We start from the raw sequence: 57,671 nt of genomic DNA, 5'->3' as shown, positions 1-57,671 counted from the left end.
GGTTGGGTAAGCGCAGCGTAACCCAACGATGTCGCTACGAAGACAGATCGTTGGGTTACGCTGCGCTTACCCAACCTACGGCGGCGCTATTGAGTCGTTACAAAATTTTGAATCATTTCTTGCAAAGACATAGTCGCCACCGGCCATATGAGTAAAAATGGCCGGATGCCGCGCCGCCAAGCCATCCAACCCGTCATCACCGAACCGCCCCAGCCCGAGCTGTTTCTCAACCGCGAACTGGGCGCCCTGGAATTCAATGTCCGTGTGCTCGCGCAGGCGCGCGATCCGGGCATTCCGCTGCTGGAGCGCCTGCGCTACCTGAGCATCGTGGCCAGCAACCTCGACGAGTTCTTCGAAGTGCGCGTGGCCATGCTCAAACAGCGCCATCAGTTCGGCTCTGCCGCCCCGGGGCCCGACGGCATCGCCTCCGGCGAACTGCTGTCGCGGATCCGCGAGGGCGTGCTGGACCTGACCCGCGCGCAATATGCCGCCTGGCAGGAAGAACTGGGCCCGGCGCTCACCGCCGAAAATATCCATTTCCTCACGCACAAGCAGTGGAGCAGCCGCCAGCGCCGCTGGCTGCAAGGCTATTTCGAAAACGAAGTGCTGCCGGTGCTGTCGCCGCTGGGCCTGGATCCGGCGCATCCGTTCCCGCGCATTCTCAACAAGACGCTCAATATCGCCGTGGTGCTGCAAGGCCGCGATGCGTTCGGCCATGAGGGCCATATGGCGCTGGTGCGCGCGCCACGCTCGCTGCCGCGCATCATCCGCATCCCCAACGAAGTCAGCGGCGAGGGCGATCACTTCGTATTCCTGGCCGAGTTGCTGCAGGCCTTCGCGGACCTGATGTTCCCCGGCTTCAAGGTAGCCGGCGCGTATCAGTTCCGGGTCACGCGCAACAGCGAGCTGATCGTTGAAGAAGAAGTCGACAACCTGGCGCGCGCGCTCACCGAAGAATTGGTCGGCCGCGGCTATGCGCGTCCGGTGCGGCTGGAAATCGGCAACGACTGCCCGCAGTCGATCGTGTCGATGCTGATCAGCAACTTCGAGCTGGAAGAAACCGACGTCTACCGCTGCGACGGCCCGGTCAACATCATCCGCCTGGGCCTGGTGTACGACGAAATCGAGCGCCCGGAGCTGAAATTCCCGCGCTTTACGCCATCGATCCCGGCCGCCTTCGGCCCGGTCAAGAAGCGCCTGTTCGATACGCTCAGCCAGCGCGACATCCTGCTGCACCACCCCTACGAATCCTTCAACGCGGTGATCGACCTGCTGCGCGAAGCCGTGCAGGATCCGGACGTGCTGGCGATCAAGCAGACGCTGTACCGCGCCGGCAAGGACACCCCGCTGGTCGACCTGCTGGTGGAAGCGGCGCGCAACGGCAAAGATGTCACGGTGGTGATCGAGCTGCGCGCGCGCTTCGACGAAGAAGCCAATATCCGCCTGGCCGAGCGCCTGCAGGAAGCCGGCGTGCAGGTGGTATACGGCGTGGTGGGCTTCAAGACGCACGCCAAGATGATGCTGATCGTGCGGCGCGAGAACAGCCATCTGCGCCGCTATGTGCATCTGTCCACCGGCAACTACCACCAGAGCAACAGCCGCCTGTACACCGATATCGGCCTGATGACCGCCGATCCGGAAATCGGCGAGGACCTGCACAAGGTATTCCAGCAGCTGTCCGGCCTGGGCCCCACCATCAGCCTCAAGCGCCTGCTGCATTCGCCGTTCACGCTGTACAAGAGCGTGGTGGCGAAGATCGAGCGCGAAGCCGAGCATGCACGCCATGGGCGTCCGGCGCGCATTGTGGCCAAGCTCAATGCGCTGAACGAGGCGCATGTGATCGAAGCCCTGTACGCCGCGGCGCAAGCCGGCGTGGAAATCGACCTGATCGTGCGCGGCGCGTGCACCTTGCGGCCGGGCATTGTGGGCGGATCCGAGCGGATCCGCGTGCGCTCCATCGTCGGGCGTTTCCTGGAACACAGTCGCGTGTACTGGTTCGGCAACGACGGCCAGCCGGAAATCTACTGCGCCAGCGCCGACTGGATGGAACGCAACCTGATGCGCCGCATCGAGGTGGCCTTTCCGATCCTCGATCCGGCGCTGGCCAAGCGCGTCTACGACGAAACGCTGGCCAATTATCTGGCCGACAATACGCAAGCCTGGCTGCTGGATAGCCAGGGCCGCTACACCCGCGCCACGCCCGGCGAACAGCCGCCGCATTCGGCGCAGGAAACCTTGCTGGCGAATCTCAGCGCCAGCATTGCGCCCTCCTCCCCGCGGGGAGAGGGAACTGCAGCAAGCCATTAACAGGAGCCCCGCGTGAGCCTCGGCGACCCGATGCAGATCAAGGACGGCGAGCTGATGGCCGCCGTCGATATCGGCTCCAACAGTTTTCATATGGTGGTGGCGCGCATGGAACACGGCGAGCCGCGCGTGATCGACCGCCTGCGCGAAACCGTGCGCATGGCGGCCGGCCTGCGCGCCGACGGCACCTTGGACGCCGAACACCGTGCCCGCGCGCTCAACTGCCTGGCCAAGTTCGGCCAGCGCATCGCCGGCATCCCTACCGTGCGCGTGCGCGCGGTAGCCACCAATACGGTGCGCCGCCTGGCATCGCCGCAGGCCTTTCTGACCGCAGCCGAAGCGGCGCTGGGGCATCCGGTGGAAGTGGTGTCGGGCCGCGAGGAAGGGCGCCTGATCTTTCTGGGCGTGGCGCACGATCTGTCCGCCTCACGCGACCCGCGGCTGGTGATCGACATCGGCGGCGGCAGCACCGAATTCATCATCGGCCGCGGCCTGGCGCCGATGCATACGGAAAGCGTGCAGGTCGGCTGCATCGCTTCCACCCAGCGCTTCTTCCCCGGCGGCAAGCTCACGCGCAAGCGCTGGCAGCGTGCGCGCGACGAAATCGGCGTGCTGCTGCAGCAGTTCTCCGAGGAATACCTGGAAGCCGGCTGGACCGACGCCTATGGCTCATCCGGCAGCGCCAAGGCGATCGGCGCCGTGGTGCAGGCCATGAAGCTGTCCGATGACGGCGTCACGCCCGCCTCGCTCGCCACGCTGCGCGACGCCATGCTCGACCAGGGCCAGATCGGCTCGCTCAAGCTGCCCGGCCTGGGCGAGGAGCGCGCACCGGTATTCGCCGGCGCGATGGTGATCTTCGAGGCTGCGTTCGCCGCGCTCGGCATCCAGCGCCTGCAGGTATGCGAAAGCTCGATGCGCGAAGGCCTGCTGTGGGATCTGATCGGCCGTGCCGGCGGCAGCGATCCGCGCACCGCCAGCATCGATGCGCTGGCCAACCGCTACGGCGTCGACCGCGCGCAGGCGCGGCGCGTGGAATCCACCGCGCTGATGCTGTTCGACCAGATCGCCGCCACCTGGAAGCTCGATGCGGAAGCGCGCGAATGGTTGTCCTGGGCTGCGCGCGTGCACGAGATCGGCCTGGCCATCGCGCACAGCCAATACCACCACCACGGCGCCTATATCCTGCGCAACGCCGATCTGGCTGGCTTCTCCAAGCAGGAACAGCACCTGCTGGCGGCGATCGTGGAAGCGCATCGCCGCAAGCCGGACAAAGCCACCTTCGCCACCCTGCCCCAGCGTTACCGCCAGCTGGCCAAGCACATCACCGCGCTGCTGCGCCTGTCCGTGCTGTTCCGCCGCGCCCGCCGCGCCGAATCGCTGCCGGCCATGCGCCTGAGCGCCGCCAGCCAGCGCCTTACGCTGCAGCTGCCGGCCGGATGGCTGGAGCAGCATCCGCTCAGCCAGGCCGACCTGGAGCAGGAAGTGACGCCGCTGTCGGAACTGGGCCTGGCGCTGGCGCTGTCGGCGCAATAAAGCGCAATCCTTGCCTTGCCCCCTCCCCTGCCTGGCAGGGGAGGGCCGGGGTGGGGTTGCCAGCGCTTGCCGCTCACCACACTGCCCCTCACCGTCACTCCGGCCTTCGCCGGAATGACGGTGAGAGGAGTGACGATGGCTTCATGCGGAGCCATCCAGCCCTGCTGCATACCGGGGAAACAGCTGGCGCAGTTCCGCAATTTCCTGCCCGCTCCCGCCCCCTGTTCCCGCCGCTTTAAGCCACAAGCTCCCGCAGCCGCGTATCATGCGCGGATATTTCCGCCGCGCCCCCTCATTTCGCCATGCCCAAGCACCTGCTGACTGCCTCGCTTCTCCTGACCAGCCTGCTCGTCACCCCGCTTGCCATCGCGCAAACCGCCAAGCCGTCCGCCACTGCCACGGCGACTTCGGCGAGCGATCCGGTCGTGCTGCTGCATACCTCGCAAGGCGATATCGAGCTGGAGCTGTTCGCGGACAAATCGCCCAAGAGCGTGGCCAACTTCCTGCGCTACGCGCATGAAGGCTTCTACGCCGGCACCACCTTTCATCGCGCGATTCCCGGCTATCTGGTCCAGGGCGGCCTGTACACCAAGGATCTGCAGCCGCGCCGCACGCATACGCCGGTGCAGAGCGAAGCCGACAACGGCCTGTCCAACCTGCGCGGCACGGTTGCGGTGGCGCGCGGCGCGGATCCCAATTCCGGCACCTCGCAGTTCTTCATCAACCTGGTGGACGACCGCCGCCTCGACTACGTCGGCAACCAGAGCGGTCTCACCTGGGGCTACACCGTATTCGGCAAGGTGGTGAAAGGCATGGACGTGGTGGACAAGATCGCCGCGCTGCCCACTCACGGCCAAGGCCCGTTTGCCGCCGACGTGCCCAATCCGCCGGTGCTGATCGAAAGCGTATCCATCAACGGCGAGCCCACGCCGGCGCCGGCCAGCTCGTCCACGGCAGCCGTCGGCAAGGCTGCACAGTGAGCACGCTGTTTATCGCCGACCTGCATCTCGACGATAGCCGCCCCCAGATCACCAGCTTGTTCGAACACTACCTCGCCAGCGAGGAGGTGCGCCGTGCCGACGCGCTGTACATCCTCGGCGACCTGGTCGAAGCATGGATCGGCGACGACGACGATGCGCAACTGCCCAAGCGCATCGCCACCGCCACGCGCGCCGTGCGCGATGCCGGCGTGCCGGTGTATTTCATGGCCGGCAATCGCGACTTCCTGCTTGGCGAGGCATTTGCCGAGCGCGCCGGTTTCACCCTGCTCGACGACGGCACCGTGCATGACCTGTACGGCACGCCCACGCTGCTGATGCATGGCGACGTGCTGTGCACCGACGACGTCGCCTACCAGGCGGTGCGCCGCAACGTACGCACGCCCGCATGGAAGGCGCAGGTGCTGTCGATGCCGCTGGAGGCACGCCGCGCCTTCGCCGCCAAGGCGCGCGAGGACAGCCGCGCCCATACCGGCAGCACCCACGAGACCATCATGGACGTCAATGCCGACGCCGTGGCCCAGGCCATGCGCACGGCCGGCGTGACCCGGCTGGTCCACGGCCACACCCACCGCCCCGCCATCCACCCCCTGAATTTGGACGGCCATACGGCCAAGCGCATCGTCCTTGGCGACTGGTATGAACAGGGATCGGTTCTTAAAATCGATCTAAAAAGCCTGGATTTACAGGCTCTGCGGGAATAGATCGTGCCAAACGGCACGTCTCACGCCAGGCAACACTTCGTTTAGAACGCTGCGTCACATTTTGTGCGGAAGTTGTAGACGCCGCTTGCACGGCGGCTTCACGTGAGTGCTCGCAGCATCGCTTTCGCCCGATCCTTACTCATGTTTAGGCATCCAGGCGTAAAGGAGGCCGCCCATCCATTCCAGGCTCCGAATCAACCGGTACGCATGAGCCGGTCGGGAGGGATAGATGTCTACTTTCACGCATCCACTACAGGTGGAACGCACTGCGTTCGTGGAGTGATGATCATGCGCAATCTTTCTTCGGGCAATGTCCTCAAGCGGACCCTTCTTTCCAGTCTGATCCTGGCCGCGGTGGTCTCCATGGCCGCCTGCAGCGGTTCGGGATCGGTACGTTCTCCTTCCGGCGGCGGCACCTCGGTCGGCCCGTCCGGCAGCGGCTCCAGCGGCTCAGGTTCCAGCGGTAGTGGCAGTGGCAGCAGCAGTGGCGGCGGCAGCGGGATTTCCGGCAGCGGCGGCAATAGCGGCACACCGACGCCCACGCCCACGCCGACACCGACGCCCACCCCAACGCCCACGCCGAGCGCGGCGCCGTCCAACGTGCTTGGCGCGGTCGCGACCGGTGCCGGCAATGTCGTCTCCAGCCTGGGCGGTGCGGTCAGCACGGTCGGCTCGCAGCTCACCAATACGCCGCTGGGCAACAACGGCACCACGCAAGGTTTGGCCGGCGTGGTCGAGAACACCGGCAATGCGGTCAGCACGCTGGGTAATGGCGTCAGCAGCGGGCTCGGCCAGCTGGGCAATACCAGCGATCCGGTCGGCACCACGGTGCAGAGCGTCGGCGGCGTCGTGGACGATACCGGCAAAGCAGTCAACAGCCTGGGCGAGACCGTCATCAGCGTCGGCGACTTCCAGGGCTCGCCGATCGAACCGATCACCTCCACCCTCGGCGGCGCGGTATCCACCCTCGGCAATGCAGTGTCCGCCGGCAGCGTGCCGCTGGATGGCGCGCTCAGCACCGGCCTGGTGAAGACGGTGACGCAGGATGCCAGCAACCTGCTCAATCCGCTCGCCTCCAGCCTCAGCAATACCAACAGCGGCAACCTCGTCGCTGCCGTATCGACCGTCGGCGGCAATGCCACCGCGGGCGTCGGCGGCCTGGTGTCGTCGGTCGGCACGCAAGTCAGCGGCGCTGGCGCCGGCACGCCGGCAGCACCGGTTACATCCTTGCTCGGCGGTACCGTGGCGGGCCTGGGCGGCTCGGTAACCACGCTCGGCGATGGTGTCACCGCCGGCCTCGGCCATGCGGGCAGCATCAGCAATCCGGTCGGCGTGACCTTGGCCGGTGCCACCGGTGCCGTGACTGGCGTCGGCGCGACCGTCGCCGGTACGGGCGCCGCCATCAGCGCGCTCGGTTCGGGCCCTGCCGCGGCACTCAATCCGGTGACCAGCCTGGTCGGCAACGTAGTCACCACCGCAGGCGGTGCCGTCGCCGTGGTTGGCGCCAATGCTACGGGCGCCGTGAACGGACCGCTGTCACCCGTAACGCAGGCGGTCAGCAACGTGGTCAATGGTGTGGCGGGTATTACCGGCACCAGTGGCAGCGGTGGCTTGCTCGGCTCGGTGACCAGCGGCCTTTCCGGCGGCAGCAGCGGCAGCAGCAAGGGCAACGGACTGGCTGGCGTACTCGGCAAGACCGGCCTGTAACAGGCTGCGCTCGAACAAAAAGCAACACGCGTTGAAGTGGAGGCGGCCATGGAGCCGCCTCCACCTTATCAACGGCGCGCACGCCGCGCGCTTTTGCAAGACGCGACAAAACAGGGGGCAGTGATGAAGGCATGGATCGGCCCGGCGCTCGGCATTTCCATCGCGATGTCACTGCAGGTGGATGCACAGGTGCGTCCGCCCTCCACCGCCAATCCGCTGCAAAACCTGCCGCGCGTAGAAACGCCGGTGACGCCGCGCGTCAACGAGCAGGTGCAAAAACAGGCACCCAATCCACGCCTGGCCGCCTTGCTAGCCACCCCCATTACGCCACGCCGCTTCGATGTGGTCGGCGTGCATGCCGTGCCGTTCAAGGAAATCGCCGCGCTGTTCAGCCCGATGACCGGCAAGAACGTGCACGTGGCCGATGTGCTCGCTGCCGCCAACAAGGTCAGCGACGTGTACAAGGCACACGGTTATGCGCTGTCGTTCGGCTTTGTGCCCACCCAGGACTTTGCCAACGGCGACGTACACATCACCATCGTGGAAGGCTATGTGGCTACGGTGGACATTACCGGCGACGCCGGCAATATGGCCCCGAAGATTCGCGCCATCGCGCAGCACATCGCCAAGGACCGCCCGCTGCGCCAGAAAACCTTCGAACGCTATTTGCAGGTGCTGGGCATGCTGCCCGGCCTGCACATCGATGCGAACGTGCCCGCACCCACCACCACCGACGGCGCCACGCGCCTGGAGTTGAGCGTGAAGCGCACGCGCTTCAATGCCACCACCGGCATCGATTTCGATCATCCGGGCGTGCAAGGCCTCACCGGCGTTACCGAGAATGGCTTGCTGGGACAGGCCGAACAAGTCGGCTTCTCCACCCTGCTACCGTCCGGCCCCGGCGATCAGCGCCTGTACGCGCTGGCTTATCTGCAGCCGCTGTGGTCGGACGGCCTGATGCTGCACGTGAACGCCTCGCACTACCAGGGCAATCCCGATACCGACGACCAACTGCCCTCTTACCTGCAGCAGAACATGCATCAGGACCAATACACATTTTCCTTCAGCTATCCGCTGCTGCTGGACAACCACCACAGCCTCACCGCCACCGGCGGCGCCTATGCGACTACGCTCAACGAGACCTACACCAACACCGTCACCGGTGCGCGCTTGATCCAGCAGTACGGGCTGCGCGTGCTCGATGCGAAGATGGACTGGATCAAGGCCGGCGACACCAGCGTGCAGAAAGTGAATCTGGAAATCGCCCATGGACTGGATGCCCTGGGCGCCAATGCCAGCACCGTCGTGCGCGTCGGCAACCTGGCCGAAGCGGTGCCGGCCGATCCGCAGTTCACCCGCTACGACGCCACTTTTATCCAGAGCAATGTCTGGCCGCATCACTTCGGCACGGTGTTCAACATCACCGGGCAATACAGCAACAACACCTTGCCTACCACCGAACAGGTCAGCTTCGGCGGGCCGCGCTATGGCCTGGCCTACGATCCGGGCGAAACCGCCGGCGACAGCGGCTGGGGCGCATCGATGGAAGTGAACCGCTCGTTCGACGTGTCCACCCGCTGGGTGAAACAGGTAACGCCGTATCTGATCGGACAATATGCACGCGTGTATCTCAATGTGGGTGCGCCCACTACGGCCCAGCTCGGCACTGCCGGCTTAGGCGTGCGCTGGTCGGATAAGCGCTATTACACGTTTGACCTCACCTTCGCCGAACCGGTTGGCGACGTACCGTTCGAGGCGCCGCACCGCGAACCGCGCGTGGATTTCTCTTTCAGCTATCAGCTGCACTGAAGCTATCCCTGCAGAGCAAAAGCGGCCATCTCATCAGAGATGGCCGCAAGCCTGCATTACATCCCCGCATCCTCAGGCAGCTGGCTGCGCGGCCATGCCGGTCGGCGACTGCCCCACTTCGACGGTGTCGACAACCGTATCGGTAGCCGTGCTGATGACGGATACCGTATCGGAATAGTTGTTGGACACGTATACCCGACTGCCATCCGGACTGATCGTCACGCCAATCGGAAAGCGCCCCACGTCGAGCGTGGCCGTCACTGCGTTGCTGCGCGTGTCGATAACCGACACCGTGTCATCGTAGTAATTGGCCACATACGCACGGGCACCATCCGGCGTAACCGCGATGCCATACGGCTGAGTGCCCACCTCGATCGTAGCTACGACGGCATTGATCGCGGTATTGATCACATAGACGTTACGCGACCAGAAATCGGTCACGTACAGCTGCGCACCATTGGGAGAGAACGCCAGCTCACCGGGGATGCCTGCCACCTTGATGACCGCGGCAACGGTGTTGCGGGCGGTATCGATCACGGTGATGTTGCGGCTGTCTTCGTGGATCACATAGGCCCGGCGATTATCGGGCGTCACCGCAATGCCGACCGGGTAGCCACCCACTGTCACCTTGGCCGCGACTTTCATGGTGGCAGTATCGATCACGGAGACGTTCCGGCTGCTCTCGTTGGCCACATAGGCACGCGCACCGTTGGGGCTGATCGCCACGTCGGCAGGGCTCTTCCCGACCTTCACCGTGGCAGTCACGGTATGGCTGGCCGTATCGATCACCGACACGGTATTGGCATCGCCATTGGCCACATACGCCTTGTCACCGCCCGGCGTAAACGCCACGCTCAGGGGAGTCTTCCCCACCGCCAGCGTTGCGCTGACTTTGTTGGTTGCGGCATCGATGATCGAGACTGTGTTGTCGTCCGAATTGGCGACATAGATGTTGTGCGCGGCGACCGGCCACGTCAGGCAGCCCAGCAGCAGGGCAAGAATGCAGCGGCTTAAACCCGTTTGCCGCGTGGCAGCGGCAGGGCGCATCGTGAAGCTCGGTTGGTTGTTCGTCAGCATGGAAACTTCCTGTTGAAAAGGGGCATCGCTCTGCGATGAGTTTTCTGCACAAGCGCGGACTCGCGTCAGCGTGATCGCGCCCGGCCGTAAAACCTTCTCATGTGCCCATCCGCATGGCTGTCGGCGAAGCCTGATGCATCGATAGGATTGCGATTAGTGTTGCGCAAGCCCACCACCAAACCACCTGTAGGTTGGGTTAGCGCAGCGTAACCCAACGGATCTTGCCTACACCGATGAGTGACCCCGGATCGAATCCGGCACAGCCCAACTCAGGCACAAAAAAGGCCACCTCTTGCGAGGTGGCCTTTTTCTGCAGCAGTAAAACGAAACTTACTTCTTGGCGAACAGATGCTCGACGCCAGCGCGCTCTTCGCGCAGTTCCTTCTCGGTGGCGTCCATGCGGGCGCGCGAGAATTCGTTGATTTCCAGGCCCTGCACGATCTCGTACTTGCCGTTCTTCACCGTCACCGGATAGCCGTAGATCACGCCCGGCGCGATGCCGTAGGAGCCATCCGACGGAATGCCCATCGACACCCAGTCACCGTCCGTGCTGCCCAGCGCCCAGTTGCGCATATGGTCGATCGCCGCCGAAGCGGCCGAGGCGGCCGACGACGCACCGCGCGCCTTGATAATGGCGGCGCCGCGCTGCTGCACGGTCGGAATGAAATCCTTCTCGTACCAGCCCTGGTCGATCAGGCTGAGCGCAGCCTTGCCGCCGACGCTGGCGTGGTGCAGGTCCGGGTACTGGGTGGAGCTGTGGTTGCCCCAGATGGTGACCTTCTTGATGTCGGTGGTGTGCTTGCCGGTCTTTTCGGCCAGCTGCGACAGCGCACGGTTGTGGTCCAGGCGCACCATCGCGGTGAAGCACTTCGGATCCAGGTCCGGGGCGTTCTGCTGCGCGATCAGCGCATTGGTGTTGGCCGGGTTGCCCACCACCAGCACCTTCACGTCGCGCTTGGCGTGATCGTTCAGCGCCTTGCCCTGCGGCGAGAAGATTGCGCCGTTGGCTTCCAGCAGGTCCTTGCGCTCCATGCCCGGGCCGCGCGGACGCGCGCCCACCAGCAGGGCGTAGTCGACATCCTTGAAGGCCACGTTCACGTCATCGGTGGCGACAATGCCGGCCAGGGTCGGGAAGGCGCAGTCGTTGAGTTCCATCACCACGCCCTGCAGTGCGGGCAGCGCCGGGGTGATTTCGAGCAGGTGCAGAATCACCGGCTGGTCCGGACCGAGCATGTCGCCGGCGGCGATACGGAACAGCAAGGCATAACCGATCTGGCCGGCAGCGCCGGTCACGGCAACACGAACGGGGGCTTTCATCGTGGCAACTCCTTCAGGTGCATAAAACAAGACCTGCATCGCGTGATGCAGGCCGGAGAAGAATCAGGTCAATTCAGCAAAGAACTCGACGATGCGCGCAAGGCCGGGTTCGAGCTGGGCGGTAGGACAGGTATAGGAAATACGCAGCGCGCGCGGTTCGCCGAAAGCCGAGCCCGGCACACAGGCCACGCCCTTGGCTTCCAGCAGCGCCGCGCACAGTTCCACGTCGTTCTCGATGCGCTTGCCGTTATGGCTCTTGCCGAACGCGACCGAGATATCGGGAAAAGCGTAGAACGCGCCCTGCGGACGCGGACACACCACGCCGGGAATCCTGGCCAGCGCGGCCAGCACGATATCGCGCTTGCCGGCAAATTCCTCGCACTTGGCCGCAGGAATGTCCTGCGGACCGCTGAAGGCGGCAACCGCCGCGGCGGTGATCACTTCCGGCACGCTGGTGATGTGATTGGAATTGAGCGTGGTGATCGCCTTGGCCACCGATTCGGGGCCGGCGATCAGGCCCACGCGCCAGCCGGGCATGCCGTAGGTCTTGGAGACCGAATCGACGAACACCAGCCGCTCGCGCAATTCGGGCCGCGCAAATACGAAGTTGTGATAGCCGATACCGTCGAACACCATCGAGTTGTAGATGTCGTCGGTGATGATCCAGGTATCCGGATACTTGGCCAGCACGTCGGCCAGCGCGGCGATTTCCTCGCGCGTGTAGACCATGCCGGTGGGGTTGGACGGATTGTTGAACAGGAACACCTTGGGCTTGCGCGCCAGGGCGGTATCCAGTTGCTGCGGCGTGAGCTTGTAGTTCTGCGCCGGACCGCAGTGCAGCACGTTGGCCTTGGCGCCGACGATATCGGCGATATCGTGATAGGTGGTCCAGTACGGCGCGGCGAAGCAGATTTCATCGCCTTCGTTGAGGAAGGCCTCGGCCAGGTTGTACAGCACCTGCTTGGCGCCGATGCCGATCGAAAGATTGGCGCGGGTATAGCCGCTGAAACCCAGCGCTTCGATATGCTTGAGAAAGGCATCCAGCAGCGCATCGGCGCCGCGGTTGCTGCCGTACTGGCCGCTATCGTGCGAGAGCGCTTCGCGCGCCGCCGCATAGACATGTTCGCCGGGCAGGAAATTCGGTACGCCGATGGAGAAGCTGATGATGTCGCGGCCGGCAGCCTTGAGCTGCTTGGCCTTTTCGGCAATGACCATGATCGCGCTGGGTTTGGCGCGGCCGACACGCTGGGCGAGCTGGGGCATGGTTTCCTCGGAGGGGGACAGGAGGCAGCAAACCGGGCGATTTTAGCATGTGGCGGTGCGTCATCGACCTGGCCGAAAAACTCCTATTGCGCCGGGAAGTTGCGCTGGCATGATGCGGATGCCGCCGCAGGGCCCGGGCGGAGGGGAAGTCATCTGATCAGCAGCCTCGCCACAGACGCAAGGAGAAGATGTCTATGTTCAGCCTTATCTGGTCCATCATCGTCGGCTTCATCGTCGGCCTTATCGCCCGCTGGATCGTGCCGGGCGCCGAGCACATGGGTTTCATCATGACCACCATCGTCGGCATCGTCGGCTCGGTGATCGGCGGCTTTATCGGCATGCTGTTCAAGAAGCCGGAGCCGGGGCAGAAATTCCACGCGGCCGGCTTTCTGATGTCGATCGTGGGCGCCATCGTGCTGTTGTACTTGCTGCGCTTCGTCCAGCACTGAGCGGGCCGGATTCCGGCATAAAAAAAGCACGGCCGGTTCTCCGCGCCGTGCTTTTTTACGGACATGACCGGACTCAGGCGGTATGCGCCGCCAGCAGTTTCTCGGCCAGGCCGCCCAGCATCGACAGATCGAAGCCGCCACCGCCACTGGCCGGCACCTGGCCGTCCGGCGTGGCATGGTCCACCGCATGCGGCAGCACCTGCGCCACCTGGCTCATCAGCTGGCCCGGATCCACGCCCAGCTTGCCGGCGGCGTTGTTGATCACCGAGTCCAGCCCCGCCTTCTGCAGCACCTGGTTCAACTGGTCGCCGGAAATGGGCTGGTTGGCGCCATTGCCGACCCAGGACTGCACCGCATCGCCCAGGCCATGCTGCTGCAGCGTGCTGGCCAGACCCTGCAGGCCGCCCGCCTGCTGGATCAGCTGGCCCGCAACATTCACCAGCGAGGAGGCACCGCCTTCTTCGCCACCGCCCAACAGACTGCTCAAACCGCCGAGTAAGGACATTGCAGTGCTCCTTGTAGTGAGGGTGTCCAACCCGTGAATTCTATGTCCGCGAGTAAGACACAGAGGTAACGAAGGCGTGAAAAAGGCCGCCGGGGCAAACCGCGGCGGCCTTGGTATCCACACCCGGAGGCGCAGACTCAGCCGCGCTGGTCGAGCACCGCGTTCCACTCCTTGAGGCGCACGGACTGCGCATCCAGCAGGGCGTCCACGTCGCCTTCCACGGTAACCTTCTCGATGGTGTCGCCCTGGCGGATCGCATCGACCACCTTCTGGTCGTCCGCGCCCAGCACTTCGCCGAACACGCTGTGCTTGCCGTCCAGCCACGGCGTGGGGCCATGGGTGATGAAGAACTGGCTGCCATTGGTGCGCGGACCGGCATTGGCCATCGACAGGATGCCGGGCTTGTCATGGCGCAGGGAGGCGTCGAACTCGTCTTCGAAACGATAGCCCGGACCACCGCGGCCACTGCCCTCGGGGCAGCCGCCCTGGACCATGAAATCGGCGATCACGCGGTGGAACGACAAACCATCGTAGTAACCGCGGCGCGCCAGATTGACGAAGTTGGCCACCGTCACCGGGGTCTTGTCGTCGTGCAGGCGCAGGTGGATGGGGCCGCGATTGGTGGTGAACGTGACGTTGATGGCCATGGGTATTCCTTCAATCAGAAGCAGACGGGCGCCCGAGGCCGGGCGACGAATCGGCAAGGATACCCCTGCATGGATGGATGGGGAATGCTTACGTACCTGTCATACCCAACATGCCGCGTTGCAGAGCCCCTGCCCCACGCGCCTGCCCCTCCGGCACCGGCAGCTGCGCCGGCCACGGCTGGCCCTGGAACAAATGCGCCCACAGCCGATCCAGCGCCGCGTAGCCATACGGCAGCAGCGGCAGATGGCGATCGCCGAAGCCCGGCAGCGCCAGGAACGCATCGAAGTGCTGCGCGTGCGGCACCTTCCAGTACAGCGGCTGGCGCTGCTCGGCGCGCAACCATGCGATGTAAGGCTCCGAGGTGAATGCCGTAGGCAGCAGGCCGTCGTCGGCGCCGTGCAGCACCCACAGGGGCAGATCACGGCGCGGCAGTCGCACGGCGAGTGCCTGCACCGCGGCGTGCAGGGCACGTGCGTCGGCATCGTCGCTACTCCACAGGTGGCGCAGGCAAGTGATGCCGGCCAGCTGCGGATCGGCGCTGCCATCGGTGCCGCCGAACAGGCCCACGCCATTGCCCGGTGGAATGCCCGAGGCATCCGCCCACCAGCTCGCACGCGTGGCCGCGTCGGCGACGCCTGGCTTGCCATCGACCAGCGCGGCGTAGCGATAGCCACAAGGCATGCCGCCTGCGCCGCGGCGCAGATACGCCGAGGCGTATGCCGCGCCGATCACGCGCCACAGATCGAGCGCGGTGGACGATGCGGCGGTGGCCATGGCCTGATCGGTCCAGCCGCTGCGGTGCAGATGCGCGAGCGCTTCCTGCGCCTGCGCGTCGGGCGTGGTCGCAGTGAGCAAGCCTTGCGCATGCAGGCTGGCACAGCGGGTCAGCCACGCCGCATGCGGCGCGCCATGCGCGTCGCGTGCGAACGGCGTGGTGTTGAAGCGTGCATCGAGCAGCGCGCACGGCAGCCACAGCGCTGCTTCGCTCATATAGTCGTACAGCGCACGGCCGTGGCCGGGCGTGTGCACATTCGGCTCCAGCGCGACCACCCCGGCGAGCATGTGCGCATCGTCCATGCCGGCCGCCTGCAGCACGGCGCCACCGCCGTTGGAAAGACCGGTGGCGATGATGCGGGTGTTCTGCGGCGTGAAGGGCGCCTGCTCGGGAAAGGCGCGATCGAGCATGGCCAGGCCGAACTGCGCGGCCTGCAGCACGTGCCGGCCCCAGTCGGCCTCGGGGTTGTCGCCCGAATGCGCATGCTTGACGGCGATGCCTTCGCCGTTCGCCGCAGGTTCGAATTCCAGCAGCGCCGTGCCGCGTTTTGCGCGTGTGCCGTCCAGTGCGACGCCGCTGTAGTCGCCGTAATCGAAATAGCCCGAGCCGGTGCCCTTGTCGGTATAGGCCACCGCGCAACCGCGCGGCAGGCCCCAGGCGCCGGCCAGGGCGATCGCACCGTAGACACCGCGCGAACCGGAGGACGCCGTTACCACCAGGCAGCGATGTGCCTGGTCGAACTTGTCGGGCACCTGCACCAGCACGCGATGTGGCGCATGCGCGCCGGGAATCCTGGCGAAGGCCTGGTATTCGCGACCGGGCACATCCGGCACCGCGCCATAGACACTGCCGAAGCCGCCCAGCGGACCAAGATCGGCAATGCCTTTCCAACTGGCCTGGATCGCGCGCCGGCGCAATTCCTGCGCGGTGGGATGCTGCGCATCCGCGAACGGCGACGGCGCCGCTTTCAAGCCAGCCAAGCCGAGGCCGGCGCTGAGCAGGTCGTCCTGTCCGCGATGCGTGGTGACGCGCACCTCACCCTGCACAAACTCGATCCCTTGCATCGAAGGCTCCGTCGAAGACGCCTGCGCCACGCCGGCAGCCAGCATGGCGATCCCAACCAGACATGTGCGGATATTCATCCGCCCACCATAGGCAAGCCTGCACCGCGCGGCCATCGTACGAAAGTACAACAGCGATAACTTGCGATGGGCCGCTTTTCACCTCGACGTTGCGCGCAGGCACCGCTATGGTGCGCGTCATGCCGCGCCTGCTGATTGCCGATGACCACCCGCTGTTCCGCGCTGCCCTGCGCCAGGCGGCCAGCGAGCACCTGGATGCGTGCAGCGTGCTGGAAGCCAGCGATCTGCCCGGCGTGATGGACGCACTGTCCGCCGATCCGGAGCTGGACCTGGTGCTGCTGGATCTGCATATGCCCGGCAGCCAGGGTTTGTCCGGGCTGGCCGCCCTGCGCGGGCAATATCCGGCGGTGGCGGTGCTGGTGGTGTCGGCGCACGACGAGCCGCAGGTAGTGCGGCGCGTGCTCGATCACGGCGCGGCGGGCTTTATTCCCAAGCGCGCCGATCCCGCACAAATCAGCGCAGCGGTCGCCGCGGTGCTCGAATGCGGCAGCTGGCTGCCGCCGGAACTGGCGCGCAGCGTAGCCGCGTTGCCCAGCCACCCCGCCGACACCGATCTCGCCGCACGCCTGGCGCGGCTCACCGAACAGCAATACCGCGTACTGAACCTGCTGGCCGAAGGCCTGCTCAACAAGCAGATCGCCGATCGCCTGAATATCCAGGAGCGCACGGTGAAAGCGCATGCCACGGCGATCTTCGAAAAGCTTGGCGTGCGCAATCGCACGCAGGCGGGGGTGCTGCTGCGTTCGCTGGATCTGAGCGAACCGGCAACGCTTCCCTCGGCCTGATCACCGAGCCCTCCTACTGCGCCGACGTCACATCGCGCGCCGCCATCACCCGCTGCATCACCTGCCGCAATGCCAGCGGCTTGAGCGGCTTGTACAGCACCACGGCGCCCGCTTCGAGCAGGCGCTGGCGCAGCTCGCCATCGCGATCGGCGGTAAGCACCACCGCGGCCATGGCGGGATAGCGATCGCGCAGCGCGTCGAGCACATGCAAGCCGGTCTGGCCGCGATCGAGGTGGTAATCGAGCACACACAGATCCGGCTGCCACGGCACCGCCAGCGCATGCTCGGCCTGCGATGCTGCATGCACCTGCCAATCCCAGCTATGCAGCAGTGCCTTCAACGCCGCCAAGGCTGCCGGTTCGTTATCGAGAATCAGCGCGCGTCCTGACGGTACCGGGCTCAGCTCGGCCGCGGTCGGCGCCGCAGCGTGATACACAGTGTGCGCACGCGGCACATCGATATAGAACACGCTGCCGCGCGCAGGCCATGAGCGCAAACCGAGCGGATGTTCCAACAAGGCGGCCACGCGCTGCGCAATCGACAAACCCAGGCCGAGCCCCTGCCCGCCCGCTGTGCTGCCACGCCGGAATTCCTCGAAGATCAGGCTGCGCTCTTCTTCGGCCACTCCCGGGCCGGTATCCCACACTTCCAGGCGCAGGCCTTGCGCGTGCCGCCGCAAGCCGAGCAGCACCCGCCCGCGCTCGCTGTAGCGCAACGCATTGGAAAGAAAATTCTGTAGCACACGGCGCAGCAACAGAGGATCGGAGCGCACCCAGACGCGGCTCTCCGCCACTCGCAACTTCACCCCACGGTCGCTGGCCAGTGCGCGAAATTCCGCCGCCAGCGGCTCGAACACTTCCGCCAGCGGAAAATCGCGCGGCTGCGGATGCAGGCGGCCGCCTTCCAGGCGTGCAATATCCAGCAAGCCGGCCAACAGGCCTTCGGTCGCAGCCAGCGAATCGTTGAGATGGCGCACATGCGCCGCGTCGTAGCCCCGCTCGCCCAGCGCATGCGCAAACAACTGGGCTGCATGCAGCGGCTGCATCAGGTCGTGACTGACGGCAGCCAGAAAATGACTCTTCGCCGCATTCGCGCGATGCGCCTGCGCACTCGCCTGCGCCAGTTCGCGCGTGCGTTCGGCCACACGCAATTCCAGCGTCTCGTTGGCCAGGGTCAAGGCGTGTTCGGCTTCGCGGAATGCAGTGACATCGGTGAACGTTGCCACGTAGCCGCCGCCGGGCATCGGATGGCCGCGGATCTCCACCGCCGTGCCATCGGGAAAACGCCGCTCGGACAGCAACTCGGTGCCGGCGCGCATATGTGCCAGGCGCCGCCGCACGCGCGCCTCCACATCGCCGGGGCCGATGATGCCGGCGGCGATATTGCGGCGGATCAAGTCAGCCACCGGACGCCCCACCTGCAGCAGTTCCAGCGGATAACCGAACAGCGTGGCATAGCGGCTATTCCACGCCACCAGGCGCAATTCGCTATCCACCACGCAGATACCCTGGCTCATGTTTTCCAGCGCCGCTTCCAGCACGCGCTGACTGAAATGCAGATCCTGCGCGGCCTCGCCGACGATCGCGGCAACCGCATCCAGTTCCGCGCGCCCTTGCCGATGCACTACTTCCAGCAGCAGGCGGGCGGAAGCGGCGCCGATCACCGCCGCCAGTTCGTGTTCCACTTCGGCGATGCGCGCATTGCCGGCGGCGCGCTGCGCATCGGTGCCGATAAAAAGACGCTCCACCCGTTCGTGCGGCAGGAACCGTTCGGCCAGCGCGCGCAGCTCGGCCACGCTGACATGGCCCACGCCTGCGGTCCAGCGCCGGCGTCCATAACGCGTATTGGCCACCGCCAGCATGGCCAGCACATTGACCACCAGGCTCATCGCCACCGCGCGGCCGAGGCGGCTCCAATCGTCCAGCCCCATAAAGCCATCCGGCGTCAGCCAGCGTGGCGCCTGCTGCAGCCATGCCGGCAATTGCGCCACGCCGGCGGGCAACAACACGTACAACCACACCAGCGTGCCGATCGCCAAACCCCATACCACCGCGCGCGGCCCAAGTTGCGGGCGATATACCGCAGCCAGTAATGCGGGCGCCAATCCCGCCAGCGCGGAAAAGGACAGCGCACCGATATCCGCCAAGGCATCGTTGCGCGCAAGCAGGCGGCTGTATGCCCAAGCCAGCAGGATCACCGCGAGGATCGCCACACGGCGCTGGTTGAGCACTTCGCCACGCAAATCGCCACGCTCGTCGCGGCCCCAGCCGGCGCGCACGCGCAAGGGTGCGATGAAGTGATTGACCACCATCAGGCTCAAGGCCAGCGTGGCGACCACCACCATGCTGGTCGCCGCACTCAGGCCGCCGAGAAACGCGACCAGCGCCAGCCCGTGCTGGTTGCGCGCCAGCGGCAACGCCAGCACGTACAGGTCGGACGGCACGCCGCTGGGCGCCAGCCACGCATCGCCCATCTTCGCCAGCGGCAGGATCGGCAAGGCGATCAGCAGCATGTACAGCGGAAACAGCCAGCGTGCGGTACGCACATGCGAACTGTCACGGCACTCCACCACGCCGGCATGGAATTGGTGCGGCAAGGTAAACATCGCCAGTGCGCCGAGCAGGATCAGCGCGGGAAAGCCGCTGCTGTCATGCGGCGGCGGCGCACCGATCGCCGCACCCGCCGGCAGCGGCGTGAACAGCAAGCTGCCCAGCGCCAGCATCGCGCCCAGCTTGAACAGCGACTCGAACGCCATCGCCAACACCAGGCCGCGGTTGTGCGCCATCGCCGAGGCGCGGCGCGTGCCGAACAGCATGGCGAACAGCGCCATCAGCAACGCCACGTACAGCGCGCTGTCGTGCCATGGTGCGGATTCGGCCAGTTGTCCCGTGCGCAGCAGGGTGTAGCTCATCGCCACTGCTTTCAGCTGCAAGGCGATATACGGCACGATGCCGACCAACACCACGGCCGTGACCAGCGCGGCCAGGCCAGCATGCCGCCCCAGCCGCACCACGATCAGGTCGGCAATCGAGCCGGCGTTGTATTCGCGCGCCAGCTGTACCAGGCGACGCAGCACCGATACTGCAAACACATACATCAGGATCGCGCCGACAAACGTAGGCGGCAGCCACCAGCCGGAACGGCTGGCCTGAGTGACCGTGCCGTAAAAGGTCCAGGAGGTGCAGTGGATCGCCAACGACAGCGCGTAGATGATCGCCCAGCGTTTTTCGAACAGCTGCGGGCGACGTTCGCCGGTGAGCGCCACGCCGAACAGCAGGCCGAGCCAGATCAGTGCGGCAGTGGCGATGGTGCCAGTGCTCAGCATGTCCTGGCCCAACAACCTGCAGGCACTTGAAGTCGCGCCCACATGCCAGCGGCCACGGGATATCTGCAAAACGCACGCTCACCCGTCATCCCAGCGAAGGCCGGGACCCAGTGACTTCGGCGCGCGAAAGACACTGGGTCCCGGCCTTCGCCGGGATGACGGGTTGTGGAGGATTGCCGTTTTCCCGAAAAGAAAGCGGCGCGGGTGTGTATCAATGCCGTAGCGGCAACCCCAGCGCCCTCACCGCAGCCACCACCCACGCCGGCTGCACACCGTGCCGCGTGTCGTAGTCGCTGCCCGAATATCCCCACCAATCCCAGCATGCCTGCGGATTCAAAGGCGCAAAGCTTGCGCGCGTCTGAGGATACAGGATGGCGACGTTGTAGACGTCCGCCCAGCGGTTGAAGCCGGCATCCTTGACGAAGGCCTGACCGACGGCTTCGGCATTCTGCTTGCAGCCATGGAAAGCCACCAGCAGGCCGCACGGCTTGCCGGCAGCGCAAGCGGGTGGCACGTACAGATAACCGGTCGTCGCCAGCAAGGCATCCTTGCCGCCCTGGCGCAATGCATCCTGATCGAAGCGGCGCAATTCGCCTTGTGCCTGCGCAGCGGCAGCGTGTGGTGCTGCACCGAACATTTGCGTAAAGATCGCGCCCGCCGCATCGAAACCGCAGTGCCCCAGATACGGTGAAACGGACTTGCCGCAATCGTCGCCACTCGCCGCCAGCGGCAGGTTATGGCTGAAGGCACGTTGCCCATCGTCCACCACCTGCAAGCCCGACATGCCCGGCTCGTCATGCAGTGCCTGGTAGAAATGCGCCGCCGCTTCCGCGACCGCCGGCGCCACCACGGTGTCGGCGGTGCCGTGCAGAAGATACACGCGGCCATGCGCGAGATCCTGCAGCGGACCGATTTGCCCTGCCGCTGCACGTTGCTTGGCCGTGGCCAACAAGGCCACGGGATCCGGTGCGGGCGTGCCTTTCATGCAGGTGCTCAGCGCCAGCTGCAGCTTGCCTTGGGCGCAGGCGTAGGGGCCGCCGGCCACCAAGGCCGCATTGGGGAAAATATCCGGATAGGCGAGCTGCATCTGGGTCGCCATATACGCGCCGGAAGACAAGCCAGCCACGGCGACACGCGCGGGATCGAGCTTCAGATGTGGCAGCGGCTGCACGGCATCATCGGCGTGTGCGGCGGCGGCAGCGAATATCACGGCCATACATAGTTTTGTGATGGTACGCATGATTACGCTCCTTGCCGAAAAGTGGGACACCGCTGAGGCCGTCATGCCCGCTTGACTGGATGTTTGCGAATACATCAGCTGCGGGCTCGCGGCAATCTATTCCAAACCCTCACCGTCATCCCGGCGAAGGCCGGGACCCAGTGGCTTCGCCGCGTGAAAGACGCTGGGTCCCGGCCTTCGCCGGGATGACGGGCTAGTGAGGGATGGCACGGTGTCCAATCTCAGAACGTGTATTTGGCCGACAAAGTCACCATCCGCGGCGGCCCGTAGAAACCGGTGACAATACCCAGCGCCGCAATGTTGTAGCCGGTGGTGCGATACGACTTGTCGCCCAGGTTGGTGCCCTGCAGGCTGAGCGACCACGGCTGGTCGATCTGCCAGATCAGGCCGGCGTTGATCAGCCCATACGAGCCCTGCTTGATCAGCGGCGACAGCGTAGTCTCCGGCCATACCGAGGTCTGGTACTGGTAACTCAGACGCGCGCTGAGATCGCCATACGCACCCAGCGGGAACGAGCGCTGCAGGTTCAGTGCGCCCGACCACTTCGGCGCATTGGTGAAGTACTGCGTATTGGCGATATTCACGCCTTCGCTGTAGAACTCGGTGTACTTGGTATGCAGGTAGGAGAAGTTGCCGCTGATGGTCCACTGCTGCGAGGGATACCAGGCAAACTCTTCTTCCATACCGTCGATATGGCCCTTGCCGGCGTTGGTAAAATCGCCGAAGAACCCCTGGCTTCCGTTCGGCTCGGTGTAGGAACTGAACACCGACAGCTGGATGTTCGAGTAGATGTTGTGGAACAGCGCGGTGTTCAACATCAGGCTGTCGTCGAAGAAGCTCATCTTGCTGCCCAGCTCGTAGGACTTCACGTTCTCGTCCGCGATCGGCCGGCAGGAGCTGGGAATTTCGGCGCAGTTGGCGCGGATGTTGTAGCCGCCCGAGTGGAAGCCCTCGCTGTAGCTGGCATACAACTTCACTTGCTCGCTGGCGCTGTAATCGAGCGAGACTTTCGGCGAAATATTATGCGATGCGTGCGAGCCGGCGAAATTGGCCAGCACCGCGATCGGCACATTGAAGTTGGCATTGGAATAAGCGTAGTTCTGGATCACCGCCGTCTTGGTTTCGTCGGTGTAGCGCGCACCCACGTCCAGGCTCCACAGCGGGCTAATGTCCCAGGTGAAATCGCCGTAGCCGGCATAGCTGCGCGTACCCATGCTGCCGCCGGTATTGCCGTACTCGGCCAGCCCCAACGTGCTGTACGGCGGCGAGCCGAGGAAGATATTGTCGATATCGCCGGAAGCCGAGCCGTTGAAGTAGTACACGCCCATCACGCCATGCACGGCGCCGCCGGCATCGTAGTTGGCCTGGATTTCCTGCGAGAACTGGTGATCCTTGTAGATCGCCCCCACGTCCGCCACGGCCACCGGCAAGGTGTCGAAGTCGATATTGCTTTCGGTGCTGGAAGAGCGGTACGCACTTACCGATTTCAGCGTCCAGTTCTGGCTGACAATCCAGTTCATGGTCAGCGCCGCGCCCTTCATGCGCGTCCAGTTGAGCTGCGACATGCCGCTGCGCGTGTCGTAATCGCTGGATAGCGGCTGGTACTGCGGATAGAAGCTGTTGGCCACCAGCATCTTCGCGCCGCGCGGATTGGAATTGTCGTGCATGCCGTCAATTTCCAGCTGCGCATTGAAATTGCTGGTGGGGAAGAAGCCCAGCGTGGCGCGCGCCGCATTGGTGTTCTTGTTGCCGTTGCGGCTGCCGGTAAGCACATCGGTGCCGAAGCCATTGTTGTGCTCGCTGGCCACCGCCACCCGCCCGCGCCACACGCCATCGGCCGAGGCGCCGCCCAGCGCGGCCTTCACATCCTTCTCGCCGTGCGTACCGGTGGTGACTTCCACCGAGCCTTCGGTCTTGGTCGGCAGCGGCTTGGACACGTACTTGATCGCGCCGCCGATGGTGTTCTTGCCGTATAGCGTGCCCTGCGGACCACGCAGCACTTCGATGCGGTCCACGTCGAACACATCCAGCAAGGTGCCCTGCGGGCGTGCCATGTATACATCGTCCAGATAGATGCCCACCGCCGGATCGAAGCCCCAGGTGGGATCGGCCTGGCCCATGCCGCGGATATAAGCGGTAAGCGTGGTGTTGGAACCGCGCGCCGCATAGATCTGCATATCCGGCACCTTGCCCTGCAGATCGCTCAGATCCTGCACGTTCTGGTTGTAGAGCGATTGCGCGGTAAGCGCGGTCACCGCAATCGGCACATCCTGCAGCGTTTCCTCGCGCTTGCGCGCGGTGACGGTGACCTGGTCGAGCTTCTTCGCGCTGCTCGGGCTCGCATTGCCCTGCGTCTGGCTCGCGCTGTTGTCGGTGCTGCTGGTCTGCTGCGCATACAGCGGCGCGGCACCGGCCAGGCCCACGGCCAGACCTATCGCCAGACTCAAATGGCTACGCTTCATGTTTCCCCTCGCGGTGCGTGCATCCGCCCACGGATGCCCATGCTGCGCAGCTTAGGCAGCAGCGCGCCAACCGACACTTGTACCTTCGTACAGTGCCGTGCCGTGCAAGGCTGTGGGGATACTGCATGGCGCCTGTGCTTCAGGCCCATGCAAAGGATGGATGGAATGGCCTTTCTTATCGTGCTGGCGGCATTGTGCTTTCTGATGCTGGCGGCGTACCGCGGTTACAGCGTGATCCTGTTCGCCCCGATCGCCGCGCTGGGCGCCGTGCTGCTCACCGATCCGCGGCTGGTGGCGCCGATCTTCACCGGCTTGTTCATGGACAAGATGGTCGGCTTTCTGAAGCTGTATTTCCCGGTCTTCATGCTGGGCGCGGTATTCGGCAAGCTGATCGAGCTGTCCGGCTTTTCCAAGGCCATCGTCGCATCCACCATCGGCCTGGTCGGACGCAGCCGCGCGATGCTGTCGATCGTGCTGGTGTGCGCGCTGCTGACCTATGGCGGCGTATCGCTGTTCGTGGTTGTGTTCGCGGTCTATCCGTTCGCGGTGGAACTGTTCCGCGAATCGGATATTCCCAAGCGCCTGATCCCCGGCACCATCGCGCTGGGCGCATTCACTTTCACTATGGATGCACTGCCCGGCACGCCGCAGATCCAGAACATCATTCCCACCGCGTTCTTCGGCACCACCGCCTGGGCCGCGCCCTGGCTGGGCACGCTGGGCGCGCTGTTCATTCTTGCCGTCGGCATGCTTTACCTCGAATCGCGCCGGCGCAAAGCGCTTGCCGCAGGCGAAGGCTATGGCGACAGCCTGCTCAACGAACCGGCACCGTTCGACGGCAGCAAACTCGCGCATCCCTTGCTCGCGCTATTGCCGCTGGTGCTGGTCGGCGTAGGCAATCTGCTGTTCACACGCTGGATTCCGCAGTGGTACGGCAGCACCCAATCGTTCGTACCGGCGGTAGTCGGCCATGCGGCGCCGGTGGTACAGGAGGTATCCAAGATCGCCGCGATCTGGGCGGTGGAAGGCGCGTTGTTGCTGGGCATCCTGTGCGTGCTGGTGTCGGCATGGCGGCCGGTGTCACGGCATTTTGCCGAAGGCAGCAAGAGCGCTGTTGCCGGCGCACTGCTGGCCTCGATGAACACCGCCTCCGAATACGGCTTCGGCGCCGTGATCGCCGCCTTGCCCGGCTTCCGCACCGTAGCCGACGCGCTGCATGCCGTACCCAATCCGCTGCTCAATGAAGCGGTATCGGTGACCGCACTGGCCGGCATTACCGGTTCCGCCTCGGGCGGGATGAGCATTGCGCTGGCGGCGATGGCCGATACGTTCATCCACAACGCGAAGGCGGCGGGGATTCCGATGGAGGTGTTGCATCGGGTGGCCGCGATGGCTTCGGGGGGGATGGATACCCTGCCGCACAACGGGGCGGTGATCACCTTGCTGGCGGTGACGGGACTGACGCATCGACAGTCTTATCGGGATATTTTTGCGGTGACCTTGATCAAGACCGGGGCGGTGCTGGTGGTGATCGGGGTGTTTTATCTGGCCGGGGTGGTTTGAGGTGTGCTGATGTGCGGCCAGCCGCACTGCGTGGTGTTGAATCGCGCGCGATCCGCTCCCTCTTCGAGCGGCCAACCGCAGGTTGGGTTAGCGCAGCGTAACCCAACAGATGTTTGCGCCCTCGGCCTGATCGCGCATACCACGTTGACCTGCTCCCTCCCCTGCTCGGCAGGGGAGGGTTGGGGTGGGGTTGCTCGCGCTTGCCTCGAGTTATGCGCTCGCCTCGTTGTGCATTTCGCTGGTTTGAGAGATTGCCTGCGGCGCTTTCGGCCCCTTCGGGCCCGAGTCACTTTTCTTTGCGTGCCCAAAGAAAAGTAACCCAAAGAAAGGGCACCCCGAGGGAGCGCTTGATGGGCGTCCTGCCCATCAAGTCCGTGAAGGGCATCGTTACGGAGAGCCCCATGCTCTACCGGCGCAAGCCGGCAAACAGTGCGCGCCAGGATGGCGCGCTGCTCTACCCGGGGCCCCTGGGGAGCGGTGAAGGGTGGGAGGACAAGGCCCCGCAGGGGGCATGGGCACGGATGCCCATGCCTTTTCGTCAGCACAGGATGTGCTGTCGAAAAGCCCCTCCCATCCTTCACGCACTTGATGGGCAGGACGCCCATCAAGCGCTCCCCTGGGGTGCCCTTTCTTTGGGTTACTTTTCTTTGGGCACCGCTTAGCGGTGGCTGTTGCACAAGACTGGACCAGATGATCGACCTAATCTTTCGGGATGCACGCAAAGACACCATCATCACTGAAATGGCTGCTACACAAGCAAACCCGGCTTGCGGGCCAAATCCTGCGTAAACAGGATCATTTAGCCCAGATGAGGGAGCAAATAGTTGTTTTCGACAAGGAAATTAGGGAACTACAAGAACAGAAGCGGCAGATCGAGGCCGTCATGCAAATGCATGAAATAAGAATCAACGCTGAGGAATTGCGTCCGATCCGGCCCCAGCACAATCCATACATGCTGGGACGCGGTGGCCTCACACGTTTGATTTATAGAGTCTTGCGCCAATCTGAAAATGGTACGGCCACCACGAGGGTTATCGTGGCGACCGTACTTGATGCCATGCCTTCAAATGTGAGATCAGACCTGGATCAGATAGAGCGCGTTAAAGCTCACGTCCGGGTGAGACTATGCAACATGGCTACGCGCGGAATGCTTACGAAGTCCCGCGATCGCGGCCCCCGCGAGCCTTGCTCCTGGCATCTTGCCACGGTGCATCCACAGGTCCCATGACGATTTCCGGGCGCGGATGTCGCAAGTGACTGCGTCGATTTCCGCAGTGATATCCCCTCCAGTACCTGGAATAGGTTGGGGTAAGCAACCAAGTGGCGAGCTGTTTAATCTTCTCGTGCTGAGTTTTACGTCTATGCGTTTCACGCCAAGCGTATTCGTGCATATAGAAGGTCATGTACGTGGGGCGAAAACCATGATGCACCCCATATTCGCTGCGCCTTACCCTGGAGAAGAAGCTTTCCGCCAAGTTTTCGTTAATGCCTTCAGGAGTCGAATACTCGACACTGTGGTTGACAACATAGTGTTCAAACAATTCTCCGAGTCCGTTATAGGCTGGATTTTCGTCAGTGAAAATTTGTGCTCCTGGCTCAATGTATTGCCTTGCAAGTTGCAACACATCTCTGGCGTTTTCCGATCGACACATAGCGACAATGGTGCGTTTCGCTCCACCATGCTGAGCATCCACTTCAACCATTGCAATCGCTACACGCTTGTTCTTGGCACGCCGTTGGTTGTCTTTGGAATGAGGATTGATTGCCGGCAATCGCCTTTTGATCTCAGCGTTACCATGTACTGTCAAAACCGAATTGGCCGTTGCTTTCATACGTCGATTCGTACGCCGAAATTTCCCGCATACATGCATGCCATCCATATGGATAGTCCCTGACAGTTTCGGTTGATTAGAGGCATTAGCATTCTCCATGATTGCCTCGCGAATTTTCATGATGTTTTGCTGAGAGCATTTTTCAGCCATGCAGACCGCATTCGATGTCGCAACCAAGGTCGTCCCCTTGGGAGACGCCTCGGCATGTATGAGTAGACGAATGATTTGCCGGAACGATAGCTTGTGGCCATCTAGGCGTGTTCCACTGGTTACGCTGAAGGTGCGCAAGAGGCCATCGACGGCATGAACATGGCGGCAGCAGTTTGGTGCGCCCGCTTACGTACGCACTTTGCTTATCAAAGCGAGCCCATCGCCCGCGGACACGTCCACCGTTGTTGGGAGCTATGAGGTTTGTGCAACAGCCACCGCTAAGCGTTGGGCACGCAAAGAAAAGTGACTCGGGCCCGCAGGGGCCGAAAGCGCCGCAGGCAATCTCCCAAACTGGCGACATGCCCCCCCCTAAGGCCAAAGGAACAGACATCCGTTGGGTTACGCTGCGCTAACCCAACCTACGCGGCTGCATCGCGGTGCGATGGGTGTTGGGGCAAGCGCGAGCAACCCCACCCCAACCCTCCCCTACTGACGTAGGGGAGGGAGCCGATGGCGCGAGATTGAATGTGGCGCACTACACAACGTGCGGAGAACCCCACGCTTTTACCGGTGCAACGCACCGGCACAAAGTGCGCGCCAGGAAGGCGCGCCGCTCTACCCGGGGCCCCTGGGGAGCGGTGAAGGGTGGGAGGACAAGGCCCCGCAGGGGGCATGGGCACGGATGCCCATGCCTTTTCGTCAGCACAGGATGTGCTTTCGAAAAGCCCCTCCCACCCTTCACGCACTTGATGGGCAGGACGCCCATCAAGCGCTCCCTCGGGGTGCCCTTCTCTTTGGTTACTTTCTCTTGGGCACGCAAGAGAAAGTGACTCGGGCCCGAAGGGGCCGAAAGCGCCGCAGGCAATCTCCCCAACTGGCGACATGCCCCCTGAGGCCGAAGGAACAGACATCCGTTGGGTTACGCTGCGCTAACCCAACCTACGCAGCTGCATCGCGGTGTGATGGGTGTTGGGGCAAGCGCGGGCAACCCCACCCCAGCCCTCCCCTGCCACGCAGGGGAGGGAGCAGATCGACGCGACGTGCACGATCAGGCCAAAGGAACAGGCATCTATTGGGTTACCCCCGGAGCAAGTCCGGGGTAAACCCAACCTACGCGGCCTGGCGGTCTGGCCTGCCTTGGGGCAAGGGCCAAATCGGGCCCGGCGCCAACTTCAAGCAAGCTGTCACATAACTCCGTATAATCCGCAGGTTAACCCTACCGAAACCTGCGCGGCGGCCCTACGGCCGGCCCAAGCCATTTACTCATGTCCATCGAAAACCTGCGCAATATCGCCATCGTCGCCCACGTCGACCATGGCAAAACCACCCTCGTCGACCAGCTCCTGAAGCAGTCGGGCACCCTGTCCGAGCGCACCGTGCTGGCCGAACGCGTGATGGACAGCAACGACCAGGAAAAGGAACGCGGCATCACCATCCTGGCCAAGAACACCGCCATCACCTGGCAGGGCAACCGCATCAACATCGTCGACACCCCAGGCCATGCCGACTTCGGCGGCGAGGTGGAGCGCGTGCTGTCGATGGTGGATACCGTGCTGATCCTGGTCGACGCGATGGACGGCCCCATGCCGCAGACCCGCTTCGTGACGCAGAAGGCGTTCGCGATGGGCTTCAAGCCGATCGTGGTGATCAACAAGATCGACCGTCCCGGCTCCCGCCCGGAGTGGGTGGTCGAGCAGGTGTGGGATCTGTTCGATCGTCTCGGCGCCACGCCGGAACAGATGGATTTCCCGATCGTCTACGCCTCGGCGCTGAACGGCTATGCCTCGCTGGACGAGCATGCCCGCGAAGGCGACATGACCCCGCTCTACCAGGCGATCATGGACCACGCACCGAAACCGGACGTGGACCCCACCGGACCGTTCCAGATGCGCATCAGCCAGCTGGACTACAACAACTTCGTGGGCGTGATCGGCATCGGCCGCATCCAGCGCGGCACGCTGAAGAAGAACATGCCGGTGGCGGTGATCGACCGCCACGGCAAGAAGCGCCAGGGCAAGGTGCTGCAGGTGCTGGGCTTCCTCGGCCTTGAGCGCATCGAGCAGGACAGCGCCGAAGCGGGCGACATCGTCGCCATCTCCGGCATCCAGGAGCTGACCATTTCCGACACCGTCTGCGCGCTGGACGCGCCCGAGGCGCTGCCCGCGCTGACCGTGGACGAGCCCACCATCAGCATGACCTTCCAGGTGAACAACTCGCCGTTCGCCGGCAACAAGGATCTCTCCGGCGGCAAGTTCCTCACCAGCCGCCAGCTGAAGGACCGCCTCGACCGCGAGCAGGTGCACAACGTGGCGCTGCGCGTGGAACAGGGTTCGGATGCGGACAAGTTCCTGGTTTCCGGCCGCGGCGAGCTGCACTTGTCGGTGCTGATCGAGAACATGCGCCGCGAAGGCTATGAACTGGCCGTGTCGCGTCCGGAAGTGATCATCAAGGATATCGACGGCCAGAAGATGGAGCCGATCGAGCAGCTGGTGGTCGACGTGGAAGAAAACCACCAGGGTCCGGTGATGGAGCGCCTGGGCATGCGCAAGGGCCAGCTGAAGAACATGGAACCCGACGGCAAGGGTCGTGTGCGCCTGGAATACATGATTCCGGCGCGCGGCCTGATCGGCTTCCAGAACCAGTTCAAGACCCTCACCCAGGGCTCGGGCCTGCTGTTCCACGTGTTCGACCATTACGGTCCGAAGGAAGAAGGCCAGATCGCCAAGCGCCTCAACGGCGTGATGATCGCCAACGCCCCCGGCACCACCCCTGCCTATTCGCTGGGGCCGCTGCAGGAACGCGGCAAGCTGTTTGCCGCCGAAGGCGACTCGGTATACGAAGGCCAGCTGGTGGGCATCCACGCCAAGGACAACGACCTCACCGTCAATGCGATCAAGCCCAAGCCGCTGACCAATATGCGCGCCTCGGGCAAGGACGATGCGATCCAGCTCACGCCCGCCACCAAGTTCTCGCTGGAACAGGCGCTGGACTTTATCGACGATGACGAGCTGGTCGAAGTCACGCCGAAGGAAATCCGTCTGCGCAAGAAGCATCTGACCGAGAACGATCGCAAGAAGGCCTCGCGCAGCGCGTAATGTCTTGTTGTGTGCTGTAGATGAAAGGCCGCCGCAAGGCGGCCTTTTTATTTCTGTTTGTTGGCACGCGCTTGCTGGATCGTACAAGCTTCATGATGGTCATTCAGGCCGTTGCCGGAATGACGACAACGGGCATCAAACATCTACTTCGCTGCACCCACATCGCCTACGCACTCCCCTGGACGCTCGCCTCTTTTCCTCATGATCAAATCGCTCAAGCGCCCAATTCCAGGCAAAATCCTGCCATACCTTCTGCTCGGCGCCCTGCCCCTCGCCGCCCACGCCGACGACGCCCCGCTGTTCGTCCCCCAATGGCTCGGCGCCCAGTACACCTTCGTCGATCAGCACCAATTTCGCGTGCACTCGCCCTATAGCGGCCCGCTCAGCCTCGACCCGAACACTTCCACCGCACGCTCGCATACCTTCGGCGCCTACTTCGGCGTGCAGCTCCCCGCACACCTGCAGTTTTATCTCGACGTGGAAATGTTCAAGGGCGAAGGCGTCAGCAACGCCACCGGCCTGGGCGGCCTGACCAACGGCGACATCATCCGCTCCGGCGTGGCCAGCCTGGGCAAGACGCCGTATATCGCGCGCAGCTATCTGCGCTGGACCCTGCCGCTGGGCGGCGACAGCAAGCCGGTCGAGCGCGCGCAGGATCAACTGCCGGGCAGCGAAGCCAGCGAGCACCTGGAAGCAAAAATCGGCCTGATGGCGGTGAACGACGATTTCGACAAGAACCGCTACGCCGATGCCACGCGCACGCAGTTCATGAATTGGTCGCTATGGAACAACACTACCTGGGACTTCGCCGCCGATACGCGCGGCTACACCTATGGCGTGATGCTTGGCTGGATCATGCCGGGCTGGAGCCTGCGCTACGGCATTTATCGCATGCCGTATGAAGCGAACGGCCAGCGCCTGATTTCCTCGCTGAGCGAATCGAACGGCCAGCAGCTGGAACTTACCCTGCAGCCCGATCCCGACGGCTGGGCGCTGCGTTTCCTTGGTTTCTACAACAAGGGCAACATGGGTCTTTACCAGCAGGCGATCGATATCGCCGAACTCACCGGCCAGTTGCCGAATGTGCACGATGACGATGCACCGGGCCGCCACAAGTTCGGTGTCGGCATCAACGGTGAATTGCCGGTGGCGGACAATGGCGACACCGGTTTCTTCATGCGCGCCGGCTGGAACGACGGCCACAGCGAATCCTTCATCTTCACCGAAGTGGATCGTCTGCTCAGCGGCGGTTTCCAGCTATCGGGCGTGCATTGGAATCGTCCCGACGATCGCCTGGGCCTGGGTGTAGCGATCGACGGCCTGTCGCGCATCCACGCCAACTACCTGCAATTGGGCGGCGACGGTTTCCTGCTGGGCGATGGCACGCTGCATTATGGGCCCGAACAGATTACCGAGCTGTACTACAACGTCGCCGTGATCGATCACCTCAGCCTCAGCCCGGACTTCCAGTTCATCCGCAACCCCGGCTACAACCGCGACCGCGGCCCGGCCCGCTTCGCCGGCCTACGCGCCCACATCGAGTTCTAGGCAAGCGGCCAGCGCTTAACGCGCAGGCTGGGTTACCCCGGATTTGATTCGGGGGTAACCCGACAAATATCTGCCCTAGCGACCAACGTGGTTGGCTCACCCTCGGATCCAGTCCGGAACCACCAGCCCACAAAAAAAGGAGCTCAATAGCTCCTTCCCGCTTCAGAGTATATCCCCCCATGGGGCTTGCCGTAAGGCCGGGTGCATGGCGCAGCATCGCCCGCCGATGCCGGAGTCGGCGAAGCGGGAGTCGTGAAATGCGTGTGATGTTATCGGCGTACGTGTCGCACCACATCTTTCAACCCATGGCAGCGCTCGCACTGCAGTTGTGCATATTCGGCGCCCAGGAATTGCTGTACGCACGGCCGTTCGGAGCATGGCGATGAGCGCGCACGCCGTGGCGATCGCCGGTGCCGGCCCCACCGGACTGATGCTGGCGGGCGAGCTGGCGCTGGCGGGTATCGACGTGGCCCTGATCGAGCGGCGCAGCAGCCAGGAACTGATCGGCTCGCGCGCGCTCGGCCTGCATACGCGCAGCATCGAAGTGCTCGACCAGCGCGGTATTGCCGAGCGCTTTCTCTCGCAGGGCCGCACCTATCCCATGGTGCACTTCCAGATTCCGCTCGACATCAGCGACTTTCCCACCCGGCACAACTACGTACTGGGGCTGGTGCAGCGTCATGTCGAGCGGATCCTGGCCGAATGGGTGGTCGAACTGGGTGTGCCGATCTATCGCGAGCGCGAGGTAACCGGCTTCACGCAATACGATGAAGCGGTGGAGATCACACTCGCCGATGGCCAGTCGCTGCGTGCGCAGTATCTGGTCGGCTGCGATGGCGGGCGCAGCCTGATCCGCAAGATGACCGGCATCGATTTCGCCGGCGCCGATGCAACGGTCAGCTGGCTGATCGTCGAGGCGGAACTGCGCGAAGAGCCGGTGTGGGGTTTTCGCCACGATGCCATCGGCACGCATGCGATCGGCAAGCTGGAAGATGGCGATCGCGCGGTGATCGTGTTGACCGAGCGGCAACTCGAATCGGGCCAGCCTACCTTGCAGGATATTCGCGCCGCGCTGATCGCCACCTACGGCACCGATTACGGCATCCACAGCCCCAGCCGGATGTCGCGCTTCAACGATATGGCGCGCCAGGCCACTCATTACCGCCAGCAGCGCGTGCTGCTGGCCGGTGACGCTGCGCACGTGCACGCGCCGCTCGGCGGCCAGGGCCTCAATCTCGGCATGCAGGACGCGGTGAATCTGGGCTGGAAACTGGCGCAGGTGCTCAAGCGGATATCGCCGGAAAGCCTGCTCGATACCTATCAGGCCGAACGCCATCCGGTCGCTGCGCGCGTGCTGCAGAACTCGCTGGCGCAGGTGGCGCTGCGCCGTCCGGATCCGTGCAGCAAGGCGCTGGCCGATCTGCTGGGCGGCATCTTCGCCATGGACGAACCGCGCAAGCGGCTGGTCGGCATGATGTCCGGCCTGGATGTGCATTACGACTTCGGCGAGGGACATCCGCTGCTGGGTCGCCGCATGCCCGATCTGGATCTGCTTACCGCCGCGGGAACCGTGCGGGTGTTCTCGCTGCTGCACGATGCGCAGCCATTGCTGCTCCACTTCGGCGCACCGGGCGGGATCGACATCACGCCGTGGCGCCATCGCGTGCGCATGGTCGATGCGAGCTACACCGGTGCGTGGGAATTGCCGGTACTTGGCAGCGTGCCAGCGCCCGGCGCGGTGCTGGTGCGCCCCGATGGGCATGTGGCGTGGGTGGGCGATGCGATGGAGCGGGCGCTTGAGCAGGCGCTACATACCTGGTTTGGGGCACCGGAGATGTAAGTCGCGTCATCCCGGCTTGCCGGGATGACGGTGAGGCGAGATGACAGCTCGCCTAGCGTTTCAGCCGCTCAATCGATCGCTGCAACGAATCGGCGTGGCGCTGACGCGATGCATATCGAACACCAGGATTTCATTGCGTCCGCGCCACAGCCACGGTGCGGGACAAAACAGCCGCTGCTGCGGGCCGATGCGCCAATAGCGCCCCAGCAGCTGGCCGTTCACCCACACATAGCCTTTGTCCCACGCGCTCATATCGAGATAGCAATCGCCGGTGTGCTCCAGCATCACCTCCGCCTTGAAGAACATGCCGGGACGGATCGACGATGCATCCGCCATCGGCGGCAGGCCCGCGATATAGCTCTCGTCCAGTGGCAGGCTGTGCGCCTGCCAGCCTTTCAGTTCCTCGCCGCTGAGCGTGACCGCGCCGACGATGCCCTTGAAGTCGTACATCGCCTGGCCGTAGCCGACATGACCGAAGCTGTCGACCAGGATATCCAGGGTGGCGCCGGCGCCATTCGCTGGCGGCGGCACGTCCACATGCTGGGTGACATGCAAGCCCGGCTTGTTCACGCGCGACAGATAATCCAGGTACTTGCCCTGGCTGAATACCGTGCCGTAGTCGCGCAGGCCTTCGATATGCAGCATGCCGCCGGTGGTGAGCGTCTTGCGGTACACCACCATGCCATGGTTCTGCCCGAACAGCATTTCGTTGGGATCGGGCTTGTCTACGTGCTGTCCGGGCGGCAGGTTGTCCCAGATGCAGGCGTGAGGCTGCGCGATAACCTGCTCGAAATGCGCCGAGGCCGGCGGCGGCGGCAAGGCCGGCAAGGCATGCGCAACATGTGCGCCGATGATTTTGCGGAAAGCGTGGAAATCGCTGGTGGGCGCGCCGCGTTCGTTGATCGGTGCGCCGTAGTCGTAGCTGGTGATCACCGGCTCGAAGCCGGAGTAGTCGTTATGCGCATTGGCGCCGGCGCTGAAACCGAAATTGGTGCCGCCGTGCACCACGTACAGATTGAACGAGCGCCCTTCGCTCATCAGCTGGCGCAAGGTAGCAGTGAGGTTGCCGCGCTGAAAATCCGGATCGCCCCAATGCGTAAGCCAGCCCGGATACGCCTCGCCCGCCCACACCGGCGCCTCGCCGGCAATCAGCTGGGCGGCGGCGAAGTCGGTGTCGCCATCCAGGCCCAAGGCCGCACCCGGCACGTAGGTCTTGGTTTTCTGGATCTGGCCCAGTCCGTCGGAAATGGAGAACGGTCCATCGATGCCGCGCTGCTGCCACATGCTGCGCAGACGCAACAGATATTCCAGGTCGTTGCCGAAGGAGGCGTATTCGTTTTCGATCTGCACCATCAGGATCGGGCCGCCGCGGCTGGCCATCAGCGGCGCGATGCGCGGCGCCACCGCGTCCATGTAGCGGGTTACCGCTTCCATGTAGCGCGCGTCGTCCTTGCTGCGCACGCGGATGCTGGGATCGCGCAACAGATACGCCGGCAGGCCGCCCAGATCCCATTCCGCACAAACATACGGACCGGGGCGCAAATACACCCACATGTTTTGCTGCTGGCACATCTGGATAAAGCGCGCGAAATCGCGGCGGCCGGTGCTCAGGTCGAACACGCCCGGCTCCTGCTCCAGCGCATTCCACATGATGTAGACCGCAATGGTATTCAGGCCCATCGCCTTGGCCATGCCGATGCGGTGCAGCCAGTATTCCTCGGGAATGCGCGCCGGATGCATTTCGCCGCTGCGGATCTGGAACGGTGCGCCGTCCAGCAGAAAATGCTGCTGGCTCAGCGCGAAGCTGTGGTGTTTGCCGTCGGGAATCGGCTCGCTCGCTGCAGGCGCAACGGCGGCACGTACCGCGGGCATCGCAGCCGCCAGCGGCGTAAGAGCTGCAAATCGAAGAAAGTCGCGTCGCTGCATCGATCCTTTACCTTTGCACAGAGCTACTCCCTCTCCCCTCCGGGGAGAGGGTTGGGCGAGCGGCCGCGCTTGCCATGATCGATATCGCAAGAACCAATGCTCATGCCCGTTGGTCTCTTGCGAAGCATGCATGGTCTTCGCAAGAGTGGCCCCTCACCCCCGCCCTCTCCCCGATGGAGAGAGGGCGCAGTACCGGGCACGATGCAGCGATCGGGCAAACGCGGGGAGCGCCCGAGCCTACCTCAAGGCGTCAGTTCAAGGGTCAATACTTCGAACGGCGCCAGCGTGATGGTGGTCACGCGGCCGGCATCGAGCTGGCCGGGCACATCGCCACCGCTATGCCATACGTCGCGCACCGTGAAATGACCGGCCGCATCGGCCGGCAGCTCCAGCTGCCGCTGCAGATCGAGCACCGCCGTCTGCGCATGCGCATCCGGATTGCGCAAGGTGATGATGGCCTTGCTCGGCGACCACGCCGCCCAGCCATATACCTCGAGACGCCCGGGATCGCCGCCGATCCAATGCGTATCGCGCAGCACCTCGGCATTGGCGCGCGACCACTTGGCCGCGCCGGCCAGCGTGTCCCAATCCTGCTGGCTCAGCAGCGAGGGCGTGATGTACATCTCCTGCAACTGGGTGCCGGTGGCAAAGTAGGAATGCACTTCGTTGGCGAAGTCATGCCCGGGATCGGTATTCAGCCGCTTGTTCTTCTGCGCGTAGATGATGCCGTGGAGCATCAGCGAATTGATCGGGAACAGCGGCCCCTGGATCACGATGTTCTCGTAGGTCTGCTGGTCGCGATACGTAATCCACTGCTCGCGCTCCGTGCCCACGCCGGCATGCCAGTCGTCCTCGCCGCCGCGCCAGATCGAATCGGCGTAGCGCAGCCAGAACGGCGAGGCCCAGGTGCCGGTGGTGAGGTTGATGTAGGTGTCGGGCTTGTCGGCGCGGATGTCCTTGATCAGCTCGATCGCTGCGGCAAAATCGCTGTCGAACCGGCTGCCCGGGAACACGCTGTCGGCATTGCCGGTGCCGTCGAACTTGAACTGGTTGATGCCGTTCTTGTCGACCAGGTTCATCACCACATCGTGGAAGCGCTGGTAATACTTCGGCCCCGACAAAGCCAGGCCATCGTCGATGATCTCGTAGCCCGCCGCCTTGCCGTTCTTTACGCGCTCGTCCTTGGGCGGACCGTAGCCGCCCCAGGGCGACAGCCACATGCCCGGCGCGGCGCCGTATTTCGCCGCCGCATCGCGCAGCGGCACAAAGCCGTGCGGGAAACCTGCGCTGAAATTCCAGCTGCCGGAGCGATCGTCCCAGCCGTCGTCGAACAGGAAGGAGTCCAGCTTCACCCCGCGCTTTACGCTCAGCTCCTGGCCGAAGGTATTGATCCGGTCCAGCGCCTCGCTCTCGTTATAGGGCGTGAAATAGCCGATGTCGTACCAGGAGTTGTAATGCAGGAACGGCCGGTAGGGATGCGCGCGCTCGCGTTCGACGTAGTCAGCGAAATCGCGCCGCAACTGTCCGGCGCGAGCGACGCCCACCACCGCCGAATAGGTGATCGGCTGGCCCTTGCGCAGCGGCAGCGTGCGCGCCATCGACAGCAGCACGTGCTGGCCGCGCACCTCGCTGTCGGAGAGCGGGTTTTCCAGGCCCAGGTAGATATTTCCCGCCACCACCGGCGAGCCCTTCACCACCCCGTCCACTTCGGCGTGATCGATGCTGGAGGGCAGCAGGTCCACGCGGGTCAGCGGTTCGTCCTGCTTCAGCGCGGTGATGGTCACCACTTCGCGCAGATAGGCCGAGCCTTCGCGCTGCAGCAGCTGCCAGTCGATGCGAAAACGCCCGTCGGCATCGCCGAAGCTGGCAGTCACTGCCTGGCCCGGTACGCGGTCGGCGAGATTCGAAGCCTTTGCGTCGACCGGCAACGCCTGCACCTTGGGCGCGGACAGCAAGCGCATATCGCTTCCCTTTAGCGCCTGCTTGTTGGGCAGCATCAGCGTAAAGGGCGCGTCGACCTGCAGCACCTGGCCGTTGTCGCGATCGGTGATGGTGAAGCCGGCCAGCTTGCCGTCCGCAACTTGCCAGGCGGCATCGATGGCGGCGTTGCCGAAGCGGGTCTGCCCGGCGGCATGGGCCAGCTGCGGCGCGCCTGGATGCAGGATCGCCGCATCGTCGGCCAACGCGCCGCTGCCAAGGCAGGCGCAAAAAATACCGGCGCTGATCGCCTTGAGGCGGACGCTACGCACGGATTTGGGAAATAGGGATCGATGGAACACGCAGAACCTCTCTCACAGAAAGCTTGGTGGCGCGGCGAGGCCCATCCGCTGAGCCTCGCCGCCGTCGGCATCAGAACCGCTGCTGGTAGCGCATGTACACGAAGCGCCCCAGATCGTACGAGGAATTGAAATCGAACGGCGTGTCGCCGCTCTGGTAGCCGCCATACACGTTGGGGCTGACGCGGTTGAAGATATCGTTCACGCCCAGCGAAAGGGTCGCGTGCCAGGGGGCATTCCAATACACCTGCGCGTCGTTGAAGGTGATCGAGGCGATCTGTGTCTGCGGCATCACGCCCACGCCCGGCGCGTAGTAGTTCGGCAAGGTGCAGGGGAAGGCGGTGATGCCGGTGGACGGATCGAACGCACAGTTCACCTTGTAGGGCGAGAAGTAGCGCAGCGTCCAGCTGGCGCCGAAATTGCCCTTGCTCCAGCTCAAGGTCAGGTTGTCGCGCAAACGCCAGGAGGTGTAGTAGTTCTGCGTATTGCCGGCCATGTAGATGATGTTGGAGCCGATCGTCGGCAGCTCATTGAAGGCGGCGATGTAGGTGCCGTTCATGCCGAGCTTGAAGCTGCCGTAGGGCGTCTGCGGGAAGCGGTAGTTGAAGGAGAAATCGTAGCCGCGCTCCTTCAGCCAACCCGCATTGGTCTCCAGGTTGAGCATGTCGAAGATCTGCCCGGTGCTGGGGTCGCGCTTGAACTGGTTGCACGCGGTCTGGATGCTGTACTGGTAGCAATCGGCCAGCAGCTGGTCGTTGCTGATGCCGGTGATCAGGTTGCGGATGTTGTAGGTCCACCAGTCGATGGTGGCATCGAAGCCCGGCAGCCAGGACGGGCTGTAGACGATGCCGACGTCGCCGTTATACGAAGTCTCCGGCTTCAGGTTGGGATTGCCGCCGGTCCAGTTGGTGCTGGGCTGCGCGCCCTCGCCGCTCGGCACGGTAATCGGCAGGCCGGTGTTGTCGGTCTGGCGGAAATTCGCCGGCACGCCCTGGATGCCGCCGTAGCCGCTCAGGCAGCGCTGCGCCACCAGCGGACTGTTGCCGTAGGCCGAAGCCCCGTACAGCGCATCGCAGGGATCGGTGAATGTACCGGCCGGATAGCGACCCTGGTACAGATCGTTCACCGTAGGCGCGCGGAAGCCGGTGCCGTAACTGGCGCGTACCAGCACATCGTTGACCGGCTTCCAGGTCAGCTTGAACGAGCTGTTGGTGGTGCTGCCGAAGTTGCTGTAGTGCGAATAACGGGTGGCCACGTCCAGGCTTAATGCCTGCGCGCCGGGCAGGTCTTTCAGCAGCGGCGCATTGATTTCCGCATACGCTTCGTTGAGATCGTAGCCGCCATGGTTGGGGCCTACCCCGCCGTCGGTGGAATAGCCGGCGTAGGCGAACGGATCGGGCGCGTCATAGCCGGATTCGTCGCGATGGGTGACACCAGTGGAGAAGGTGAAATCGCCGCCCGGCAGTTCGAACAGGTCACCGCCGAAGTCGGCGTTCCAGGCACGCTCCTCGCTGCCGTAATGTTCCACGCTGTCGATCGAGATGTAGCGAAGCATCTGCGTGGTCAGCGGCGCCAGCGGATTGATCGGCACGCAGCCGGCGATCACATGGCCCGGCGTGCCGCACACCACCGTGCCCTGCTGCATGAACGACGGCCCCAGCGCATTGGCCACATTGATCAGGTTGAAATAGCCGGTGCGTACGTTTACGCCGCTGATCTTGCTGTCGTACATGTAGACGTCCCAGTTGAACTGGTGATCGCCCAAGTTGAACAGCCCGTCCAGGCCGGCGCTGTAGCGGTAGTTCTTCGGATCGTTGAAGCTGCTGTAGCTCTCCTGTGCGATCCGCTGCGCCACTTGCAGATCCTGCACGCCGTAGAGCGGACTGTAATAGCTGTATTTGGACAGCAGCGAGGGGAACGCGGTGTCGTTGGCGCCCATGCCCGAATAGAAAAGCGGCGAGCCGGATTTGGCGTATTCGTAGTCGGCGTTGTAGCCGTAGTTGAACTTGAAGGTGATGTTGTCGGTGATCTTGTAGTGCGCGTCCAGGTACAGGTTCTTGGTCTTGTCCGCAGTGAGCACCATGGTCTGGCGCCCCGCATTGTTGTTGTAGTTCTGGTCGTTCGGATTGATTACGTCGCCGTTCGCCGCCAGCGTCGGATAAGTAAAGGGATGGTAGTCGGCCGGGTTCATCGGATCGCCGCCTGGATTGAGCACCACCCGGCCGCCGCCCGCAAACGAACTGGGCGCATTGAGCAGCTGCGGTTGCGTGCCGTAGGAACTGAGGCCGTAATACGGATGATCGGCCGTATACGGGTACGCGGAGAACGGCCGGTTGGACGCCCATACCGGGCTCTGGTTCTGATACGACACGCTGAAGATGATGCCGCCGCGATCGTTGCTCTTGCCGGCGGTGAAGCTGTTCTGCGTCTGTCGCCCATCGCCATGCGGCATGTATTCGCCGTCATAGGTATCCAGCTGCACGCCGTTGAAATTCTTCTTGGTGATGATGTTCACCACCCCGGCGATCGCGTCCGAGCCGTATACCGCCGAGGCGCCGGTGGCGAGGATATCGATGTGGTCGACCACCGAGGTCGGAATCACATTGATATTGGTGTAGCCACCATGCGCCGCACCGATGCGCTGGCCATCGACCAGCACCAGCGTGCGCATGGCGCCGAGACCGCGCAGATCGATAAAGCTGCCGCCCTGGTTCGGGCCCAGGTCGCCCGGTGCGGAACGGCTCAAATCCGGCGGCGACATCGACGATACGTTCTGCAGCAACTGGCCGACCGTGGCAAAGCCCTGCTTCTCGATGTCCTGCGAACTGATGGTGACCACCGGCTGCGCATCTTCCACATCCACGCTGCGGATGTTGGAACCGGTAACGGTCACCGCCTGCAGATTCACCGCTTTCTTGGCCTGCGGCTGACTGCCGTCGCCGGATTGCCCGCTCCCCGTATCGGTTTGCGTGCTTTGCGCCAGCGCGCTGCCGGCGCAGGCCAAACCCAGCAGGGCCAGCGCCAGTTGCAGTGCGAGTTCTTTTTTACGGCAAGCCGATCCCGTAGTGCCGCGCTTCGCGTCGCGGCATCCCGTCTTGTTCGCATACATTGAAAACTCTCCTCCCGTTGCGTATCACCGCGTCACGGGGCAGTGGGATCCCACGTGCGCAGCATCTGTTGGCATCCGGGCGAAAGCTCCCCTTACGCGCCGGATCTGTGGGTCAGTGCATTGGACTCCTGTACTTCCGCATCCCTGCCCGCTTACGCGTGCATCCGGTAAACCGATACATTCGGCAGCAGCGCGTCGACTGCCGCGCGCTCCGCAAAACCCGTTTCTTCCGCCTGCGCATTGGCCGCGCCGCAGGCCACGCCCAGGCGCAGCGCATGTTCCAGCGGCATATGCCGGGCCAGCGCCACCGCCATGCCGGCCAGAAAGCAATCGCCCGAGCCCACCGTGTTCACCACCTGCATGGCGTCGATGCGCGCGCACCACACGCCGCTGTCGTCGGCGGCAACTGCGCCCAGCTCGCCCATCGTCACCACCGGCATGGCGATGCCTTGCGCGCGCAGGGCCAGCACGGCCTGGGTGGCGGCGTCGAGATCGGTAACCGCATAGCCGAGCAGCTCGCTGATTTCGTCGCGATTGGGCTTGAGCATGAGCGGACGCGCCAGCAGCGTCTGGCGCATCGCCTCGCCGCTGGCGTCGACCAGGCAACGCATGCCGTGTGCCTGCACGTGCGCGGCAAGGTCGGCGTAAAGCGTGGCGGCGAATCCGCGCGGCAGGCTGCCGGAGAGAATCACCAGTTCGCTATCTTCGGCAGCGCGGCGAAATGCATGCAGCAGCGCATCGCGCTCCAGCGGACTCAGCAGCGGCCCCTGCCCGAGGATCTCGGTCATGCGGCCGCCGGCTTCCTGCAACGCCATGCAATGGCGCAGTTCGCCGGCCACTTCCACGCCATGAAACAACACGCCGCGCTCGCTCATGCGGCGGCTGATCAGATTGCGGTGCGGCGCATCGACCAGGCCGATCAGCTGCACGCGTTCGCCCAGTGCGGCAATGGTCTGTGCCACATGCACGCCCTTGCCGCCGGGATAGACCTGCTCGGCGCGTGCGCGATGGATCTCGCCCGGCTGCAGCGCATCGAGGCGGATATAGCGATCGATGGCGGTGTTGAAGCCGGCGACGGTAATCATGCGTGCTCCGCCATCAAGGCCAGCGCTTCCTCGGCGGTGGCTTGGCGCGTAGTGCCACCGACACCGCGGGTGGACAGGCTGCCGCAGGCACTACCCCAGCGCATGCACTCCTGCCACGGCTGCTCGCGCAGCCACGCATGCAGAAAACCTGCATCGAAGGAATCGCCGGCACCGGTGCTGTCGATGGCCTCGACCGCGTAGGCGGTCACTTCGATCAGGCTGCCGTCGTGCAAGCTGGCGCAGCCCTGCCGGCCGCGCTTGACGACGGTCTGCGTGCGTCCGTTCTGTATCGTCTGCAACGCATCATGCAGATCGCGGCGGCGGGTAATCGCCAGCAGTTCTTCCTCGTTGGGCAGGAAGATGTCGACCGCCTGCAAGGTATCGAGCAGATCCGTTTCCCACTGCTGCGCGGGATCGAAGCCGGGATCGAGCGACGTAGTGAGGCCCGCTACCGTAGCGCGCGCAAGCAATTGCCGGCAGCCCGGACGCAAGCCTTGCTGCAGGTAGTACGAGGACACATGCAGATGATCGGCGTGGCTCAGCCAGCGATCGTCGATATCGTCCGCGCGCAGTTCCGCCATGGCGCCGGCAAACGTCACCAGCGCGCGATCCTGCGCCGTGGACAGCGAGGCGGTAACGCCGGTGCGCAGCGCGCCATCCGGTTTCAACGAAGCCACATCGATGCCCGCGTCGCGCAGGGCCTGCAGACAGAAAGTGCCCGAAGCATCGGTACCGAGCTTGCCGTGGAAGCTCACCGGATTGCCCAGCCGCGCCAGCCCCATCGCGCAGATCATCGCCGAGCTGCCGGGCGTCATCACGAAATCGTCGGCCAGCACTTCGCGCCCCAGGGTGGGCGCGGCGTGGCAACCCTTGAACACGAAATCGACATTGATTTCGCCGATCACCAGGATGCGGGCCGGGCGCTGGCGCGTGCTCACGGCGCGGCTCCGTGGATGGCAAAATCTTCCACCACGCGAGTAAGCACGCCTTCGGAAGGCGTATCCGGCTTGGCGCCGAGCTGCAGGCAGCGAAAAAACGCCAGCAATTGCGCCGCCACCACGCCGTCGAGCACGGCGGCAACTTCCGCACCGGCATCTACCGTGCGGGTGACGATGCCCAGATCCTGCGGTGCCAGCACATCCGCCGGCACCTCGGTGCCAATCACCAGCTTGGCCAGGCCCAACTGCTTGCGCGAGAGCTCGCGCAGCAGATCGCATTCGTAGCGGCGCACCGCCGGATCGGGCGACAGCATGGCCACGATCACCGTCTGCGGATGCACGAACGACATCGGCCCATGGCGCAGGCCGAGGAAGGTTTCGGCCATGGTCACCACCTGGCCGCCGGTCATCTCCAGCATTTTCAGCGCACCCTCGCGGGCAGCGCCGAACGCCGCGCCGCTGCCCAGGTATACCGCCGAGGTGAAATTGCGCTGCGCCAGCGCGGCGATCGCGTCGGCATGCGTATCGAACAGATGCTGCGCATCCGCCGCTGCGGCGCTTATCGCGCCTGCGGCCGGTGCGGCCGGCGTGCCTTGCAGCAAGGCGGTGCCGCCGAGCAGCAGGTTGGTAAAGCTGCTGGTCATCACCAGGCTGCGGTCGTTGGTGCGCTCGTCCAGCACCAGCACGCTTACGCGCGGCTCGTCGCGATAATGCGTAGCCAGCTTGCCGTTGGCATTGCAGGTAATCACCAGGTGGCGCCATGCCGGTGCCCGCTCCAGCAGCAGGCTGACCACGCCGCCGCTTTCCGGGCTGTCGCCCGAGCGCGCCAGCGATATCAGCAGGCCCGGCCCCGGCGGCAGTACGCTGCGCCAATGCGTCAGCAGATTGCCCGCGGCGATCGCCTGCACCGGAATACCCAGCCCGCCCTGCAGCAGCGGCGCCAGGCATTCGCCGATATAGATGGAGCTGCCCGAACCGGTCAGCACCACATGCCCAGGTTGTGCGGCCAGCGCCAGCGCCACCTGCTGCCGCACGGCGGTACTGCGCAACAAATCGAAAGTGCCCTGCCAGGTCGCCGGCTGCTGCAGAATCTCGCGCAAGGTATCGGCATAGCCGGCCGCCTGCTGCGCTGCCGGGACTGCCGTGCGAAGCGTGTCGAATATCTTTTCTTCTTTCGTTTTCTTTTGAAGTATTGACATTTTGCTCAATTCGCTCGAATGTGAAACCATCCGATGACGCCCCCAGAGTATTCGAAATGAAAGATCAGTTACAACACCTTTCGAAAGCTTCCGAAAAGTTTTCCAAGCTTTCCCTTTCCCACGGCAAGCGCACCCGCCTGTGGCGGCTGATGTACGGGCACGGCCCGCGCAATGGCAGCCTGCTGGTGCTGCCGCTGGACCAGGGTTTGGAACACGGCCCCACCGATTTTTTCCCCAACCCTCCAGCGATCGATCCGGAATATCAGTTCCGGCTCGCGGTGGAGGGTAATTTTTCCGCCATCGCGCTGGGGGTGGGGCTGGCCGAGAAGTATCTGGGCGAATGGTGCGGGCAGATCCCGCTGATCCTCAAACTCAATGGCAAGACCAATATCCCCAGCGACGCGGACGCCACCTCGCCGCTGTTCGCCTCGGTGGAAGACGCCGTGCGCCTGGGCGCCGATGCGGTGGGCTACACCATGTATGTGGGCTCGCCGCGCCAGCACGATGAATTCCGCCAGTTCGAAAAGGTGCGCCAGGACTGCGAACGCTACGGCATGCCGCTGGTGCTGTGGTCGTACCCGCGTGGCGCGGCGATCGATGCCAAGGGCGGCAAGGGCAGCCTGTATGCGCAGGATTACGCCGCGCGCGTGGCGCTGGAGCTGGGCGCCGACATCGTCAAGCTGCACGAACCGGACGACCACACCGCCAACGTGCCCGCGCCCTACAACACGCTGCAGGAAGACGCCTCTGCGCGTACGCAGCGCGTGGTGCGCTCGGCCGGCCGCACCATGGTGCTGTTCTCCGGCGGCGAGAAGAACGATGACGACGCAGCCGTGCTGCGCAAGGTGGAGTTCTACATGGCCTCCGGCGCCAACGGCGTGATGTTCGGCCGCAATATGTGGCTGCGCCCGCTCGACCAGGCGATCGGCCTGGTGCGGCAGGTGCACCAGATCATGGCCAAATACCCGCGCTGACCCCGCCCTTCCCCTCTCCCCGCCGGGGAGAGGGCCGGGGTGAGGGGCCGCTCCAGCCACATCCCCCATCTCCGGGCCGGAATCTCGCCGCTTTTATCCGGCGATAAACTAGTCCCTTCGCAAGATTGGCCCCTCACCCCAGCCTCTCCCCACCGGGAGCGGGGGAACAACGTGATGTCGCACAGCCAACGCAAACCAACCTGGTCCCTTCGCACCCACGCCCGCGCCGGCTGCTTCTGCTGCGCCCCGCCCCAGGGCGCCGGCACCATCAGTGCCAGCGGCAAGAATCCGCTGCAAACCGCGCCCGATACCAGCAAGGGCGACTTGCGCCTGCAGGATTTCAAACCGCGCAGCATGCTGCGCGGACACCGCAGCCGCATCGAACAGCCGCGCTTTCCGGTAATCGACGCGCACGTGCATCTCACCTGGTCGCGCAGCGTGCGCAACGGCGTATCGGTGGGCGAAGACATCACCGTATTCGCCAAGCCGGAAGACCTGCTGCCGGTGATGGACCGCAAAGGCGTGCGTACCCTGGTCAATCTCACCGGCGGCGTCGGCAAGGGGCTGGAGCAAAGTATCCAGATGTTCGACCGCGCGGCACCGGGGCGCTTCATCACGCTGACCGAGCCTTCGTACGAGCATTTTCCCGAACCCGACTATGCGCAGCGGCAGGGCGATGCGATTGCGCACGCGCATCGCGTCGGCGCACGCGGCCTGAAACTGCTGAAAACGCTGGGCCTGTATCTGCGCGAACAAGTCGACAGCGGTCCGCTGGTGCCGGTGGACGACCGCCGCTTCGATGCAATGTGGGAAGCCTGCGCCGCGCACGACATGCCGGTGTTCATGCATGTTTCCGACCCGGAAGCGTTCTTCCTGCCCACCGATCAATACAACGAGCGCTACGAAGAACTGGCCAATCATCCGGACTGGTCGTTCTACGGGCCGGAGTTTCCCCGCAACGAAGAGATCCTCGCCGCCCGCGATCGCGTCATCGCACGCCATCCGCAGACCACCTTCGTGCTGATGCACGTGGGCAACTGGGCGGAGAACCTGGCCGCCGTGGCCGACTGCCTGGACCGCTTCCCCAATACCCTGGTGGACATCAGCGCACGCATCGGCGAACTCGGCCGCCAGCCACGCGCCGCACAGCGGTTCTTCGACCGCTACCAGGACCGGATCCTGTTCGGCACCGACGCCGTTCCGTCACCTTACGGCGATGACGTGCCGCAGCAGCTGTTTGGCGACGAACTTTATGAGATTTATTACCGTTTTCTGGAAACCGAGGACGAATACTTCGACTACGCCCCCGCCGAGGTGCCCCCGCAGGGCCGCTGGTCGATCTATGGGGTGGGCCTGCCAGACACGGTGCTGCGCAAGATATACCATGACAACGCCGCCCGACTTTTGAAGCTTGCTCATGAATGAAGCCCGCGCCTCCGTCCCCGCGCAGCGACTGCTGGTCGAGGAGCGCCGACGCCTGATCGTCGAATACGTGGAGAGCAACGGCCGCGCTACCGTGGAAGAACTGGCCAGCCGCTTCGGCACCTCCGCCGTAACCATCCGCAACGATCTGGAAACGCTGGCGCGCAACGCCGTCATCGCGCGCTCGCACGGCGGCGCGCTGCCGGTAACCCAGGCCACCACCAACGATATTCCGCTCAACATCAAGGAGCGTCGTTCACATCCGGAAAAACTGCGCATCGGCCAGGCCGCGGCCAAGCTGATCCAGGATGGCGAAACCATCATTCTCGATTCCGGCTCCACCACGGTGGAAATCGCACGGCAGATCCGCCAGCTGAAATTCGAGTCACTGACCGTAGTGACCAATGCGCTGAATATCGCGGTGGAGCTGTCGGGGCTGCCGAATATCCGCGTGATGATGCTTGGCGGCCTGCTGCGCCAAACCTCTTATTCACTGGTCGGCCCCGATGCGGAGCAGGCACTGTCGCGCATTTCCGCCGACCGCCTGTTCCTGGGCGTCGACGGCCTCGATCCGGTGGTAGGCGTAACCACGCCCGATCCGCTGGAAGCCTCGCTCAATGCGCTGATGATCCGCGTATCGCGCGAAACCATCGCGGTATTCGACGCCAGCAAGCTGGGCCAGCGCAGCCTTTCCGTCATCACCCCGGTGCAAAACCTGCACACCATCATCACCGACAACAGCGCACCCGCGGAAATGGTGGATGCACTACGCAATGCCGGCGTAAAAGTAACCCTGGTCTAACCCCACATCGGGCAGCGTAGGTTGGGTTAGCGCAGCGTAACCCAACAATCCCCCCATTGAAGCGCGCTGCATTCCCCTCGAAAACCCCAGGGCAACCCACCCTACGACAACTGCGCCCGCTCCAACGCCGCAATATGCCGCTCCAACCGCGGCCCCAAATAGCACTGCGACCCACACGGCAACAAACCCACCTCATGGAACGCGCGCAAATACCATGACGGCGAGCGCAGCTGCAGCTCCTGGTGATCGCCATCCACCTCATCGCGATTGGTAAACACCTCAAGAAAGGCCACCCCCTCCAGCATCTCGCCAATGCCGATCAGCCCCGCGCGAATTTCCGCCGGCTTGAGGTAATGCAGCACATCCGTGCACACGATCAGATCGAAGCGCGTATCGAAACGCAGCTCGGCCAGCTGGCTGAAACGCGCCAGCCCGATATTGCGGCTGCGGCCAAAGCGGCGCACCGCGTATTCGCTGGAATCCAGACCGCGGTAGTGAAGATCCGGCCGCAAGGCGCGTAGCGGCGCGCGCCACACGCCTTCGCCGCAGCCGATATCCAGCACATTGCGGATCGGCCGGCCCAGGTAGTACTCCGCCTGCCCCACCACCATCGCCACCTTGCGCTTCAACGCCGCGGCGGAGCGCACCGCATGGCGGGGGTCGCGATACCACTTGTCGAAGTACGCCTGGTCGTAAGTTTTGCGCATGGTTGGGCTCCTTGAAGCCAGGCATGGTAACCCGGGGTTAACACGCGTGCCTCACTACGTGAATCACAGCGGAATATCGCTTCACATTTCGCAACAGCCACGTCAGCGTGGTTCCATACCGTACGTTGAGGCAAGCAAGACCATTACAGGGGAACCGCTCATGCCCGCCCGGAACCGCCCGAAACCACGCTCGCGACGCGCGCTGCTGCTGGCCCCGCTGCTGGGCCTCGCCCTGGCCGGCGTTGCGCAGGCCGCCAGCGCACCGTTGAGCGCCGACGATATCGCATGGCTGCGCCGCGACAGCTTCGGCCTGGACAGCGCCACCATCGAGCGTTATCGCGAACTGGGCCGCACGCGCTTTCTCGACGAACAGCTGGCCGGCGGCGACGATCCCCTGCCCCCGGCAGTCGCACCGCTGATCAACAGCTACGAAGTATTCAACACCGCACCCGCGCAGCTGGTAGCCGAATACCGCGACGACCAGCAGAAAGCCAAAAATGTGGACGCCACCGATACCGGCGCCAAAGACAACGCCAAGAAGGATTTCCAGAAATACCGCCGCGAACTGTACAAGCAAAGCATGGAAGTGGAACTGCTGCGCGCCATCTACGGCGGCAACCAGCTGAAGGAACAGATGGTGTGGTTCTGGCTCAACCATTTCAGCGTCTACGCGCCCAAAGGCGGCGTGGGTCTGTTCACTACCGACTACGAAGAAAGCGTGATCCGCCCGCATGCGCTGGGCAAGTTCAAAGACCTGGTGATGGCGACGCTGGAAAGCCCCGCCATGCAGCTGTACCTGGATAACGCCAAGAACGTGCGCGGCAAGACCAACGAAAACTACGCACGCGAGCTGATGGAGCTGCACACGCTGGGTGTCAACGCCGGCTATACGCAGCAGGATGTGCAGCAACTGGCGTTGATCCTGACCGGCGCAGGCGTGGTGCCGCAGCGCGGCGCCGGCATGGTCAACGGCGTCGACGGCGGCTTCTTCCGGCAGCGACCCGGCATCGTGCGCGATGGGCTGTTCGTATTCACGCCGGGCAAGCACGATTTCTCCGAGAAAGCATTTCTCGGCCATCGCATCCCGGGCAGCGGCTTCGGCGAGATCGAGCAGGCGGTTGACCTGATCGTGCAACAGCCGGCCTGCGCCAAATTCATTTCGCGCCAACTCGCGCAATACTTCGTGGCCGACAATCCGCCGCCGCAGCTGGTCGATGCCATGGCCGCCACTTTCCAGCGCACCGACGGCGATATCGCCGCGGTGTTGCGCACCATGTTCCTGTCCAGCGACATCACCGCCGGCCACGGCCAGAAATTCAAGGATCCCACCCAGTTCCTGGTCTCCGCGATGCGCCTGAGCTATGACGGCAAGCCGATCAGCAACGCCGACCCGCTGGTGAACTGGCTCAACCAGATGGCCGAGCCGGTCTACGGACATATCACGCCGGACGGCTGGCCCACCGACAACGCCAGCTGGTCCAGTTCCGGCCAGATGGCCAAGCGCTTCGACGTAGCACGTGCGATCGGCAGCGGCCGCAATCGCCTGTTCGCCGGCAACGACAGCGACGGCGTGCGCGGCCAGCCGCCGCTGCTCAATAGCGCCTTATTCCAGCAGACACTGCAGCCCGGCCTTTCCGCCAGCACGCGCGACGCCCTGGCCAAAGCCAATTCGCCGGTGGAATGGAACACCTTTCTGCTGTCCTCTCCTGACTTCAACTATCGCTGAGGTATCGCCATGAAACGCCGTGAATTCCTGCTTGCCGCCGCTGGCGCTGCCGCACTTCCCGCGCTGTCCTTCTCCGGCCGCCTGTTTGCCGCGCCGCCAAGCTCGCCGCGCTTCCTGTTCGTATTCCTGCGCGGCGGCTACGACTGCAACAACCTGCTGGTGCCCTACAGCAGCGACTTCTACTACGAATCGCGCCCTACCATCGCCATCGCCAAGCCCGATCCCAACAATCCCAACACCACCATTGCGCTGGATGGCAACTGGGGCCTCAATCCGGTGCTGCGCGATTCGATCTATCCGCTGTGGCAGAAGAAGCAGGTGGCCTTTATTCCCTTCGCCGGCACCGACGATCTGTCACGCAGCCATTTCGAAACGCAGGACAGCATCGAGCGCGGCGAACCGCTGACACAAGGCGGCAACTTCCGCTCCGGCTTTATGGCGCGGCTATCGGGCACGCTGACTGGCGTGCCGGCGATCGCCTTCACCAACAGCCTGCCGCTGAGCTTCCAGGGCGCCAGCAAAGACATCCCCAATATTTCGCTCAAGGGCGATACCAAGGCGCATTTCGACGAACGCCAGTCGGCGATTCTCGCCGGCATGTACAAGAACACCTCGCTTGCCTCGGCCGCCGCCGACGGCCTGAGCCTGCGCAGCACGGTGTCGATGGACCTGCAGAACGAAATGGTCGCGGCCAGCCGCGGCGCGCCGAATGCGTCGGGCTTTGCGCAGGAAACCCAGCGTATCGCCACCTTGATGCGCGACCAGTACCGCATCGGCTTTGTCGATGTCGGCGGCTGGGATACGCACGTCAACCAGGGCAACATCACCGGCGGCCTGGCCAACAATCTGCGCAATCTCGGCCAGGGCCTCGCCGCTTACGCCGCGGCGCTAGGCAGTGAGTGGGACAACACCACCGTGGTGGTGGTCTCCGAATTCGGCCGCACTTTCCGCGAAAACGGCGACCACGGCACCGACCATGGCCACGGCACTGTGCACTGGGTGCTGGGCGGCAAGGTCAACGGCGGCCGCATTGCCGGCGAGCAGATGGCGGTGAATCAGCAGAACCTGCTGCAGAACCGCGACTACCAGGTACTCAACAACTACCGCGACGTGTACAGCGGCCTGCTCGGGCGCATCTGGGGCTTGAACGGCAACCAGCTGCAGAGCATTTTCCCGCAGGCAAAGCCGCGCGATCTGCACCTGGTCTAAGCCGACTCCTGCATGACAGCCGGGCTGCGCTGCCTGGCTGCATGCAGCATCAACAGCACCGCGGCAGTTAGCAACGACAGCAGCGAAATCAGCGCCCCCAGCCGGAAGCTGTCGGAACGAAATGCCACCACCACGTGGTGCGTGCCCGCCGGTACATGGATTGCCTTGCCCAGCAGCTGGGCGGTCCACACTGTGGTGGGGTGGCCATCTACCTGGGCGTGCCAGCCTGGATAATTGGCGTCCGCCAAAAACAGCCAGCAGGCAAATGGCGATTGCACATCGATGGCGTAATAGTCGGAGTGACGCTGTTCGAACACGGTGTGCACTTGCGATACGTCGCCGGGCGTCGTATCGGGCGGCGGCAGCGGCGCATCGCGAGGATCCTTCTGCACGACCAGCTGCGGTACCTGAGCCGCATGCAAACGGTCCAGCGCAGCCTCGGCCGAATCTACCGCCGCCGCATCCTTGTAGACCTGCAGAAACGGATGGGCAAACGTGTTCTTCATCACCCAGAAATCTGTCGCATCCCGGCCGAACAATTGCAGGCCCGGCGCGTGCAACAGGTGGTCGGTCGCGATATAGCGAATCGCCAGCAGGTCGATCAGGCGCGCGCCGGGCGCCGCCGCCGTATGCATTTGCAATTCCTGCCGCACCGGCTCATCGATCAACGTGCGGTTTCTTAGTTCCAGGCCCAGCGTGCCATTCAGCGACCAGGTTCCCCGCAACAAATTGCTCAAGCCGGCATCGGTGGCCAAGGCGCGCTGCGCAGGATGGTCCAGTCCATGCGTGCGAGAATCGAGCATGCCGTAAGCATCAATCACACTGGATACCCATAGCTTGCGGTCCTGCGGCGCCGGGCCGTCCAATCGATCCAATAGGCTTGGCGTGGGCAGCGCGGGAGCGGCATAAAACCGGATGGTATGCAGGTCCAGCAGCATGCATTGCAGCATCACTAGCAAGAACATTGCTGCGGGCAGCCACGCAACGCGCCGGCTGGCCGTGAGCAGCAATGCAAGCACGCATGCCGCCAGCGTGATCAGGAGTGTCGTCCACAGCCCTCGCAGGGGATGGCTGCCATAGGCCAGCGCCACGCCCACAGCAAGAAACACGAGCAGCCCCAGCCAGCGCGCAGGCCTCCACGCGCGCAGCTCGGCATGATCGCGCAGCCAGGTGCGCAGCGCATCGATCGCAAACGCCGCCAGCACGGCGATGCCCAGCGCTACAAAGGCAGAATAAACAAACAGAACCCGGAAAAAGTGCAGCCCGGGAACGATACCCACGCTATAGATCAAGCGGAACAGCAAACTGCTCGGCCCAAAACTGAGCACCAGTACGACGCAGGTCGAAATCAGGTAGCCCTTCGCCCTTGCCGGTGCGCGCAGCAGCAATCCCAGGCAGGCCAGCATGCATGCAAGCAGACTGCCAGCTGCGGGCATTCCACTTGTTTCCGCAAGCGGGAAAAACAGGCCACGCAGAATCGTCTTGAAGCCGTGGAAAAACGGAAATAGCTCAACGCCGCCGCGCCGATGCGACCACGTCGCCAGTTCCAGCGTAGGCAGCAGCTGCACCGCGGAAAATCCCAGGCACAACACGCCCGCGACCAGCGCAGTAAGCACAAACGCGCGTTTATGCCGCTGCCAATGCTGCGTCCACGTACGCGCAAAAAACATGCTCGGCATACTGCACAGCATGAACAGGCCCGACGCCTGCAACACCTGCGGATAACCGGCAAACACCAGCAGGCAACCCAGCACCGACATGCACAAGGCGCGCGGCAAGGTGGGCGATGCCAGCCAGCGCTCGAAGGCCAGCAGCAGCCAGGGCACCCATAGCAAGGCGCCCGCAATCGTCATGTTGTGTTGCTGGTGGATCCAGCAGGACGAAAACACCACCGTCAGGCCGGCCGCGCCGGCAGCCCAGGCGCTGCGGCCCAGCTGCCTGCACAGCTGCATCACGCCGATACCGGCACCCAGCATGCACATGTAATGGAACACATTGCTGCCAAGTACCGGCGGAAACAGCCACGCCACCAGCAGATTGAGCGGCGCCAGAAAAGCGCCCTGCCCCTCGGCGAACAGCGGATGCCCGCCTAGCACTTGCCCCACCCACAGCGGCGATGGCCCGCCATGCAGATAGTTTTTGAGAAATTCCAGCAGGGGCAAACTAAAAATCAGCGCATCGCCATGCAGGATGCTCTTGCCCCGGAACAAGGCCGGCCACCACATGATCGTGACCAGCACCAGCAAAACCGCATGGACCAGCCACCATGGGCGGATCCGCCGTGGCTCGTCCTTCAAGAGCACCGCCCTCGCTCCGGTCTTTTCATGCATGCTGCCCCATCGGTATTCGCTTTCAGCATCCTGTCGTTCGATTGCGCAGTCGATTCGCCGTGCATGGCTCGCACGGCAACGTGCGCTGTCTGCTGCGCCGGCCCACCCCTTGTAAGCGCCCCTGTGGCAGGCAAAACTGCGGCCTGCCGCATCGAGCTTAACACCCCTCTCGCCACTCATGCCGTTAGGACTGACGCATGCGTTCGAATGCCCTGCACCCCCTGTTGCTTTCGCTGAGCTTGCTGCTCGCCGCCTCGCCGCTGGCCGCCACCGACTCCACCGGGCTCGGCCCGGATGACGCCGCGTGGCTCAAGCGCGATGGTTTCGGCCTCGATACCAACGCAGTTGCGCAGTACCACGCGCTCGGCCGCAAGACACTGCTGGCCAACCAGCTCGGCGAACGCATCGCCGATACGCTGCCGCCGGCGATCACCGCGCAGATCGCCTCCTACGAAGCCTTCTACACATCGTTGCCGCAACTGCTCAGCGACATCCAGCAAGAACAGCAGCAGATCAAGGCCATGCCGGAGGGCCCCGACAAGGCCGCCGCCAACAAGGCCCTGCAGGCGCGCGGCAACCAGCTCGGCCTGCAAGCGCAGCAGGCCGAAATGCTGCACGCCATCTACGGCCCCAACCAGCTCAAGGAGCAGCTGGTGTGGTTCTGGCTTAACCACTTCAGCGTCTACGCCGCCAAAGGGCGCGCGCGCTGGGAACTGGCCGATTACGAACAAAACGTGATCCGCCCGCATGCGCTGGGCAAATTCCGCGACCTGGTCATGGCCACCCTGCAAAGCCCGGCCATGCTGGAGTTTCTCGACAACGCGCAGAACGCCAAGGGCCACGTCAACGAAAACTACGCCCGCGAGCTGATGGAGCTGCATACGCTGGGCGTCAATGCCGGCTACACCCAGCAGGATGTGCAGCAACTGGCGCTGATACTTACCGGTGTCGGCATCGCACCCATCGACAGCAAGCCGGAGAAGTTCGGCCCAAAGATGGCGCCGCTGGTAGTGAAGAGCGGCATGTTCGAGTTCAATCCGCAGCGCCACGATTTCAGCGACAAAGTGCTGCTGGGCAAGCCGATCAAGGGCAGCGGCTACGACGAAGTGCAGCAGGCGGTGGACCTGATCGTGCAACAGCCGGCCTGTGCGCAGTTCGTGTCGCGCAAGCTGGCCGAATATTTCGTGTCCGACAATCCGCCGCCCGCGCTGGTCGACAAAATGGCCCGCACCTTCCATCACACCGATGGCGACATCGCCGCCGTGGTGCGGGTGATGTTCCAATCGCGCGACCTGATCGCCAATGCCGGCAAGAAATTCAAGGATCCCACGCAGTTCGTGGTGTCATCCGTGCGCCTGGCCTACGACGGCACGCCGATTGCCAATGCGCAGCCGCTGGTAGGCTGGCTCAACCAACTCGACCAGCCGCTGTTCGGCCGCATCACGCCCGACGGCTGGCCGCTGGATAATCAGAGCTGGTCCAGCTCCGGCCAGATGGCCAAGCGCTTCGATATCGCCCGCGCCATCGGCACCGGTAACAACCAGCTGTTCACACCCGCCGGCAGCACGGCGCGCGGCGCCGGCTTTCCCATGCTCACCACGCGCCTGTATTACGACGCCATCGAGCCGACCCTGTCGAACGCCACGCGCGATGCGCTGGCCAAAGCAACGTCGCAGCAAGAGTGGAACACCTTCCTGCTCTCCTCGCCCGACCTCAACTACCGCTAACGGCGGGACCACGTTGGCTGGGTTACCCCGGACTTGATCCGGGGGTAACCCGACGATCTATATCGGTACGGCAAGCCCAGGCCAGCAAATACGCAAGAGATTTGTTGGGTTACCCCCGGATCAAGTCCGGAATAACCCAACCTACGATGATGGCTACGGTAGATCGCCGAGACGACGATACTCGCCCTGCATCACCTGCTCCCAATTCACACCGCCATCGAACGAGCTTTCCAAGCCCAGGCGGTAAACGCCATCCGCGACAAATTCGTAGATATGCCGCGTCTGCCCACGGGTGGAACTGCGCAGAAACACCAGGCGTTTGCCATCCCAATGCCCCGTCGCCGGCTGCCCGGGTGCAAAGCCATAGCTATCGAACCAGTACAGCGCAAACTCGCCCGGTTCCTGCCCGGCCGTGAACACCGCATGCGCCTGCAGCGACGGCTTGCCCTCGCGCTCCTGCCGGTAATCCTGCAACAGCGCCTTGCCGCCCAACTCGAAGCGCGCATGCGCATACCCGCTGGCCGAACCGCCCTGGCCCCAACGCGTGGTAGCCATGCTTTCCTCTCCGCGCCATTCGCCCGCCAGCGCGGCCAGCACATCGTTGCCATGCAGTGACGTCATCACGTTCACTCCCTCGCAGCGCCGGTCACCAGCAGATGCTTGGCCATCTGTCCATGCAGCATTCCAAGCGTACGCACCATATGCAGCGTGGCGAACAGTAGCAGCACACCGAGAATGCACAGCAGCCATGCACCACCCCAGCCGTGCATCCACATCACCAGATCACACAGGCGGGACGGGCCATCGCAGGTGTCGTAATAGCCCCAGGCATCGGCCACCAGCTTAAGTGCCGGTGCACTGGTAAAGGCCAGCGCAATGCTCAGCAGCGTCACCGTGAGAGTGAAATAGATAATGCCCAGCGGCAGCATCATCAGCATGTAGAACAGCGTGCTCCAGCTGCGCGGATCGCTGAACATCGCACCGATGCGCCGCCACAACGACATGCCGCGCGTGGAAAACGCCGGCCGGCGCGGCATGCGCACGCCTAGCATCGATTCCACCATGCGCCCTTCCACCAGCGAAAGCACACGCACCGAGCCGAAGAACAGCACGATAAACGGCAGGCCAATGATCAGCACCGACAGACCGGCCGACAGCGAGATGCCCGTTACCGCCCAGGTGAAATAGAAAATACCGGTAGCCAGCGACAGCACCATGTAGAACAGCGACGCATAGGTGCGCGGATCGGCCGCCACGCCAAAAAAACGTCCCGCGATGGAACGCCGCTTCGGCGGCAGCGGCGGCCTCAGCGCGCGCTGGATCTTGATCTCCTGATCGCGATAAAGCTCCGCCACTTCCTCCGGCGCGCCGTAGCTGCTCACCACCTTGGCCAGCATCTCTGGTTCGCTGCGTCCCGGCTGCTCGGCCAGTTCGGCGCGCAAGTGTTCCTCGGCGTCGTACAGCGCATCCTGGATCAAGGCAGGATCCGCGCCGCGCAAGGCAGCGCGCAGTTGGTCCAGGTACTCCGCGATCGTGCGCGGCGTTCCCGTTGAGCCCATCGTCATCGCCATTCTCCCTGTAGCACTTTGTCGACCGAATCGCGCGTGGCCTCCCACGCCGCAATCCATTCACGCAACACGTCGCGCCCCAATTTCGTAATGCGGTAATAGCGCCGCGGCGGCCCGCTCACCGAAGGCTCCACCTCGCTGCCCAGCAACCCATTCGCCTCCAGGTTGCGCAGCACCGGATACAGCGCGCTCTGCTTGCCCGCCAGCACCCCCGCCTCACCCAGCTCTTCCAGCCGCTTGGCGATCTGGTAGCCATAAAGCGCCTGCCGCGACTGCCCAAGCACCGCCAGCAGCACCAGCGACACCGTGCCGCTGGAGAGCTCTTTCTGAAACTTCTTGAGTTGGCCCGCGCTATCGTCCACGGCTGACCCGCTCTTCCACTTATGATGGAGTGCACTGTAGTGTGAGGTTCACACTAGTGCATGGGCCTGAAGTCATGGGTGGAAGTGACGGGCAGCTGGGCATGAGTGGCCTGCACTAACTGGTCCAGATGTAGGGTTAGTTTAAGCAGCGAGCTTCAGATGTACATCCTGGATGGCTGGCAGGACAGCTTCAGGAGCCGGTGGCCGATAATTCAACGCGCTATGCGGCCGAACCGTGTT

At 63.9% G+C, this 57,671-nt stretch carries 39 protein-coding genes; 18 read left to right on the top strand and 21 right to left on the bottom strand.

Features of this window, described 5'->3' with window-relative positions; all coding sequences use genetic code 11:
- Nucleotides 1–165: 165 nt before the first annotated feature.
- The 6 genes from ppk1 to IGX34_RS19710 all read left to right on the top strand — a co-directional run bounded on the left by ppk1 (nt 166) and on the right by IGX34_RS19710 (nt 9,055).
- Nucleotides 166–2,307 carry a polyphosphate kinase 1 gene (gene ppk1 / locus IGX34_RS19735; protein WP_192557465.1) on the top strand — a complete coding sequence of 714 codons (2,142 nt, stop codon included), beginning with the start codon at nt 166–168 and terminating at the stop codon, nt 2,305–2,307.
- A gap of 30 nt (nt 2,308–2,337) precedes the next feature.
- Nucleotides 2,338–3,837 carry a Ppx/GppA phosphatase family protein gene (locus tag IGX34_RS19730; protein WP_192557520.1) on the top strand — a complete coding sequence of 500 codons (1,500 nt, stop codon included), beginning with the start codon at nt 2,338–2,340 and terminating at the stop codon, nt 3,835–3,837.
- Between the two features lie 302 nt (nt 3,838–4,139).
- Nucleotides 4,140–4,817, top strand: a complete 678-nt coding sequence (locus IGX34_RS19725; protein WP_192557464.1) for a peptidylprolyl isomerase — start codon at nt 4,140–4,142, stop codon at nt 4,815–4,817.
- Nucleotides 4,814–5,539: a UDP-2,3-diacylglucosamine diphosphatase gene (gene lpxH / locus IGX34_RS19720; RefSeq protein WP_192557463.1), complete on the top strand. Its 726-nt coding sequence runs from the start codon at nt 4,814–4,816 to the stop codon at nt 5,537–5,539. The genes IGX34_RS19725 and lpxH overlap by 4 nt, the downstream gene beginning before the upstream one ends.
- 288 nt (nt 5,540–5,827) lie before the next feature.
- Nucleotides 5,828–7,246 (top strand): collagen-like triple helix repeat-containing protein, encoded by a 1,419-nt coding sequence (locus IGX34_RS19715; protein WP_192557462.1) that lies wholly within the window; start codon nt 5,828–5,830, stop codon nt 7,244–7,246.
- A 123-nt stretch (nt 7,247–7,369) separates the two neighbouring features.
- Nucleotides 7,370–9,055, top strand: a complete 1,686-nt coding sequence (locus tag IGX34_RS19710; protein WP_192557461.1) for a ShlB/FhaC/HecB family hemolysin secretion/activation protein — start codon at nt 7,370–7,372, stop codon at nt 9,053–9,055.
- Between the two features lie 72 nt (nt 9,056–9,127).
- Here IGX34_RS19710 and IGX34_RS19705 read toward each other — a convergent pair whose 3' ends face one another.
- From IGX34_RS19705 to IGX34_RS19695, 3 genes are all read right to left on the bottom strand, one after another.
- Nucleotides 9,128–10,132 carry a YVTN family beta-propeller repeat protein gene (locus tag IGX34_RS19705; RefSeq protein WP_192557460.1) on the bottom strand — a complete coding sequence of 335 codons (1,005 nt, stop codon included), beginning with the start codon at nt 10,130–10,132 and terminating at the stop codon, nt 9,128–9,130.
- A gap of 330 nt (nt 10,133–10,462) precedes the next feature.
- Nucleotides 10,463–11,449 carry a malate dehydrogenase gene (locus IGX34_RS19700; RefSeq protein WP_192557459.1) on the bottom strand — a complete coding sequence of 329 codons (987 nt, stop codon included), beginning with the start codon at nt 11,447–11,449 and terminating at the stop codon, nt 10,463–10,465.
- Between the two features lie 63 nt (nt 11,450–11,512).
- Complete coding sequence (locus tag IGX34_RS19695; protein WP_192557458.1) at nt 11,513–12,712, bottom strand: pyridoxal phosphate-dependent aminotransferase; 1,200 nt, start codon at nt 12,710–12,712, stop codon at nt 11,513–11,515.
- 194 nt (nt 12,713–12,906) lie between these two features.
- Between IGX34_RS19695 and IGX34_RS19690 the strand changes: the two genes are divergently transcribed.
- Entirely contained in the window at nt 12,907–13,161 is a 255-nt protein-coding gene (locus tag IGX34_RS19690) for a GlsB/YeaQ/YmgE family stress response membrane protein (RefSeq protein ID WP_192557457.1), read from the top strand.
- A gap of 73 nt (nt 13,162–13,234) precedes the next feature.
- On the opposite strand, the gene IGX34_RS19685 is transcribed toward IGX34_RS19690, so the two are convergent.
- The 3 genes from IGX34_RS19685 to IGX34_RS19675 all read right to left on the bottom strand — a co-directional run bounded on the left by IGX34_RS19685 (nt 13,235) and on the right by IGX34_RS19675 (nt 16,231).
- A complete protein-coding gene (locus IGX34_RS19685) occupies nt 13,235–13,666 on the bottom strand; it encodes a YidB family protein (RefSeq protein WP_192557456.1) in 432 nt (143 codons plus the stop codon).
- 137 nt (nt 13,667–13,803) lie between these two features.
- Nucleotides 13,804–14,313, bottom strand: coding sequence for a peptidylprolyl isomerase (locus tag IGX34_RS19680; protein ID WP_192557455.1), 510 nt, complete (start codon nt 14,311–14,313; stop codon nt 13,804–13,806).
- An 88-nt stretch (nt 14,314–14,401) separates the two neighbouring features.
- The gene (locus IGX34_RS19675) at nt 14,402–16,231 is read right to left on the bottom strand and encodes a 3-hydroxybutyrate oligomer hydrolase family protein (RefSeq protein WP_225737638.1); all 1,830 of its coding nucleotides are present in this window, start codon (nt 16,229–16,231) and stop codon (nt 14,402–14,404) included.
- A 119-nt stretch (nt 16,232–16,350) separates the two neighbouring features.
- Between IGX34_RS19675 and IGX34_RS19670 the strand changes: the two genes are divergently transcribed.
- Entirely contained in the window at nt 16,351–17,016 is a 666-nt protein-coding gene (locus tag IGX34_RS19670; RefSeq protein ID WP_192557454.1) for a response regulator, read from the top strand.
- A gap of 13 nt (nt 17,017–17,029) precedes the next feature.
- Here the strand turns inward: IGX34_RS19670 and IGX34_RS19665 are convergent, their stop codons facing one another.
- From IGX34_RS19665 to IGX34_RS19655, 3 genes are all read right to left on the bottom strand, one after another.
- The gene (locus IGX34_RS19665) at nt 17,030–20,341 is read right to left on the bottom strand and encodes a hybrid sensor histidine kinase/response regulator (protein WP_192557453.1); all 3,312 of its coding nucleotides are present in this window, start codon (nt 20,339–20,341) and stop codon (nt 17,030–17,032) included.
- Nucleotides 20,342–20,552: 211 nt separating this feature from the next.
- Nucleotides 20,553–21,581, bottom strand: a complete 1,029-nt coding sequence (locus IGX34_RS19660) for an extracellular catalytic domain type 2 short-chain-length polyhydroxyalkanoate depolymerase (RefSeq protein ID WP_192557452.1) — start codon at nt 21,579–21,581, stop codon at nt 20,553–20,555.
- 221 nt (nt 21,582–21,802) lie between these two features.
- The gene (locus IGX34_RS19655; protein ID WP_192557451.1) at nt 21,803–24,043 is read right to left on the bottom strand and encodes a TonB-dependent receptor; all 2,241 of its coding nucleotides are present in this window, start codon (nt 24,041–24,043) and stop codon (nt 21,803–21,805) included.
- A 165-nt stretch (nt 24,044–24,208) separates the two neighbouring features.
- On the opposite strand from IGX34_RS19655, the gene IGX34_RS19650 reads away from it, so the two are divergent.
- Nucleotides 24,209–25,606: a GntP family permease gene (locus IGX34_RS19650; protein ID WP_192557450.1), complete on the top strand. Its 1,398-nt coding sequence runs from the start codon at nt 24,209–24,211 to the stop codon at nt 25,604–25,606.
- Between the two features lie 1,151 nt (nt 25,607–26,757).
- Here IGX34_RS19650 and IGX34_RS19645 read toward each other — a convergent pair.
- Nucleotides 26,758–27,588: an IS1595 family transposase gene (locus IGX34_RS19645; protein WP_225737637.1), complete on the bottom strand. Its 831-nt coding sequence runs from the start codon at nt 27,586–27,588 to the stop codon at nt 26,758–26,760.
- Nucleotides 27,589–28,853: 1,265 nt separating this feature from the next.
- On the opposite strand from IGX34_RS19645, the gene typA reads away from it, so the two are divergent.
- From typA to IGX34_RS19630, 3 genes are all read left to right on the top strand, one after another.
- Nucleotides 28,854–30,683 (top strand): translational GTPase TypA, encoded by a 1,830-nt coding sequence (gene typA, locus IGX34_RS19640; RefSeq protein WP_192557448.1) that lies wholly within the window; start codon nt 28,854–28,856, stop codon nt 30,681–30,683.
- A 201-nt stretch (nt 30,684–30,884) separates the two neighbouring features.
- Nucleotides 30,885–32,231 carry a carbohydrate porin gene (locus IGX34_RS19635; RefSeq protein ID WP_192557447.1) on the top strand — a complete coding sequence of 449 codons (1,347 nt, stop codon included), beginning with the start codon at nt 30,885–30,887 and terminating at the stop codon, nt 32,229–32,231.
- 382 nt (nt 32,232–32,613) lie between these two features.
- Nucleotides 32,614–34,071, top strand: coding sequence for an FAD-dependent monooxygenase (locus IGX34_RS19630; protein WP_192557446.1), 1,458 nt, complete (start codon nt 32,614–32,616; stop codon nt 34,069–34,071).
- Nucleotides 34,072–34,131: 60 nt separating this feature from the next.
- Here the strand turns inward: IGX34_RS19630 and IGX34_RS19625 are convergent, their stop codons facing one another.
- The 6 genes from IGX34_RS19625 to IGX34_RS19600 form a co-directional block, all read right to left on the bottom strand.
- Nucleotides 34,132–35,943 carry a beta-galactosidase gene (locus IGX34_RS19625; protein ID WP_225737636.1) on the bottom strand — a complete coding sequence of 604 codons (1,812 nt, stop codon included), beginning with the start codon at nt 35,941–35,943 and terminating at the stop codon, nt 34,132–34,134.
- A 296-nt stretch (nt 35,944–36,239) separates the two neighbouring features.
- Nucleotides 36,240–38,276, bottom strand: coding sequence for an alpha-galactosidase (locus tag IGX34_RS19620; RefSeq protein ID WP_225737635.1), 2,037 nt, complete (start codon nt 38,274–38,276; stop codon nt 36,240–36,242).
- Between the two features lie 70 nt (nt 38,277–38,346).
- Nucleotides 38,347–41,382 (bottom strand): TonB-dependent receptor plug domain-containing protein, encoded by a 3,036-nt coding sequence (locus tag IGX34_RS19615; protein WP_192557444.1) that lies wholly within the window; start codon nt 41,380–41,382, stop codon nt 38,347–38,349.
- Between the two features lie 152 nt (nt 41,383–41,534).
- Nucleotides 41,535–42,467 carry a 1-phosphofructokinase family hexose kinase gene (locus IGX34_RS19610; RefSeq protein ID WP_192557443.1) on the bottom strand — a complete coding sequence of 311 codons (933 nt, stop codon included), beginning with the start codon at nt 42,465–42,467 and terminating at the stop codon, nt 41,535–41,537.
- Complete coding sequence (locus IGX34_RS19605; protein ID WP_192557442.1) at nt 42,464–43,405, bottom strand: PfkB family carbohydrate kinase; 942 nt, start codon at nt 43,403–43,405, stop codon at nt 42,464–42,466. The genes IGX34_RS19610 and IGX34_RS19605 overlap by 4 nt, the downstream gene beginning before the upstream one ends.
- Nucleotides 43,402–44,604, bottom strand: coding sequence for an SIS domain-containing protein (locus IGX34_RS19600; protein WP_225737634.1), 1,203 nt, complete (start codon nt 44,602–44,604; stop codon nt 43,402–43,404). The genes IGX34_RS19605 and IGX34_RS19600 overlap by 4 nt, the downstream gene beginning before the upstream one ends.
- A gap of 56 nt (nt 44,605–44,660) precedes the next feature.
- On the opposite strand from IGX34_RS19600, the gene IGX34_RS19595 reads away from it, so the two are divergent.
- The 3 genes from IGX34_RS19595 to agaR all read left to right on the top strand — a co-directional run bounded on the left by IGX34_RS19595 (nt 44,661) and on the right by agaR (nt 47,802).
- A complete protein-coding gene (locus tag IGX34_RS19595) occupies nt 44,661–45,578 on the top strand; it encodes a class I fructose-bisphosphate aldolase (protein WP_192557441.1) in 918 nt (305 codons plus the stop codon).
- A gap of 174 nt (nt 45,579–45,752) precedes the next feature.
- Complete coding sequence (locus tag IGX34_RS19590; protein WP_192557440.1) at nt 45,753–47,003, top strand: amidohydrolase family protein; 1,251 nt, start codon at nt 45,753–45,755, stop codon at nt 47,001–47,003.
- Nucleotides 46,996–47,802: a transcriptional repressor AgaR gene (gene agaR / locus IGX34_RS19585; RefSeq protein WP_192557439.1), complete on the top strand. Its 807-nt coding sequence runs from the start codon at nt 46,996–46,998 to the stop codon at nt 47,800–47,802. Before IGX34_RS19590 ends, agaR begins: the two co-directional genes overlap by 8 nt.
- Before the next feature lie 101 nt (nt 47,803–47,903).
- Here agaR and IGX34_RS19580 read toward each other — a convergent pair whose 3' ends face one another.
- Nucleotides 47,904–48,509 carry a class I SAM-dependent DNA methyltransferase gene (locus IGX34_RS19580; RefSeq protein WP_192557438.1) on the bottom strand — a complete coding sequence of 202 codons (606 nt, stop codon included), beginning with the start codon at nt 48,507–48,509 and terminating at the stop codon, nt 47,904–47,906.
- Nucleotides 48,510–48,669: 160 nt separating this feature from the next.
- Here IGX34_RS19580 and IGX34_RS19575 point away from each other — a divergent pair, with 160 nt between their 5' ends.
- The gene (locus IGX34_RS19575) at nt 48,670–50,235 is read left to right on the top strand and encodes a DUF1800 domain-containing protein (protein ID WP_192557437.1); all 1,566 of its coding nucleotides are present in this window, start codon (nt 48,670–48,672) and stop codon (nt 50,233–50,235) included.
- Nucleotides 50,236–50,244: 9 nt separating this feature from the next.
- Nucleotides 50,245–51,444, top strand: a complete 1,200-nt coding sequence (locus IGX34_RS19570; RefSeq protein WP_192557436.1) for a DUF1501 domain-containing protein — start codon at nt 50,245–50,247, stop codon at nt 51,442–51,444.
- Here the strand turns inward: IGX34_RS19570 and IGX34_RS19565 are convergent.
- Nucleotides 51,441–53,774, bottom strand: a complete 2,334-nt coding sequence (locus tag IGX34_RS19565; RefSeq protein ID WP_192557435.1) for a glycosyltransferase family protein — start codon at nt 53,772–53,774, stop codon at nt 51,441–51,443. The two genes, IGX34_RS19570 and IGX34_RS19565, sit on opposite strands and share 4 nt — an antisense overlap.
- A 197-nt stretch (nt 53,775–53,971) precedes the next feature.
- On the opposite strand from IGX34_RS19565, the gene IGX34_RS19560 reads away from it, so the two are divergent.
- Nucleotides 53,972–55,501, top strand: coding sequence for a DUF1800 domain-containing protein (locus tag IGX34_RS19560; protein WP_192557434.1), 1,530 nt, complete (start codon nt 53,972–53,974; stop codon nt 55,499–55,501).
- 153 nt (nt 55,502–55,654) lie between these two features.
- On the opposite strand, the gene IGX34_RS19555 is transcribed toward IGX34_RS19560, so the two are convergent.
- The 3 genes from IGX34_RS19555 to IGX34_RS19545 are packed head-to-tail and all read right to left on the bottom strand — an operon-like array spanning nt 55,655 to nt 57,431.
- Nucleotides 55,655–56,122 (bottom strand): DUF1579 family protein, encoded by a 468-nt coding sequence (locus IGX34_RS19555; RefSeq protein ID WP_192557433.1) that lies wholly within the window; start codon nt 56,120–56,122, stop codon nt 55,655–55,657.
- Nucleotides 56,123–56,127: 5 nt separating this feature from the next.
- Nucleotides 56,128–57,066, bottom strand: coding sequence for a sensor domain-containing protein (locus IGX34_RS19550; protein WP_225737633.1), 939 nt, complete (start codon nt 57,064–57,066; stop codon nt 56,128–56,130).
- The gene (locus IGX34_RS19545) at nt 57,063–57,431 is read right to left on the bottom strand and encodes a helix-turn-helix transcriptional regulator (protein WP_192557431.1); all 369 of its coding nucleotides are present in this window, start codon (nt 57,429–57,431) and stop codon (nt 57,063–57,065) included. The genes IGX34_RS19550 and IGX34_RS19545 overlap by 4 nt, the downstream gene beginning before the upstream one ends.
- Nucleotides 57,432–57,671: the final 240 nt, after the last annotated feature.

The sequence above is a fragment of the Dyella acidiphila genome, assembly GCF_014863405.1.
Taxonomy (GTDB): Bacteria; Pseudomonadota; Gammaproteobacteria; order Xanthomonadales; family Rhodanobacteraceae; genus Dyella_B; species Dyella_B acidiphila.
The sequence above is the reverse complement of the archived record's forward strand: the minus strand, read 5'-3'. Positions and strand labels throughout refer to the sequence as shown.

What these genes read in the sequence shown, in the direction of transcription:
- IGX34_RS19700 (WP_192557459.1), bottom strand. Translation starts at nt 11,449, where the DNA reads ATGAAAGCCCCCGTTCGTGTTGCCGTGACCGGCGCTGCCGGCCAGATC.
- IGX34_RS19610 (WP_192557443.1), bottom strand. Translation starts at nt 42,467, where the DNA reads ATGATTACCGTCGCCGGCTTCAACACCGCCATCGATCGCTATATCCGC.
- IGX34_RS19690 (WP_192557457.1), top strand. Translation starts at nt 12,907, where the DNA reads ATGTTCAGCCTTATCTGGTCCATCATCGTCGGCTTCATCGTCGGCCTT.
- IGX34_RS19550 (WP_225737633.1), bottom strand. Translation starts at nt 57,066, where the DNA reads ATGACGATGGGCTCAACGGGAACGCCGCGCACGATCGCGGAGTACCTG.
- IGX34_RS19695 (WP_192557458.1), bottom strand. Translation starts at nt 12,712, where the DNA reads ATGCCCCAGCTCGCCCAGCGTGTCGGCCGCGCCAAACCCAGCGCGATC.
- agaR (WP_192557439.1), top strand. Translation starts at nt 46,996, where the DNA reads ATGAATGAAGCCCGCGCCTCCGTCCCCGCGCAGCGACTGCTGGTCGAG.
- IGX34_RS19715 (WP_192557462.1), top strand. Translation starts at nt 5,828, where the DNA reads ATGCGCAATCTTTCTTCGGGCAATGTCCTCAAGCGGACCCTTCTTTCC.
- IGX34_RS19710 (WP_192557461.1), top strand. Translation starts at nt 7,370, where the DNA reads ATGAAGGCATGGATCGGCCCGGCGCTCGGCATTTCCATCGCGATGTCA.
- IGX34_RS19555 (WP_192557433.1), bottom strand. Translation starts at nt 56,122, where the DNA reads ATGACGTCACTGCATGGCAACGATGTGCTGGCCGCGCTGGCGGGCGAA.
- IGX34_RS19580 (WP_192557438.1), bottom strand. Translation starts at nt 48,509, where the DNA reads ATGCGCAAAACTTACGACCAGGCGTACTTCGACAAGTGGTATCGCGAC.
- IGX34_RS19675 (WP_225737638.1), bottom strand. Translation starts at nt 16,231, where the DNA reads ATGAATATCCGCACATGTCTGGTTGGGATCGCCATGCTGGCTGCCGGC.
- ppk1 (WP_192557465.1), top strand. Translation starts at nt 166, where the DNA reads ATGCCGCGCCGCCAAGCCATCCAACCCGTCATCACCGAACCGCCCCAG.
- IGX34_RS19660 (WP_192557452.1), bottom strand. Translation starts at nt 21,581, where the DNA reads ATGCGTACCATCACAAAACTATGTATGGCCGTGATATTCGCTGCCGCC.
- IGX34_RS19590 (WP_192557440.1), top strand. Translation starts at nt 45,753, where the DNA reads ATGTCGCACAGCCAACGCAAACCAACCTGGTCCCTTCGCACCCACGCC.
- IGX34_RS19655 (WP_192557451.1), bottom strand. Translation starts at nt 24,043, where the DNA reads ATGAAGCGTAGCCATTTGAGTCTGGCGATAGGTCTGGCCGTGGGCCTG.
- IGX34_RS19730 (WP_192557520.1), top strand. Translation starts at nt 2,338, where the DNA reads ATGCAGATCAAGGACGGCGAGCTGATGGCCGCCGTCGATATCGGCTCC.
- typA (WP_192557448.1), top strand. Translation starts at nt 28,854, where the DNA reads ATGTCCATCGAAAACCTGCGCAATATCGCCATCGTCGCCCACGTCGAC.
- IGX34_RS19635 (WP_192557447.1), top strand. Translation starts at nt 30,885, where the DNA reads ATGATCAAATCGCTCAAGCGCCCAATTCCAGGCAAAATCCTGCCATAC.
- IGX34_RS19570 (WP_192557436.1), top strand. Translation starts at nt 50,245, where the DNA reads ATGAAACGCCGTGAATTCCTGCTTGCCGCCGCTGGCGCTGCCGCACTT.
- IGX34_RS19625 (WP_225737636.1), bottom strand. Translation starts at nt 35,943, where the DNA reads ATGCCCGCGGTACGTGCCGCCGTTGCGCCTGCAGCGAGCGAGCCGATT.
- IGX34_RS19575 (WP_192557437.1), top strand. Translation starts at nt 48,670, where the DNA reads ATGCCCGCCCGGAACCGCCCGAAACCACGCTCGCGACGCGCGCTGCTG.
- IGX34_RS19650 (WP_192557450.1), top strand. Translation starts at nt 24,209, where the DNA reads ATGGCCTTTCTTATCGTGCTGGCGGCATTGTGCTTTCTGATGCTGGCG.
- IGX34_RS19615 (WP_192557444.1), bottom strand. Translation starts at nt 41,382, where the DNA reads ATGTATGCGAACAAGACGGGATGCCGCGACGCGAAGCGCGGCACTACG.
- IGX34_RS19595 (WP_192557441.1), top strand. Translation starts at nt 44,661, where the DNA reads ATGAAAGATCAGTTACAACACCTTTCGAAAGCTTCCGAAAAGTTTTCC.
- IGX34_RS19670 (WP_192557454.1), top strand. Translation starts at nt 16,351, where the DNA reads ATGCCGCGCCTGCTGATTGCCGATGACCACCCGCTGTTCCGCGCTGCC.
- IGX34_RS19560 (WP_192557434.1), top strand. Translation starts at nt 53,972, where the DNA reads ATGCGTTCGAATGCCCTGCACCCCCTGTTGCTTTCGCTGAGCTTGCTG.
- IGX34_RS19630 (WP_192557446.1), top strand. Translation starts at nt 32,614, where the DNA reads ATGAGCGCGCACGCCGTGGCGATCGCCGGTGCCGGCCCCACCGGACTG.
- IGX34_RS19645 (WP_225737637.1), bottom strand. Translation starts at nt 27,588, where the DNA reads ATGGCTGAAAAATGCTCTCAGCAAAACATCATGAAAATTCGCGAGGCA.
- IGX34_RS19685 (WP_192557456.1), bottom strand. Translation starts at nt 13,666, where the DNA reads ATGTCCTTACTCGGCGGTTTGAGCAGTCTGTTGGGCGGTGGCGAAGAA.
- IGX34_RS19680 (WP_192557455.1), bottom strand. Translation starts at nt 14,313, where the DNA reads ATGGCCATCAACGTCACGTTCACCACCAATCGCGGCCCCATCCACCTG.
- IGX34_RS19600 (WP_225737634.1), bottom strand. Translation starts at nt 44,604, where the DNA reads ATGTCAATACTTCAAAAGAAAACGAAAGAAGAAAAGATATTCGACACG.
- IGX34_RS19725 (WP_192557464.1), top strand. Translation starts at nt 4,140, where the DNA reads ATGCCCAAGCACCTGCTGACTGCCTCGCTTCTCCTGACCAGCCTGCTC.
- IGX34_RS19565 (WP_192557435.1), bottom strand. Translation starts at nt 53,774, where the DNA reads ATGCATGAAAAGACCGGAGCGAGGGCGGTGCTCTTGAAGGACGAGCCA.
- IGX34_RS19665 (WP_192557453.1), bottom strand. Translation starts at nt 20,341, where the DNA reads ATGCTGAGCACTGGCACCATCGCCACTGCCGCACTGATCTGGCTCGGC.
- IGX34_RS19705 (WP_192557460.1), bottom strand. Translation starts at nt 10,132, where the DNA reads ATGCTGACGAACAACCAACCGAGCTTCACGATGCGCCCTGCCGCTGCC.